Source organism: Psychrobacillus sp. NPDC096426, from assembly GCF_044762745.1.
GTDB lineage: Bacteria > Bacillota > Bacilli > Bacillales_A > Planococcaceae > Psychrobacillus.
On the sequence record NZ_JBIWEX010000007.1, the window covers coordinates 115,343 to 171,257 of the forward strand.

The window sequence follows — 55,915 nt, forward strand, 5'->3', positions numbered from 1 at the left end:
TGACTGTCCATACTCTCCACTCCCCTTTTTTGTTATTATACTCGCAACTCTATGAAAATGCAAATTATTCCGAATAGTTAATTTACGTTTTATTGTAGATTTTTAATATGATTCATTCATACTAATAGTAATTAGGAAAGGAGTGTTGCAAAGTGAAAAAAGCATTACTAGTAGTTGACTATACGGTAGATTTTGTTGCAGATGATGGAGCACTTACATGTGGAAAACCAGGACAATTAATAGAAGAAGCGATTGTTTCCATTACGCAGGATTTTTTGAAAAACAATGAATTAGTCATCTTTCCGGTGGATTTACACGAAGTAAACGATCTATTTCATCCGGAAACGCAACTATTTCCTCCTCATAATATTCGTAACACGCCAGGTCGTACATTATATGGGGACCTAAAAAATGTGTTTGAAGCGAATCGAAATAAAATTATTTGGATGGATAAAACGCGTTATAGTTCTTTTGCTGGAACGAATCTGCATTCATTATTACGTGAACGTCAGATTGAAGAAGTACATATCGTTGGAGTATGTACAGATATTTGTGTGTTGCATACAGCGGTGGATGCGTATAATTTAGGCTTTTCGATTGTTATTCATGAGTCGGCAGTTGCAAGCTTTAATCAGCAAGGACACGAGTGGGCTTTAGGGCATTTCACGAGTACGTTAGGTGCTAAAGTAATAAAAAAATAATGCTGACATGTTTAGTTCTTCTTCAGTTTGGATATATAAAGAATGTACAACACAACATTCTTACAAGGAGATGAATGAACATGGGATTCATATTATATTTAATAATCGGTGGTATTATTGGATGGTTAGCAGGATTAATATTAGGTAAAGACATTCCGGGAGGTATTATTGGTAATATCATTGCGGGTATCATTGGTGCTTGGATAGGTGGGCTAATCTTACCAGACTTTGGTCCAGTAATTTGGGATATGGCTATTATTCCCGCATTAATCGGTGCTATTATTTTAGTATTCATTTTAAGTCTCATACTAAAATCTATGCGTAAATAAGCAAAAGGATGGACGCTTACATTAGGGTCCATCCTTTTTTTCTGTTTGTAAAGCAGATGCAGCTTGGAGCGCTTGCAACTGACTTTCATATAAATTGTAAAAATACAACACATCTTCTACATATTTATCACTACGGTTATAATTAAAAATTGCCTTTTCTAATTCCCCATCTGCTGCTCCGCTTGCAGCTAAATAGTTTGCTGCACTGAAAATAGCATCTTCTATATCATATGGATCGGCTATTCCATCCCCATTTGCATCTACACCATATCCACCATATGCCTCAATAATTGCTGGGTTGACTTTATCTTCGTCGGGGATATCGCCTTGTCCTAATCCATTACAACTCGGATGTGACCAACCTACAAACGTACATGGCATGAATTGCATATGTCCTTCTGCTCCAACAGGAGAAAGCAATGGATCCATTGTTGAAAATATAGTTTCTATGCGGTGATGAGCTGCAAGTAGCGTCCATGGTACACCATAAATCTCTCCTGCCTCTTGATAAATTGCAATATATTCCTCGGGGATATCTAGTTTTTCTTGGGAAAATGATTTTATATGAATAGATTCTGCCCATTCTAGCACTACTGGTATCTTTCTTAATTCATTCCAACCTATAATCAATAGTACATACACCGTAATCGTAATAGGAAGGAGTAAAATAATTATCCAAGCTTTAGCTTTATAGGTTGTTCCCTTGTTTTTCTTCATAGTACGTTATTCACCTATTTCATGAAATCTTTTTTTGTCATCGTCTATCATACCCGTCTTTCACTCAAAGAAAACAATAGCATGTTTTCATAAAAAAAAATAGTCGAAAGATGTCGAAGAAATTACTATACAAGGATTTTCTTTTTTTGTAGTATGGCAGTATGGAGGTGATAATATATATGTGGAAAGACTTTAAAGAGTTTGCCTTTAAAGGAAATGTACTAGATTTAGCTGTGGCAGTTGTTATTGGTGCTGCTTTTGGGAAAATTGTTTCTTCATTAGTAGAAAATATTATTACCCCGTTAGTTGGACTTCTTTTAAATGGTGTTAAATTCACCTCTTTGTCATTTAAGTACAAGGAAACTGAAATTTTATACGGAAACTTTATCCAATCTGTTTTTGATTTTCTAATCATTTCATTTTCTATTTTCTTATTTGTTCGCCTGTTATCTAAATTTAAACGAAAAAAAGAAGTTATTGTTGAAGAAGCTCCTCCTATAGATTCGAAAGAAGTGTTATTGGAAGAAATTAGAGACTTATTAAAAAAGCAAAATAATGCATAAAAAAAGAACCCGATGTGGGTTCTTTTTATTTTCCATCAGTGATTAATGTTTCTACATCCATCACAATTTCTTCTTTTGGTACATCTTTAAAACCATTATAGTTTTTGACAACGACCCCGTTTTGATTGACTAAAAAGAAAGATACACCGTGCATTACTTCATTTGTATTCGGGTTTTTTATAGCAGCTGTTTTGAAATTATTCGCAGCAAAATTTTTAATATCTTCTTGTGAATAACCAGTTAAAAGGTTCCACTTACTTTCGTCTGCTACTTCAAAGTTTCCAATATATTCTTGTAAAACTTCGGGAGTGTCAAATTCAGGATCTGCACTGAATGAAACGATTTTATAATCTTCTATCCCTTTATCTTCAAGCGCTTTTTGAATATCACTCATATTAAAAGTCATTAATGGACATTCCGTTGTACAATTCGTATAGATGAAATTTGCTAGCCAAACAGTTCCTTTTAAATCATCTAGTGACACAGTTTCCCCACGTTGGTTTTCGTAATTGAAATCTTCTACTTTCCAATTCGTTTGTGCTTCAAAATTACTTCCACTTCCGCACCCTGCAAGTATAAGCAAGGTAATGGATAGCATTGCTAATAATTTTTTCATGAAATGAGACCTCTCTTTTCTATTATAGCCTTATCTTAACGAAACAACTTGTTTCATTCAACTACATCAGCTTCTATTAATTCAACAGTTTTGTGAATAGAGGAGTTACTTTAAGGATAGTAGTGCATTTTTAATTTCTTCAAGTTTACTTTCCACTCGGTGCATCAAGTAAAATGACACGAAAATTGGAAAGCCAACATCTTGAATAACTGCAAGCCATTGTTCCATTCATATTCCTCTCCCTTTTAAAAAATGACTCTCCATTGCGCGGAGAGTCATTCTACATTAGATAATAGTTATCACATTTCGTTCTACTACTTTTGCGCTTTTTACGAGTGCAAGGGGGGCCCCTTCCACCTGAAAAACATTACTACTAATAATTGTGTCCATCCCTGTTTGTATTTCTTCTGAAGTTAGTGACTCTTTTGGTTCATCAACCGATATCGTAATGTTTTTTCCGTTTGCCGCTTCGAATTGTAACTGCAATGTTTTAGCCATGCTGGTTCCTCCTTATGGTTATTAGTTTAAGTTCAATGTTTCGATTTTTTCTGCACCGATATAGGGGCTGTTTGTAAAGCTTGTTAATGTGGCTGCTACTAATTCCAATTGATCCGCTGTTACTACACCTTGTACATTGCGATACGTTTTCGATTTTGTCTTCATCTTACCATCTTCTGTCAAACCACCTTCATAAATTAATTTAAATACCGCTTGTTTATGTTCTAAGTTCGCCATGTGTATCACCTCCTTTCAACTAGTAGATAGAAAGTTTTTGATCGAAAGGATACATTCCTAGTGAAATATTTTTCAGAACATCTTATACTAATGGTAAGAAGATTGAGGTGAATAGATTGTTAAATGGTTGGTTTTTATGGTTTATACTTTTTTGGGTTGTCGTACTCATATCATTAATGGCTATTGGTGGCTTTTTTATGTTCCGAAAGTTTTTAAAGGCTCTACCAAAAGATGACGGAAAGTCCGTGCTAGATTGGGAAGAATACTATGTCAACAACACGATACATTTATGGAATGAAGACCAAAAAATGCTGTTAAATGAATTAGTCAGCCCAGTGCCAGAGCTTTTCAGACCGGTAGCGAAGCAAAAAATCGCAGGTAAAATTGGGCAGTTAGCATTAGAGGAAAAAGCAACCGCGATTACACGGGAACTATTAGTGCGCGGTTATATTATTGCTACGCCTAAGCGAGATCACAAATTCCTGCGCAAAAAACTAGCGGAATTGAAAATTGATGTTACACCATATGAACAGTTTTTCGAGCTATCAGCGGATATGCCTAGAGGCAAATAAGAAAAGCGAGCATCCCTATATAAGGAATGCTCGCTTTCTATTTAAAGAGATAAGAATTATCGATCTAGCTCCAGCGCAAAGCTCGTCGCAGAAAAGCGTGCCTGACCGGGGCAGATATAGGCGCTTGCGCTTTTCTTATAAACTTACTTCTTTTTGTAGTTTCCTAAATTGCATGTACATCGCAACTCTCCATGGAACAATCATACCGAATGCTAATATCCAAAACATGCCACTAAGTGCCCCAACATCAATGGTTGAACTAAGCACTAGTTTTCCAATGATACGCACGATTAACAATCCGAACAAGATAAAGATAAATGCTTTTGATTGCTTCAAATAGATTTTGCCATCTCTTCGCTCGAATTTGGAAGTCCAAATAAGCACGGTGGAGAACAATATTCCAGCAATGATTGCTTCTAAAAATTCCAAACCTGTTACTCGAAAAAAAGGAAAGATAAACATTAGTGCTCCAGTAGACATGAAGAGTGGAGGCAATAATATTTTTTTTACACTTGCCGGTCGTTTAGCAGATTTCGCTCTGATCGTCGTAACGGCAATTCCCATTCCAATCGCAAACACCGTGGAAACAATTAGCATGACATTCGGTGAAATTTTTTCAAACATTGTATACATCCTATCCTTCAATTTCAAATATATCTAATCTGACTCTGCTGTTACATTCTGTAGCACTTGCACCATTTGTTCCGGATTAAATGGTTTTGTAATGAAATCTTTGGCGCCAAATTCAAGTGCATCTACTATTAGTTTTTGTTGTCCTAGTGCTGTAACCATCACTATTTTCGCGTCTGGATGCTCGGAAATAATTGCTTTTACTGCTTCAATCCCTGTCATGCCAGGCATAGTAATATCCATCGTTACAACATCTGGTAATAACTTTCTATACATTTCAACTGCTTCTAGTCCATTAGCCGCTTCACCAATTATGTCAAATTGATGTTCCTCCAGCATTCTTTTAATCGTGGTCCGCATGAAGATTGCATCATCCACTACTAATACTGTTATCACACTCATGCCCCCTCAACAATGAAATTTAAAATCCTGTAAAATTACCAAAAATCGGACTTAAAATCCGTATTATATACTCTAAACCGTCAAAAAACAATAAAATCCCAAGGGCAATCATAATATATCCGCCTACTTTTACGATTATATTACTGTTTTTGCGGATCCAGTTAAGTCTTGTAACAAAGAAAGATAATACGAAAAATGGAATCGCAAATCCTAACACGTATGTGAGCATATACCATATTCCAACATCTGGATTTGATCCAGCCATTACGATTACTGCCGCTAATATTGGTCCTGTACACGGGGTCCAACCTGCTGCAAAGGCCATTCCTATTAAAATGGTTCCCAAAAATCCAGAAGGACGATTTTTAAATTGAAGGCGCTTTTCTTTCATTAGAAATGCCGGATTAAATATACCAACAATGATTAATCCAAAAATGACGATAAAAATTGCCCCAACTTGACGGAGCAGATCTCCATATTGGATAAAGAAGGTGCCTACTAAGGATGTTGCGAATCCTATAGCAATAAATATAATGGAAAATCCTAACAAAAAGAATAATGTATGTAGCATTCCTCTTCGTTGCATTAACTTTCTGTCTGTTTTGATTTCTTCTAGTGACATCCCTGTAATATAAGATAAAAATGCTGGATACAAAGGCAATGTACAGGGAGAGATAAAGCTTAAAAATCCTGCACCAAATGCCAAGAATAAATTTATATCGGTACTCACGGCTGTCTTCCTTTCCGATTTACTGTCCCTATCGTACCAAATTATATGCACTTTTACTCTACTAATGCCTGTGGCAGCTTTTCGACTCTTTAAGTAAATTTTCTTCTTCTACCACTTCATATGATAGCAAGTATATTTGATGCTATAGGTTTTATTAATTATAAATAATAAGACTTTTTAAGTTTAACAAATCTCTCACCTTTAAGAAAGACTTGAATACTAAATTATTTGGGCAATGGACGGATAAAGACTTTATAGCACTACCGAAAAAAATTCACCTTCATAGTAGGTGAATTTCAAGTTTATATTAAGATTTTTTTCAAAACTGCAGTGCATGTATCATTTCATGAGCTGCTACAGCTAATTCTTCATACGTTGTTTCTGCTTGTTGAGCATTAACTTCGGCTTCATAGTCTGTTCTTGTACCTGCAAAAACTGCTCCAAATAAAGCAACTTTTCTTTGAAATACATGAACCTCTTTTAAGCTTTCTATTGTAGAATTCATATATGTATACACATTGAAAGAATGTTGGTTCGCACAATATCTTTCATATAAATCAGAGCGTTCTTTCCCTGTTTTCGTAGTAATCTGCTCTAATTCTTTTGCACATGCTAACACGTTCTGTCCTTGGTCAGCAACTAGTTTTGCACATTCATTTATTGAATACATTGACATTACGACCTTTCTTTTTTCAACTATTATTGTAGCACAACAGAAAAATGTTCACTTGCTTGGTGATTGGTTCATAGCGAAAAACTCTTCAATTGTTATACTATCTAATTAAAATAAACCAGCAAAGAGTCTTAACTCTTGCTGGTTAGTTTGGGAGTAATAGCTATGCAATATCATTCACTACATTATTCTGTAAAAGATACATCTTATGGTATAAACCTTTTTGGTTCAGTAGTTCCTGATGAGTCCCTCGTTCTACTATTTCCCCATGATGTAGTACAAGTATAAGTTCGGCATCTTGAATCGTACTCAAACGATGGGCGATTGCAATGGTTGTACGACCTTTTCTCATCTTCTCTAAACTACTCTGGATCGCTACTTCAGTTTCGGTATCGATATTGGCTGTTGCTTCATCCAGCACTAGGATTTTAGGATTCGTGGCGATTGTACGCGCAAAAGCAACTAATTGTCTTTGACCGCTTGAAAATGTGGAACCTCTCTCCGTTACTTTTTGGTTGTACGAATTTGGAAGCTTTTCGATAAATGTATTTGCTTGCACAAATTCTGCAGCAGCCTTTACTTCCTCCTCGGTCATTTCGTTATTATGTAACCGAATATTATTTTCGATATCCCCATAAAACAAAAATGGATCTTGCAGTACAAGCCCTACTTTTTCTCTGATTTCTTCTGTCTGAAAGTCTTTCACAGAATGTCCATCAATTTTAATATCACCTTGTTCAAACTCATAAAAACGCATAAGCAAGTTGATAATTGAACTTTTCCCACTTCCTGTATGTCCTACTAAAGCTACTGTTTGACCTGGTTCTGCAGTAAACGAAATATTCTTTAACACATTCGTTTGACCATTATATGAAAAAGTAACGTTTTGAAATTCGATTTTTCCTTGTTCAATTTTAGCACTAGCTACGTCCTTTTGAGATGGAGCCAAGTCTTCTTCATCTAGCAACTTGAATACACGAGAAGCCGCAACAATTGCTTGTTGGAAAATCGATAAACGCTGCATTACTTGATTGATAGGCTCAAAGAAACGATCAATATAAGTGACAAATGCATATATCACCCCAACTTCTACCACATTGTTCATAGAAGTAATTCCAAAGTAGCTAAGGATCATAATAATCGCTAAAGCATACACTAAATCGATTGCTGGACGAAGAAGTAAACTATCCAGTCTTATATTACGTTTTCCTGCATTCCAGTGCTTATCATTAATTTCATTAAACTCATCTTGCAAACGATCTTCTTGCCGAAATGCTTGAATCATCGTCATCCCTTGTAATGATTCTGCAAGCTTCGCGTTAAGCTGACTTAGCCGTTCGCGCAAATCTTGGTAAACAACTGAACTATATTTTCGATAAGTGCGGATTATTATAAATAGTATTGGTAATAAAATCGTCGTGACTAACGCCAATTTCACATTCAATATAAACATCGCCACATATACACCTATGATTAAAAAACCACTCTGAACAAATGCTACTAACACACTAACGAACATATCTTTTATTGCTTCTGTATCATTTGTCACGCGGGATACGATACTTCCAGCTGGTGTCTTATCAAAGTAGCGCATTCCTAGTTTATGCACTTTCGAAAAAACGTCAATCCGCATTTGTTGGATGATTTTCAAAGCAATTTCTTGAAATCTGAGTAATTGAAAGTAACTGACAATAACATTTCCAACTTGAATAAAAATGTATCCAAGTGCCAGCCCTAAAATCGGACCTGTCGGAAAATATTCTGGTGTTAAATAATCATCCATGAATGTTTTGATTAAATAAGGGCCAAGAATGTCACCTAACACGGTTAAGATTAGTAAAAATAATGCAAGTGTAATAACTTTTTTATGTGGTTTTAAGTAGATGAGCAATCGTTTGAAAACGATCCACTGATCTTTACCAGACAATTTAAGTTGTTTTTCCTCCATTATGCTTCACCACCCTTTTCCACTAAAGTTTCGAGTTGCTGTAATTGATACATTTCAAAATACACGCCTTTTAACTCCATCAATTGTTCATGGGAACCTTTTTCAACTACTGTACCTTCACTCATGACAATAATTTGATGGGCATGCTGAATTGCACTTAATCGATGAGAAGTAATGATCGTCGTTTGATCCGTACGATTTGCTTTTAATGCTTCTAAAATCGCTTCTTCTGTACGTGCGTCTACAGCCGACAATGAATCGTCGAGAATTAGCAGCTCTGGCTCCATCATTAGGGCTCGAGCAATAGAAATCCGTTGTTTTTGGCCACCCGAAAGTGACACTCCACGCTCACCAACGATTGTATTATAGCCATCGGTAAACTGCAGAATATCCTCATGGATATATGCAATTTTTGCCGCATCATATATTTCTTTCATGGAAGCACCTGCATTTGCAAACGCAATATTTCCTGCAACCGTTGTAGAGAAAAGGAAATGATCTTGCGGTACGTATCCAATCGCTTCTCGCAAATTTCTTTTCTTATATGCATCTATTGCATGTTCACCATATACAATTTGTCCTTCGTATCCTTCAAACTCTCTCATTAACAACTTTAAAATCGCTGTTTTTCCGGCTCCAGTTTTACCGACAATTCCTAATGTTTCTCCTCGTTTAAGCGTGAAATGTACATCACGAATCGCAGCTCGATCGTCTCCTGGAAATTTAAACTCCTGGATGTTAAATTGAATATCTCCCTTTGGCGTTATTTCCAGTGCTCCTACTTTATCATCAATCTCAATCTTTTCTTCTAACAAACTCGTTATACGATCATAGGAAGCACGGCCTCGCTCTACTATATTAAATAACCAACCAAATGCTAGCATTGGCCAAACAAGTAGCCCTAAATACGATGTAAATGCAAACAAATCACCGATTGACATATCCCCTGCAAGGATAAAGCGAGTACCAAACACGATAGATAGGAAGAAACACATACCAACTATTAATGAAATCGTTGGGTCAAACAATGAATCTATTTTCGCTACACGAATATTTTTATCTACTACTTCTTGAGATAACTGAACAAAATCTTCTGTATCTTCTTTTTCTTGACCAAATGTTTTAATCACCTTAACTCCAGATATGCTTTCTTGTGTTTTGTCATTTAAGCTGGAAAATGCTTCTTGAGCATAACGAAAACGTTGATGTAGCAGTTTCCCGTAATAACTTGTTAAGATTGCCATAAGCGGTAGTGGAATAAGTGCGATTAACGTCAACTTCCAGTTAATCGTAATGGCCATTGCCGCAATAACAAACCCACCTGTTGTGATGGAATCGACAAGCGTCAATACGCCTGCTCCCGCTGTCTGCTGAACAGCGGATAAATCATTCGTTGCATGTGCCATTAAATCTCCTACGCGTTTTTTCTGATAAAACGAAGGAGCCATTTTCGTAAAGTGGCGAAACAATCTTTCTCTCAATTGTCGCGCTAAAAAAATGGAAGAACCGAAAATCATAATGCGCCAATAGTACCTTAAAATGTACATACCAATAGCTGCTGCAGCTAAAATTGCCAGCCATTTCGTTAAGGTAGAAATCGTTAATGTACCAACACTAATTTCATCTACAACATACCCAATAATTTTAGGCGGGATCAGCTGCAAGAAAGCAACGAACATAAGCATAATAATGCCCAATAAGTATTGCTTTTTTCTCTCTTTAAAAAACCATCCTAAATCCAAAAATACTTTCACGTTATTTCCTCCATGCTTCTATAGTAAGACTTAACTAGTTTAGCAAATGTTCATACATTTCGGAAGACAAGAAGGAAAAATAATTCGGAAGTTGAAGTTTTTTCTCTTAAAAGTACTGGTATTTTGAAATAAATGAAAAAAGCAAAAAGAAAAACGCTAAATTTTTCTTCTTGCTTATTCTTTATATAGCTTTTACACAATTCTTCTATTTTGAATTCCATATCCGCTTAAATGTTTTTTTACCTTCTTGAACTTCAATCAAATAGATATCTGGATTCGTTAATGTCTGCCACTGATCAAATCCAAAGTGATCATCCATACTGTTTAATAATAAAGACATAATAGCCCCATGTGTGACGAGAATGACATTTTCTGCAGGGGAATTTATCACTTCCTCAAAGACTGAGCTGATTCTAAATAGCGCTTCATTACTAGATTCGCCCCCGATGAATGTTAAAGATTTGTCTTGAAAGGTCATATTAAGCTTATCAAGCCAATCTGTGTAGTTCTCCGTACTTAAAATCCGTTCAGAAAGTCTAGTATCTTTTATGATTTCAATTCCTTTAAATTCACCCAAAGGTTCAATTGATTGAACTGCTCTTATATAATGACTAGATATTATTTGGTCGATTTTCACATGTTCAAAATAGTCTCGCAGCATTAGCGCTTGAGTTAAACCTTCAGAGGTTAGCTTGGCGTTTTCTTCCTGCCCCTCCGCTTTACAATGCCTGATTATATATATTCTTTTCACCGTAATAACACCTCATCTTTTTTTCTCTATCAAAATCTATTATCCAGTCTTTATATGTATCATACATAGTTCGAGTGGACTCTGAAAAAGTAGCGATCAAATCGCATCCACGGTCCACGTACTTTCTTCCTTACCTTCTTGCAAAATTCCTGATGCTTCTTCTATGTAAACAGTAAATTGGCAATAATAATTATTGAGTTGAAAAAAAATTACTTCAACGGAAATTCATATCCTATATAATTAAATACATTTTTGAATCCTATATTTTCTGCAACTGCAATTGACGGCTTGTTTGATTCCATGCAATCCCAATACGGAATAATATTATTATTCAAACATTCTTTTACAAAAGATAGAGCTGTTATTTGGGCCAACTTTTTTCCTTGGTGCCCTTCTAAAGTTTCTATATCTATACAGTGTACATTTTCAACGACAAAACCTGAAAAACAAACACTTACAATTTCATCTTTGTAAACCGTACAATAACCAATACCGGAACTAAAGAACCTATCAGGCGAAGACCAATACTCTAAAATTTTGGAGTGTAAAAATTCAATGTTTTTGTAATCATTGTTTTCAAAGAGAGTTTTACAAATTTTCATAACCTTATATTCTTGTTCAATGGCAAGTTCATAGTTACATTTATAATTATCCTTTTGTAGCGTATATACCCTCTGATTCCAACTTCCTAATTTCCGGCTTTTAAATATTTTTTTAATAGTTGTATTCCATTTTCTGTGATTACCGATACCTTCAAACCATGCCAATCCAACTTCTATTGCTTCTGGTATGATTATCTTATCAATAAAATTATTTAACTCGGTATTAAACCCTTCATTTTTTTCATCCCCAATAAAGATAAAGCCATCGTTATTACCTAACCAAATAAGTCCAGAAGTAGGGGAATCAATATCATCTACAAATACACGACCTGGATTTACCCCTGCAATTATTGCTTTTGCTTCTAATTGGCCATGCTCATATAACAAATCTTTACACTTATAGAATTCAACCTTCTTTAACTCTGAAATCATGCGCTTCCCTCCTCACCTAACAATAATTTTACCGTTTTAACAAGATTTTTCTTCAAACTAAATTGCTCTGGTAGTTCAAGTGAATCTTTTACAATACTCAAAAATATTTTAACATAAAATTATCACTTTTCTTATAGAAAATTTTGAATTGTATAATAACTATCGCTTTAAATAAAACAAAAAAAGAGACATCAATTCATTTGTGAATTGTGTCCCGATTAGAATAGCTATTTTATTTCACCAACATATATGGATTGTGGTCGGAAAATAGTGTTGTCTTCTAACTGTTCAATTGCATGGGCAGTCCAACCAACCATTCTCGCTACACTGAACGTGGGAGTGAATAGCTCTGCCGGCATATTAATAGAACGCATAATGGCCGCTGCATAATATTCCACATTCGTATACAATTTACGACCTGGCTTGTGCTCAGCAAGCAATTCAATAATCTCTTTTTCGGCAATTGTTGCTAGGTCTAACCAGGCATCTCTTCCTTGTAACTTCAAACATTTTTCACGTAACAAAACAGAACGTGGATCCTCGGTTTTGTATATGCGATGACCGAACCCCATTATTTTTTCCCCATGTTTGATTTTATTCTCTACAATTGTTCGAATGGAGGAAGCATTTTCAAACTCATTTAGTAAATCAATTACTCCTGATGGAGCACCACCATGAAGAGGTCCTTTCATCGTGCCTAGCGCCGAAGTGACCGCTGCTGTTAAATCAGACTCGGTAGAAATTGTCACTCTAGCAGCGAAAGTAGAAGCATTCAATCCATGCTCCATTGTCAGTTTTAAATATGTCTCCAGTGCTTGCACTTGTACGTCACTCGGTATTATTCCATTTAACATCCACAAATAGTTGGCTGTGTGAGATAAATGTGGATCTGCTTCCACTATTGGTAGATTGTTTTGATTTCGGTAATGTCTTGTAATAATGATAGGTAGAGCCGTTGTGAGCATTACGGCTTGTTCTTCTATTGCTTTTTCTTTAAATTCTTTATGGGCATAAGCTGAAATTGCAGTCCTTATGGCATCCATTAATGTAATCTCTTTTGGGAGTGAATCAATTATGTTTCTTATATGATTCGGAAGTTCTCGATTCTTATTAAGGGAGGCTCTTGTCCGTTTTCCAGTCCAAAGGAAGCTTGCTAACTCTTCAAACGATAGATTCGGTACTAATTCCTCCACTTTCACTCCACGATACCTTAGCTCTCCTATTTCTCCTTCCACTGACGCAATATTCGTGTGCACTGCTACAATATCTTTTAATCCCCTATAGTACATATATAACCATCTCCTTTTAATTAGTTTATGACAGATAGTTGATAACGAAAATTAAATATATATAATTAAATTGATTAATAATTCTAATTAAAGGGGTGGAATAATGGAGTATCAGTGGCTTAAAACATTTTGTGTTGCTGCAGAAACGCTTAATTTCCGAAAAGCATCCGAAAAACTAATAATGTCTCAACCAAGCGTTACAGTTCATATACGGTTATTGGAAGAGCATTTAGGTATAGCCCTTTTTGACAGACAAAATAATCGAGTAACACTATCGGATGCTGGAAGGTTCTTTTTGCCTGAAGCCATGCAAATTGTGAAAAGTATAGAGAATAGTGTAAAGAGAGTACATGCATTTGCACAAGGCTACCGTCGTACTTGGAGTATAGCCATTTCCCCTCTCATGGCAGAGACGATTTTGCCAAATGTTTTACAGTCTTTTATGAAACTTCATCCAAATATTGAGATAAGTATTCGTGTAGAGGAATCCCATATGATTGAGGAATTAGTCGACCAAGGAGAAGTAAATATCGGGGTATCTGCACTAGATGCTAAGCGAAGAGACATACAATTCATTCCAATCTACAAAGATCCTATTTTATTCGTCATGCCTTCGGATGAGTATGATGAGGAGAGCGGTCCACCGATAGATGTACAAGAAGTTTTGAAAAAAAATTATCTATTTACGCATCATCATCCAGTCTTTTGGGATGATCTTCTATTAAAGTTAAACAAGCATGTTGTCGGTCTACGTACGATGAAAGTAACACAAGCGCATATTACGAAAAGATTTATCCAAGACGGCCTAGGTGTTTCTTTTCTGCCACATTCCATCGTCAGAAGAGAACTAATAGAAGGTAAAATAATGCAGCCACATTTTGACCTATTTGAACTACCTTCTGTCTCCACTTACATTATTGTAAAAAAGGAAGGTGATTTGGAAAAAGAATTCATCGACCGCATTTCCAAATATTATTTTAGATAAGAAAAAAGGGTTGCACGATAAATTGCTCGTGCTTCCCTTCGTAGTATGTATGAATTTTTACAATAAAGTTGTACCCTCTATTAGTACACTCTCCTCATTTATCCACGCTTCCAACATTCGATTAAAGAAAGTGGGATTTGCTAAGGGAACCCCGTGGCCAATATTTGATATGATTACACCTTTACAATTTGGGTTATTTTTAACAATATCCATGGCAGACTTTTTCATCACTGCTTTTTCCTTTTCCCCAACTGTAACTAGTATTTTCCCTTCACTTTTTTAAATTGTTCAGGCAGTTGAAAGGACATGTTTTCCTCTAAAATTCTAATGAGAGTTTCTGCCTTCATTTGACTACTTTCTTTATAATATTTGTTGAAGTAATCTTAATTTATATATAGTGTTTTGGATTGGATCTTTGAAAACGATTTATTTTTTATTAAAGGAAATGTTAATCGTATAGACGGACTAATTAGCTTCTTTGCCAATAGAAAGGGTCTCACTAAAGCACTATTTATAATGGCATGATCAACTAAATCTGGTTTTAAACTTAACATTTGAATCGTTATTTGAGCACCTAGTGAAAATCCAATAACAGTAATTTCTTTTCCTATCGCTTTTTCTTCTAATATCTCGATGAGTTTGTACTATGCCCTTGTTCTGGTAAATCTGGTACGATAAATAGCATAAGTGGTCCATTCTTATCTCCATATTCTTCATAGTGCACTAGCAAATCAATACCTTTCTCTTCAATTATCCGCTTACTAGGAAAAAGCGTCTTCACACATGTGAAAACGCTCAAATTGTTGCATTCTTTTTGAAAGTAAATATTTGTGAAAGTAAAAATGCGATTGTAGCAATAATTATTGTGCCTATTAAATAAATGGGAGAAGTATTTCCAAATTCCACTTCTGAATACACGCTAATTCCAGTCGAAGTTATATCTGGTGTATAAAACAATGTAAGTATCATACCTGACCCTATTTGCAAGACAAAAAATAATACAGTAAAACTTGTAATGAACAGCAAATATTTTTTCATGCTCTCACCTTCCTTCCTACTGTTTACGATCTATTCGGAATAAAGTTTCAAATGAGTCTTTCAAAAATCACCCTTAGTAGAAGCAACTTCTAAATAGGAGGTGGTTACTTCCAACCAACACAACTTTTCGTCCAACTTTCGTTAATTTTCTTCTTCCAAATCTCACTAAAACGAGAAAATCAATCTCTCTTTGTATTGGCAAATTGTGCGATTCTTTCCCCAATTTCATCTCGAACACGCTGGAAGAAAGCCCATTTTTCTGCTTCTGTTCCTTCTGCTGGATCATCAAAGCCCCAGTGCTCTCTTTTTACATGAGGTGGAGTCATTGGACATTTATCTGCAGCGTCTCCGCATAATGTAACAACTAAATCTGCATTGAGTAAGATGTCAGGATCAATAATATCCGAGGTTTGACCTGATATATCAATTTCAGTTTCCCTCATTGCTTTGACTGCATTCGGATTTAATCCATGTGCTTCGATACTAGCACTGTACACATTCCATTCTTCCCCTAAATATTTCTTTGCCCAGCCTTCTGCCATTTGGCTTCTGCAAGAGTTTCCTGTGCAAAGGAAGTATATTGTTTTTTTAGTCATCATTTCATTCCCCTCTAGAAATACAGTAATGTTAAATACAGTCCTAATAACGTAATAAATAAAATTGGAATCGTCAATACAATCCCTGTTTTGAAATAAGTGCCCCAAGAAATTTTAATATCTTTTTGAGATAAAACATGCAACCATACTAGTGTTGCTAGCGAACCAATAGGTGTGATTTTTGGTCCTAAATCCGAACCAATTACATTGGCATAAATAAGCGCTTCGCGTATTTGACCAGAAGTATTTGTTTCTGCTATCGCTAATGCATCAATCATCACGGTAGGCAAATTATTCATAACGGATGATAAAAATGCCGCGATGAAGCCCATGCCCATGGTCGCAATGAATAGGCCCTGGTTAGCAACCAATTGAACGACATTAGCTAGAGAACCCGTAAGCCAAGCGTTTCCCATTCCATATACAACTACGTACATTCCTATAGAGAAAAATACAATACTCCACGGTGCTCCCTTTATAACTGCTTTCGTATTCACTGCATGACTTCTTCTAGCCATTAATAAAAACAAAATTGCGATTACCCCCGCAATAATGGAGATAGGCATATCAATGAATTCACTAACAAAGTAACCGACAAGTAAGATGAATAAAACACCCCAGGATAGATGAAACATCCCAACATCTTTAATTGCTTCTGAAGGCTTTCGCAATTTCGATAAATCATACGTTTTCGGAATACTTTTTCTAAAATATAGGTAAAGTATCGTAATTGTTGCAGTTAATGAAAATAAATTGGGAATAACCATTCGATTAGCATATTCTGCAAATCCAATGCCAAAGAAGTCTACCGAAACAATATTCACCAAATTACTTACGACAAACGGCAAAGATGTCGTATCTGCAATAAACCCACTCGCCATAATGAACGGAAAAATCATCTGCTCTTTAAAATTCAAATGTCGAACCATCGCAAGTACAATAGGTGTTAATATAAGTGCCGCTCCATCATTGGCAAAAAACGCTGCCACAATTGCACCTAATATACTTACATAAACAAACATTTTCACGCCACTACCTTTAGCCGCTTTCACCATATGAAGTGCTGCCCACTCAAACAATCCAATTTCATCTAAAATCAGTGAAATAAGGATAATCGCAACAAAAGTTAATGTTGCATTCCATGTAATTCCTATTACTTCTTGTACATCTTGAATTCCTACAACTCCTACTAATAAAGCAACTAAAGCCCCGCCACATGCAGACCATCCAATAGATAAGTTCCTTGGCTGCCAAATGACTAATGTTAGTGTTAGAAGAAAAATCAAAGATGCTAAAATCGCATCTATCATTCAAAAGCCTCCATATCATTCATATATGTAATAATTCGTTTTTTATTTGCATAATGCAACTAACTTTCCATTCAACATAATGCAGAACTACACAATACATTTGAATTCTTCATAGCTTGATTTAATAATTCTAACGAACGAATGACTGTTTCACGCTCGAATTCATTCATATGCGAAAACACCTCATCCAAATACGCATTCATCGATTGATCGATTGATGTAGCAACGAATTTGCCTTGTACAGTTAGACTTAAAATGTAGATTCTCTTATCTTGTTCAGAAGGTGTTTTTTTTACTAATTCCATCTTCACTAATTTCTGAATTTGTCTACTAAAAGTTGTAATATCCATTGCTAATGTATCTGCAACTTGTTGCATAGAAGGTGCATGTTGTTTGTCTATTTCATAAATTATGTGACTTTGAACAGCTGAAATATCCACGCTTCCAATAGAACAACAATTTTTATTTAATAATCCAATTCGACGAGTTAGAACTTGGAACAATTCACGTTTATTTTCCATGACTTTCACCTCTACATTATTTATAAAACAATTACTTGTAAAGTGCAACTATTTTTTATTGTTACTTGCTTTCTATAAGCTACTCAAATGTTCATGAATTAGCTTCCACGACCCATTCTCTTCTTTTTTGAAGATGTTCGTTGCCCTCCCACTCCCTTTCACAAATTTACTTTTGTAATATCCTTCATATCGATACGTATAAATACATGTTGCGGATCCTTCGTCTACTGTAATCCACTTAACATCTTCGGCTGAATAGACTTCCTCTTTTATCAGATTCCATGCATTTTCGAAATAACTTTGTATTTCACTTACAGTTGTACAAGTTTTATCAGAAAACCAGTAAATTGCCTGTTCGTGAAGAACTTTTCTAACATTGTTAAAATCATGCGTATTTGTTGCACTTATATATTGATCTAATGCTTTTTCGTAGCTCATCGGAAAACCTCCTGTATATTTAACATTATTTTACTTTCTCTGTTCTTAAGCATTCGCACCAAAAACGTTCGACTCCTGGATATTTTTCTCCTAAGCTTGTAATAGTAAACCCAATATTTTTGTAAAAATTCACCGCATCTTGATCTGTTTCTGCAGAAATCATGGAGAGAGAATGTTTTTCAAAAATGAAATCTATCATTCTCTTCCCGATTCCAGCCCTTCTTTCAAATGGTGATACGGCAATCTGTTTAATTTCGCAGCTTTGTTGTTCTGTTAATTCGATTCCAATGCAGCCGATGAATTTATTATTAAGTTTATATCCGTATAATTTTCTGTTTTCATGTTGCTTATAAAGATCATATTCTGCATCAATTTTACTTACAGAAGTTGCATAAGCTAATAATTCTTTAACAGATCCGGGAAGTACATTTGTATATATTTCTTCCACTTCATGCACCTCCTCTTCACCGCGTATATAGCACTTTGTACGAAATAAAGTAAGTAACCAGACCAATGATCGGTAGAGCGGCAATGGCAAAAACTGCATATGAAAGAGCGTTATCCAAAGAATGAATAGCGAGCGGAAATGATGCTAACACAACGAAGGTTGCGACAATGATGACGGAAAACGCTGCCTTGGCCGACTTTCCTGTAATTTCGGATTCTCTTTCATCGTCAACAAGGTTCATTTCAGGAATGACTATTTCTTTCATTACGATTCTACCGCTATTCCGTTGTTTTGAATTAGAGTATGTGAACCAAACATTCAGCAAGACTAGGATGTAAAATGGAATAGAGTAATAAATCGAATAAATATGATTTGCCATATAAAAATCGTAACTTATCTGTTTATTCATAAGCATCTTTGAAAGTTGAGATGATTTCGCAGAAGGAAACATGTGCACTGCAAATGATATAATTAATAGATTGCGTAAAATAATAGTTATTAGTAAAGTCCTCATGGAATCCCCCTTAATTTTATTTAGCATGAAAGTATTTAAACGTTATTAAATAGATGATCAAACCAAAAACCGGTATCGAAGCGGTCGTAAATATTGGATACCACGGATAATCAAGAAAATAATTTGGTATAAACATATACGATCCAAGTAGTAGAAAAGTATAAAATAGAATAAAAACAAATGCATAACGAACCGCTTTTCCTGTAATCTCGACCGCACGTTCATCTGTGACATCATACTCCGATAAAATATATTCTTTCATCTTCGCATGTTTCTTTTTCTTCATAATTACATAATCAATCACATTGAAAACGGTCAGAAGTATGGCAATGATACCTAACAGATGACCTCTCCAAGTGGAGATATATACAGAAAATCCCTCGATGTAACCTCTTCCCATCATTTCAAAGTACATTTCAATTCTCACATAATCATAAACCATCAATGCAAGAGAAACATATAGCAAGCATCTTAAAATAACTGTGATATACATCCTCATTTCGTTTCCTCCTCTTTATAAAAAATTTGTTCAATCGGTTCTCCGAACACTTCCGCGATATTCATAGCGAGCAATAATGAAGGGGTATAACTCCCTTTTTCCAATGAAACAATTGTTTGTCTCGTTACGCCAGTTTTTTCCGCTAGGTCACCCTGCGTCAAATTGAATCTAGCCCTTAATTCCTTTACTCGATTTTTTAGCAAGCTGCTCCCTCCAAACGTTCTCCTGTTATTGTATAGTTAATTCGTCTTTTTGTATAGTCTATTTTACTTTTTGATTAGTTGACTTTACCTCGAAGGCATTAAAAAAAAGACTGAACAAGTAAAATTACTGATTAGTCCTAGCATTTCCTTCTTTTATATATTTAAATTAGCCATCAAGAACTGATGAATAAAAAGTTCCTGTTTGAAGTAGACAGTCATTTACACAGAACCCGCATCATATATCAGATTATGTAAAGTATTCGATGAGAGGAGTCAATGAAATTGGATAGTTCTAAAGAAAATCGAGATATATACGATAATATCCCACAGCCCATCCGAAATGACGGTGCTGGAGGATATGATACTGGCCCACGGGATATTATGCGAGATCTTGAAAACCCCGACTTGTTAGTTCCACCTGAAACGGATACTGGCTTGCTTTCTAACATGAAATTTTCGTTCTCAGATACCTTCATGACTTTAAATCTTGGGGGATGGTCGAGAGAAGTCACTGTTAGAGAACTTCCCATTGCGAAAACTCTGGCAGGAGTCAATATGAGCTTGACCCCCGGTGGCGTTAGAGAATTACATTGGCATCAACAAGCTGAATGGGCTTATATGATATTAGGTAGAGCGCGAATTACGGCAATTGATGCGGAGGGAAGGAATTTTATTGCCGATATAGGCCCAGGAGATCTTTGGTACTTTCCCGCTGGGCTTCCACATTCCATTCAAGGGTTAGAACACTGCGAATTCCTGCTTGTTTTCGATGACGGTACCTTTTCTGATCTTAACACCTTGTCTATTTCCGATTGGTTTGCCCACACTCCCAAAGATGTGCTGTCTGCCAATTTTGGAGTACCAATTAGTGCCTTTGATCACATACCTTCTAAGCAGGTCTATATCTATCAAGACAAGGTTCCCGGTCCGCTCGAAAGTGAAATGATCCAGTCCCCTTACGGAACTATTCCCAGTAGTTTCAAGCATCAACTGCTCGCACAAAAACCACTTCTAATCCCTGGAGGAAGTGTACGAATCGTAGACTCTTCCAATTTTCCTATCTCTAAAAATATTGCAGCGGCACTTGTTGAGATTGAACCGGGAGCAATGAGAGAGCTACATTGGCACCCAAATAATGATGAGTGGCAGTATTATCTTTCAGGGCAAGGACGTATGACCGTATTTGCTGGTAATGGTACAGCCCGTACATTTGATTATCGAGCTGGGGACGTCGGTTATGTCCCATTTGCTAATGGGCACTACATTCAGAATATAGGTGATCAAACTTTATGGTTTTTGGAAATGTTCAAAAGCGATCGATTTGTTGATGTGTCACTTAACCAATGGATGGCGCTTACCCCTCGCGACTTAGTAAGAGACAATTTGCATGTTGGACCAGAATTATTAGATGTGCTACGTCAAGTGAAGTATCCGGTCGTCAAATATCCGGGGTTTAGCTATTATCCTAAGTAACAATTAATCAAGTGTATTTTTCTTTATCATCACGCACTGAAGAAAAAATAAAAAGGTCCTGCATACATTCGCAGGACCTTTACTATTTTGTAACCATACTCATGTATAAACCTCATAATCGAGCCTTGCTTCCATCCTCTAATACTTGTATATTGAACATAAATGAATATCATTATATATAAAAGAGTGAACCAATGACTACTAAAAATGGATGTATCACCTTGCGTTACCGTAAAATGAGGATAACTTATATAATTGTAATTGTTATCACCATTTTCTTAGGACTAGCCTCCAGAAAATACAGCCACTTTCTTTCGCCATTTATGGCGCAAAACGCTGGAGATGTGATTTGGGCTATGATGGTCTATTTTGGATTCCGATTCCTTCTCGAACGTAAAATCTTGCTCATAGCGACTTTGCTTAGTCTCTTTTTTAGCTTTAGTATTGAATTCAGCCAATTGTACCAAGGAGATTGGATCAAACAAATACGTGGTACTTTGCTCGGGGCTTTAATCTTTGGCAAAGGATTTCTTCTGGTAGATCTGTTGCGATATACAATGGGAATTATGTTAGCGACTTTCTTGGATAAAGTGTCGCTTGTATTCATCAGCGAATATTTTTCAAAAAATCGATCGAATGAAAATGAAACAAGAAATAAGTTCCGTTAACTGGTAATTCTTATTGAAAAATTCTTCTTTCGAGGTTATACTGCTGTAGAAAATGATTATATTAATAAAGACTGGCTAGTACTTCTACACAAACCAGTCTCTGTAATAAAATGATTCGTTTCAAAGGCGATCAGCAAATTACTTAGTAAACCGTCTTATGCTTGGGAGCTCAGGGGCGGTTTACTTTTTCTTTGAAAAAGTATACTACAACGCTAAGCCTTAGTAGAAAATATTAATAAATCTCACTTCCATCTGGAGATAAACGTTCTACACGTATTAAATATGCATTCACTTTTTTATCTTCTTCATACGGATAGTTGAAATCTAAATTATCAGCAACAAATATTGCGGTACTACGAAACAGATCGCACATTGCAAATAACGCTTTCCAAATACTCTCGTAACTTCCATTAGGATATGTAGATAGAACCTCCTGCCATTTCTCTTCTGAAAGATTCTTATCCTCTCTGCAATATTCGTCTTTTTTCTCTATAGGTATTAATGTCAAATCGATTCGATTACCATCTGTAAACAACATTAGATAAGTAAATCTATCGCCTAACTCAGGTGGAAACATAGACTTATTTTCGGGTGTTTGCATAATGATTCGCTCACCAAATATATCAATCCAGGTTGTATCATTTATAAAAGAATCCATTTCCGTCACAATATAAGCAATATCAAAGTCCTGAAAAATATCTTTTGGGGCGTTCGGATTTGTTCTTGATCCGTTCATTCCGACAGCACGAATTCGTTTGTCTTGTTCTGCTATTGTTAAAACTAAGTCCATGATTTGCTGTTCTGTCCGCATTTATTCACCTACTCTTACATTATTCAAGCTCATTCTCCATATGTTTTAGGTCATTTAAGTTTTTGTTTGTCGAATATTCTCTTTGATAGACACTGGTTTCGTTCTCTACCCAATATTGGTATGAAACTTCTGGTTCATTTTTAAAGATTACTGAAATATAGAATGGATTTAGATGTTCGTAACCATCTTCGCGATGAGGTACTGTTGAAATCTCCCATTCTTCGTTTGGGTAATGTTCTTCTAAATAACCATTTAACATTTCAACTTTCTTGTTAATTTGTGCATCAATCCAATAAGGACGAATGACATAAAATATACCGAACCCCACTGTCAAAACTAAACTTAATAATAAGCCATATTTACGGTACTTCCCTTTTAAAAATAGGGAGATGGTTAATACTGCTGCAATGACTATACCAACAATCATAAACTCTATTATTTCTATTGGATGCAACTTCCTCTACCTCACAGCTCTTCTTCTATATAAGAATACGCGTATAAATCAAATTAGCCCCAATTGCCGTTGAAAAACGGCTCGCTTCTTGACTAATGGCTAAGCTTGGGGTGTGTCTTTATGTATATCAAATTGAATTCGCATGGAACAAAGGACTTACTGATTCTATTGATTTTTCAAATGGAGGAGTTCTGACTTACCGTCCCATGTGATAATTACGGTGATTTCATCATCTTCCTTAGAACCTGAACAATCGTCACAAGAATGTCCTGCTAATTGCAAGACTCCCTCAAAGGAGGAGTTTCCATCTATTTTCAGTGAATACTGTGATGGATAGTCCAAATTATAGTGTATTTTCTTAGGAGTAGGTTCCTCACCGATATAAGTTATTGTAAATTCGGCAGCCTCCTTATTTTCATCAAACTTCTTCACTTGATAATTAACACTCCAATTGTCACTTTCATCAAGGAAATTCATTATTTTGTCTCCTGAACAAGCAGTTAAAAAGAAAATAGAAAAAAGAAGTAACATCAAAACTTTTTTAATCAATTAAGTTCCTCCCTATTTTTATTTTTAACTTGTTTTTTCATATACTTGATTTGTCAACAATCTATGCATATTTCACTGCTTTGACAATCATAAAATGGGGATTTTTCATCAGTTTTTCATATTTTTCTGGTTCTAGTATTTTAAAATCTCTTGTAGGTTGTGGTTCAATTAGCTTCTCAATGGAGAAATGCTCAAGCGTATCATTTATTATCATATGGAGCGGGCGACGGTAAAATGGAACCTCAATTAATTTCCCTTCTCTTCTCCATTGATCGATAATAAGTTCATTGGAAAAGTAATCACCATTCACGGAAAGTTTAATATCCATAAACGGGTGGTGGACTGAAAAAAGTAATGTCCCATTTGGTTTTAATATACGGCGAAACTCGTTAAAAGACTTGTTCCAATCCTTTACATAATGAAGCACTAAAGAACTCACGATTAAATCAAAAGATTTATCCTCAAAAGGAAGTGTATCTTCTAAGTCTAAACACAATATTTCCGCATTTTCTCCAACCCGTCTTTTAGTAGCCTCTACCATTTTAGGGCTAATATCAGTTGCTATTACAGTTGCACCTAGATTGACTAATTGTTCCGTATACCAACCAGCTGCACAGCCGGCATCCAAAACCTTCTTATTCTTTAAATCTGTGGGAAGTAAATGCATCATCGCTGGCCGTTCATACTCTGTGTTAAATAGACTTTTTGTATCTACATTATGTTCGTAATCATTAGCTAACTGGTTATAGGTTTCTCTCACTCTATTATTCATAATTCACCTCACGTTTTTTATATAATTAGTTTCGCTTTCTTATGCTATAATTCCACAATGATTTTGGTATTCCTTTTAGCTCAAGCATTCCACTATATATTAAATGCCTAATCCTATATTCTAAAAAGAAAATACCAACAAACTCATCCATTTGTACAAATAATTCTTCCAATACTCTCCCAATTTTGATGAAATCTTTGTTTCCTAGCTGTTCGTGTAGATTTTCTATTATATGTAAGATAAGCGAATCAAAATGATTTTCAGGCACGCCTATTATGTTACCATTGCTCCATATACGGAGTACTTCTTTCGTTTGGGCTAATGCTTCCCACTCTGATTCCAATTGAACTCGTTCCTTTTTAATTAATGGATTATTCGTTTTATTTATTTCAAACAGCTGTTTTAGATCCTTTGGTTCGATCTGACTTGTATCAAATATATGCTGCTGTTTATCTCTGGAAGTAATATGTTTGGCATAGAGATCAGTAGAGTTTATAAGAAATATCTCATTTGTTTTATGTCTTAGTAAGTATATTAGAAATCTCATGCATACTTGTTCACTTGCATTGTTGCCATACCAGATATAGATCGGAACTTGATATGATATATCTTCCAGCTCTCGCAGTGTATTTGTAAATTTAATGGGATACTCTACTTCTTGCTCGAAGTTAATATTTTCGATTAACCAATCTTTTCGATAGTTTTGCCCTATTTTTTCATCCAGTTTCCCCAATGGTCCAATGGAAAGGAAATCTGGGAAGCCTATAACAATCTTAGGCCTTTCTAGAACAACTCTTATGGATCCTGCTGCAGATTCAGATGAAACGATATGCACCGCGCTACCTGTACGTAACGGACGATTTTTTTGAATCTGTTTATTAATGAATTCTGCCATCACGATGATGTCATCATGCTCGGCAAAGAATGTTCTGCCTTCCATAGGATTGGATTCAAGATGATCAAACATATCAAATTCATTTTCGTGGTTTAAAACGAACGTTTCCCATCTATCACTTTCAAACAAATCCGAAACACCAATATAATTTTGTGTTTCCATTTTATAAACAAATACTATATTTGGCTCCATAAAGAAATAGATAAATGGATGATTCACTTTAGTTTTAATGACTACCACTCCTAATCTTTTAGAATGCAACTTTCTATCTATCTATTACGATTAATTTTTTTATAAGTTTCAATCTTCCGTTATTTTGTTCGGTAAAAGAACAAAAAAACACCTTGTTTACCATTGCTACCTATAAAGGATAGTTTGCACAATATATAAGTAATGCGTGGTAAGGATAGGATCTTAGGGTTTGTCGCGCTCGGGGTAGTCTTTGTCGTGTTCGCAGTGGATTTTGTCTCGTTCAACCATATACTGTAAGATTTGAAATTGATTAGCTGACAAATTTCGTGAATTCGAGCGGAAAGCGCCCGATTGCAGCGAAAATCGCAACGGTCACCTGATAAAGCTATTTATGACGCATTATTCCTATAAAGTAGATGCCTTGTGTTGTTGAGAGATAGTTAGCCACATGCCATAAATTTATAATTTCCTAAAGCATTAAAAAACGAAGGAAAGTTCCTTCGTTTTTTTAGTAACTTGATACAAGATTAAAAGTAATGCCTGATTGATATTATGAGATCCTAGTACCTTTAGTACAAACTAAAAGAATCCTTTTTTTGAAATGGTATTAAAAAGGATTCTATTATCCTCCTGTAACGCTAGTCAAAGGGAGTATATATGTGTTTTAGCCTTTTGGATATGCTTCATTACCAAAATATCTGTCTTTGATGATGTTGCAATGATGAAGCTCGTGGCCAGCTATAATAACTATTAATGCACGGACAGTTATTTCCGAATTATTGGCAGTCCCACGACGAAGCAAATCTTCCTTGGTTAAGCTTTGAATAAGATGAATGGTTGATTGGCGTACAATGTACAAATTTTGGAGTAGATCTTTTACTGACTGTTTATCAAATGATGCATTTTGGACATATTCCTCTTCGTTAAAACCAGGAAGAGAGGCGGTCTCCCCTCGCGCAATGGAAAGAAGTCTATACGCCATTATGTGCTCTGTATCAGCCATATGCCCAAGCACTTCTTTTATGCTCCATTTGCCAGAAGCGTAACGAAAATGAGCTTGATCATCAGAAATGTTCAATAGTAAGCCGATTGTCTTTTCCATTTGCTTTTCCAAAGTTTGGATTAAATCCCCTTCAGGCACTAATTTTACATAGCTTGAAAAATTCGGTGCGTACTCATCTTTCTCCAATAATCGGTGCATGTAAATTCTCCTTTATATTTAATACATTTATATATTCGGTAATTACTCTATTTATTCGTCGTACCAATTAAGTTGAGCGTCTTTTGAATAAGGTGAAAATCTTCTTTTATGATGGAGTACATATATAAATCATCGAATTTACCGCGTGTAAATTCATAATGTCTTAGCAAACCTTCTCTTTGAAAAACTTGTTTTTCTTCTAGTTTTTGTGATGGAAGATTATCTGGTTCAATTAATTCCTCAATTCGTTCTAACTGAAAATGCTCGTAACCATACTTAACAACTGCTCCCAATGCTTCACTTGCTATTCCTTTGCCCCAGTATTCTTTGCTTAATTCGTACCTAATTTCAGCTCGGTAATGTTTGGATTGCCTATTAAGAAAACCGCAACTTCCTATTACCTTACCAGAATCTTTTATGGTGATACCCCATCTGATTCCCGAACCTTCTTCGTATATAGATTTATACCATTTAATTTCATCCCATACGTCTTCTACTGTTTCAAAAGGTTCTAACCCCATAGGCTTCACAACATCATGATCAGCCAAATATGTATACATATCATGAGCATCGTCTATTGTTACTTCTCTTAAGATTAATCTGCTTGTTTCTATTATAGGAAATTCTTTTTCCATTGAATTTCTCTTCTATCAAACCCTTGATTATATTGGTTTTTTAATTTTTAGAGCTTCTTTTAAGATTAGCAGCGATAACTCGTGGTCATTCATCACATAAGGAAGTTCTTCTGGTTCAACCCAAATACGAGACATTGTTTCATTCTCTCGTAAAAATGGAAGGCACTCTTCGATGTCCATTCTATAAAATAATTGGTAACCTATTAATGGATACGGTCCAGCTTCTACATAGTGAGGGTTATCTTTGTGGTTGACTTCAATTGCACCAATATACTGTATTTTTCCCTTCACATAACCTTCTTCATATGCTTCCCTATGCAGCGCTTCTTCAGGAGTTTCACCAAATTCTATATGTCCACCTGGAATGTTAAATCCTCTTTTTTTCACCTGAACTAATAAAACTTTACCTTGGCTAAAACAATAACTATGAACACTTGTTACTATTTCACTTGTGCTCATGCGTTTGTTGGGATGCCATTGAAGACTGACTTTATGTCCTCCCCAATTAACATATATTTGATTATTCATGTATAATCTCCTCGTTGGCACAATGGTAAATTCACTATCATCATCACCTATATATTTTCAATCACATTTTATACCTCAAATTATAGAACACTCTATTTTGTGATCCGACACAACATGCTTAAATTGAATTTATGCCTATTTTGATTCTAAGTTAATATTCTTTTATACTACTAACTACGATTCTACAAGCGCTCTTCTAGAGACTAATGCAGGTAATCGGCTTCACTTATTACAATATTTATTAATTGAGTGCCATTTGCTTGACTTGATTTTTGTTTTTAACTATCAGATGTATTCTTGCAAACGTTCTGAATATGGGAATGTACATAATAACCATTTATTAATACATCACCTCCACTATATAAGTAAAAACTAATTATTTCATCTGATGATGTTTCAAGATTAATAGTATGTTCCACCGAAATATCCCATTCTTCCGTACCTTCCCGCTTACTCTTATTGATTTCATTAATAATTTTATCAATTAACTTATCGTCAGTAATGTCAATTATATTAGCATTCTCACAAGTAATTGATATCGAGACGATCTCTTCTGTTATGATAGGTTCAAGTGAATGACAAGAGCTTAATGCTAGCAATGTGGGAATAAGCAAAAGGATTTTTGACATTCAATTCCTCCTTCTTAATCGAATGGCTAAAATATATTTCCTAATTTAACTCAAAATACTCAGTCAGTGGCAATTTCCGTCCTTCTTTATGCCATTTTTGATACTCACCAAAAATCATATCAATATCATTATTAGCGCGAACTTCTACTAAAAATTTCACTGCAAGATAACTACGCCAATAATCATACATAATACTAGATAGGCTACCTTCATAGGAATTACTACCGAATTCATCTAAAGGGCTTATACCGTATTTTTCATTAAACACTTCCACTAGTGCCATCTCTACGTTTGTTATCTCCTCAAATTCTTCCTCCGTTAATAGAAGTTTTCTTGGCAAATACTGACACATTCCCTCTTCAAACCATATGCTGTCTCCTCGATCATCTTCAAATTCATCGATAAACAAATCAGAATGATGAGTTAGTTCGTGCGCCAATATCGTCATTAAATGGTTTTCTGAATAGTTTTCATAGAAATTTCGGATATGTGGAAGAGCCTTTCCGTCTAGTTGTTTCATAAAAAGCTGTCTCCAAGCTGGTAAATCCGGTGACATATAGATTATATCTTTATTTGTATAAGCTGGTATTGGTATGGTAGATAAAATGGTAGTAGCCAGTTCCTCGGTTGTCCACATTATCGCTTTTGGCATTTCAGACAACGAGTAATTTTCTTCCAATATTCGTTGATACTCCTTTAATTTTTTGCCGAATTTCTCAATAATATTTTGATATTTGGCATACTCATCTACCTTTTCGAACGCATATATCTGTTTCATACATAAAATTCCCTTCTTTATTTTACCTAGATCACTTATAACGTTTCCTTCAAGTTTTCTATTACTTTCATTAAAGTGGAAATTGAAGAAAGCGCATCAAACTCCTCGACATCTAAAGAATGGTTTGCACCATGGATTAACTCAATCCTAAAAGAGGTTTGCTTTTTTATTTGTTCTAATTGCTCTAAGTTGTAATGAGGATCTTTGTCTCCGATAACTATAAGGCCTTCATGCTTGCTTTTTAATAGATCTTTGTAAATTCTATCAAGTTTCAACAAAGGGGTAAGTAATATCATCTTTGACTTATTAAATACTTCTCTTTTCATAATATCGCTAATTATTGGAATTGTTCCAAGTGATTTCGCAAGGAAAATCGTTTCGTTATATGGAGAACTATTAAGAACATGATCCATAACAGGGTCTACATCGTTCATAATGATTTTAATTATATCTTCGAATGATTGTTCGAATAGTTCTTTTCCGTATGAATAGTGTATATGTACAACATCAATGTTCTTTTCTAGCATTGCCATAGTAGCGTAATAAAGTAATGGTTTGTCGTAGGTATATCCTGTACCTGCAAACATAAAACAGATACTTGTAGAACCTGTTTGAATATGCGTATATTCTATTTCCTTTTGACTATCCCTACTAAGTATAGTAATTTTATTACCTTTCATCAGTATTCCTCCTTTTTGGTTCTGGTAATAAGAAATCCAATTTTCCGTCTTTTAAATGACCAACATATCTAATTTCTGCTATGTATTTATTTGCTTTTTAAAGCGAGCTTGACGGATACATTTATTGGTTCTTTATAAATTCCAGTATTATCAAGTGCTAATAATTCTTCTTTTAAATGCTTTTCAAATGATTGGACGTTTTCACCTAGAAATCGTTTGGTACCATAAGAAGTGGAATATAGATTGCCCATTATAGTGTCCAATGTCCATACTTGTTCGTAAGTTGGTATCTCATGGATTTCTAAGTCGAATTTTGAATTTGCGATAATAGTTTGATGGCTAATTGTTGGATGTGAATATGTCGAGTTACCTGCTCTTCTTTCATTTCCATACCAATGCCTGACTACCTCTTCCACTTTCTCTTTCCAAGGTAAAAGCTCTTTATTTGAAGAATATGTATCAATAATGGCTATACCACCACCATAGGCAACCATTTCATATAATGTTTCTAGAACCTTTTCTCTATCCATCCAATGAAAAGCCTTTGCAATTGTCACCAATCGAAAAGTTTCATCTGATGAGTTGTCTTTATATGTATCAATATCACCATTAAACCATCTCACATTTTCCACTCTAATTTCTTTACTTAGGCGTATTGCTTCTTTAATCATTTCGGGCTCCGTATCGATGCCAACTATCCCTTCAAACCAATCAGAGAATCTGAATGCTAATTGGCCAGTTCCACATCCTAAATCGAGCATTTGACCGCTACCATCCAAAGAAAACTTTTCAATTAAAAACCTAATTAATGAAGCTGGATACATTGGTCTATAACGTGAGTAATAATTAGCTGTTCCTTTAAATAAATCTTTACCATAAGCTGACATTGGTCTTGCTGCCTCCTCTGACGTACTAGGCTTGTAAAAAGCCTAATACGTCACTTACAAATTTCTCTGTTTCCTCTAATTCCGGAAAATGCGCACTTTTATTAAATAAGATCCATTCACTGTTAGAAAGATTTCGATTTATTAAATTGGATATGGGGATTCCCGTATTTCGATCATAAACACCAGTGATGATTAATGTTTTATGATGAATATTGTTAAGCCGTTCATACAGTGGAGGAGATATCGGGTTTTCTTGCAAACCCGCTAACATAAGCCCTGTATTATGTAGATTACTTTCTTTTAACAACTGTCGAAACTTTTTAGCAACATCTGGATTCACAAAGAATAAACGGTCGATAGTTTCCTGATCAACAATTCCCCATATTTTACTGTATTTATTTTCAATTGAGGTATTTTCTTGAAGTATTTCTTCAATCTTATTTACTAGAGCTAGTTCTGCGACCGATAGGAATCCGGATATCTGTATCATATATTGCATCCTTAAATTTATTAAGCTAGGTCCGGATAAAATTAGTTTGTTAATGAGATCCGGAAAGGAAAAAGCAAATTCAAGTGCTAACTCTCCACCAAAAGAATAACCTAATAAATCAACTTTTTCGCTTTCTGTCCATTGAATAACTTTCCAAAAGTCGTCAACTAATTCATTAATACTATAAGCAGTATCGTCAATTGGTTTGCCGCTTCTACCGCTTCCTCGCTGCTCGTAGTATATTACTGTTCTATCTTGAGTGAGATGGGGACCGACAGTTCTTTCGAAAGCATAAAGATTTCCACCTGGGCCACCATGAATAATAATTAGAGGGATTGTGTTATTTTCTTTTCCCTCTACTTTTATCCAATGTTTTATTCCATTAATATCTATTTGATATTCGCCATTTTCAATATTCATAAATGCTCCTTTTGTTCCATTATGTAAAATATAGCAGCTTCTATTCCATTTTCTAAACAGTCCTATTCAATTTAATTTCAAACGTAGGATGAGTGACATATTCCATATAATTTATTTTCCCATCGAACTCCAAATAGGCTTTATATCGAGTGCGGATAGCTGGTGCTGTTACTAAATCAAGCACTTTCTCTTTCGCTATCCAGCGACTTTCTGATGTTTCCTCTGAAATAGCCAATTCACCACCCACAGGCTTACATTCATAATCTAGCATTAATTTTGTAGGAACATCCGTGACACCGTCGTAAAATTTATGAATTCCTGTATTTGAATAAACACCAATTAAGTTAGATACAACTACGTCTATCCCACTTTCCTCTTGTATCTCCCTGATTAAAGCGTCCATAAGGTTTTCTCCAACTTCTACTTGGCCGCCAGGAAACACCCAACCACCGTGATGAGTCTTCACCAAAAGAATATTTCCTTGTTCGTCCTCTACGATACCACCCACCGCTACAATATGTGTTGGCATTACCATTGCTTTAACCTCCTAAATATTACGTTTTCTCAAGAATAAATTTTGCAAATTTCATAAGTATCGTTTTGCTATACTTCTAAATCCCATTAGTTTAATAGAACCTGATGGCACTAACGCAAACAGAATTTAATGAGAACTTGTTGATTTTCATGGTTCATACATCCATACTCTCATCAGTTCTGTTTCTTTTGGCTATGTTAATGTTACTGATTGACATTGAATAAACCATACTCATTTTTTAATACAGTTTTCATTAATGGAAAAAGAATCCACTTATTCACCCATTATATAACCGATTACTTCATTTGTATCAGTGTCGACAAGTATTAACGGTGGGCCAACTACAACATTTTCTTTATCTTCAAATGACACGGATAATACCTCCTTACCTTCATAACTCTTATCTAAGAATACGTGTTTTTTATCAGCAATGATTTTAGTAATTGTTGCACTTTTCCATTCTTCATTAGCTCTATCATTCCAACCGTTTTCTTTTAAGAAATCCCATGCAATTCGTCTGACGTTTTCATAATTATCTTCCATTTCAGAGAATCTATCTCTTTCTATCAAGTATTCATTTAATTTATTTCTGTCGTTTGTTCTAAACACTTCTGATTCTGTATCAAACACGATAAATATTGATATTTTATCTATTTCTAATGCACTAATTTCTTTTTTACTTGGATTTTCGTTTATATAGTATCCCGCTACTTTATTTATGTTAGTTTGAATAACTGTATCCATAATTTCCTTTTCAATTTCTTGGGAAACTCCTAATATTGTAATGTAATATCTATCCTCATCGTCAGATAGCATAGATGAAATTATTTCTTCTTTACTACTACAACCTGTTATACCAATAAGGAAAACGATTAAAAATAATAATCGATACATTAAATAGAACAACCTCTCATTCTTCTCGATTTTATAGTGAATTGTACCAGGTTCTGACATAATTCAACGATAACCTGGTGCCTTTAACACTACTAATAAAGTGAACTTATTTAGTAGTCACCTTTTTATTCTCCAGTAAAAACGATTCTTCCAAGTCATCCCATTTTACAGTTACCTTGATCACTTCGTCTTCATTTACTTTTGCCGCACCTTTAGAACTTCCTTGTGATTTGAATACCACAGTTGTTGGAGGCTCCGTGAACTCCTCTGTTCTTTTACCACTACTGCTATTTGTGTCATAAGAATATTCCAACTTTTGCATAGAAGATAATTCTTCTAAAGTCCCTTTGTATTTTAAGGCAAATTCATAACTATCCTCGCTCGAATAAGTTTTTTTCCCGTTATCTTCGCCCCATTTTTCTGTTCCTTTATAGGAATATTCGGCTTCCCAATGTTCACTTTCTCCGGTAAATTTATAATCATTATTCATAGTTTCTGAGCAAGCTGTTAAAAGCATTACTATCAGTAATCCAGTAAGTATTTTTTTCAACTTAAGTCACTCCCTTTTTGTTGAATTAATATCCTCTTTCATTTTCACACTATAAAACCGCATTGCCTTTGGAACACCTTCTATTTCAAAAATTCCTTGTAATATCAGCTGCCGTACTCGATATTCTATGAATTGATCTCCGGTATATTGGTTGAGGTGTCCGATTACTTCTCCAATGAGTCGAGCTGATTTCATAAAATCGGGCTTCGTTTGTTCATTATGCAAATAACGAGCTTTTTCGATAATAAATGCATCGAAGTAACTTTCTGATACACTCTTAATTTGGTCGTCTTCCCAAATACGCAGTACTTCAGTTGTTTCCGCAAGTTTTTCCCATTCGTCTGCAAGTTTGTTGCGAGTATGTTCGGTTAGCGGTTGATCGTTTTTATTTGCAGCGTAAATTATTTTTAGATTTTCGGCACTTACTTCTCCGGTATTTCGAGGAAAGAATTCCTCCGGCGGTGTTGGCCAATGATTTTGATAGGAAGTATAAACATTGATAAGTCGAATTGTATTTTTCCTATTTTTAAGTGCATGAACGACAAGTCGAGCGCTGGTTTGTTCATGTGCATTGTTTGCTGTCCATATGTATATTGGTATGTGCTCTGGTATGTTACTTATTTCCGTTAATGTTTGTTGAAAATCCTCCAAGTAGGTAAGTGTGGACTGTTCGTCCAAATTAATATGTAAGTATAACCATTTCTTTCGTAGCTCCAGTCCTCTTTCAGTATGCAGCTGATGTACTGGGCCTATAGAAAATTGGTCGGAAAACCTAATCACTTTTTCATCTCTTGGCAGTGCTATCTTTAAGCTCCCCGCCGGAGAATCTCCAAATACAATATGTATAGTGTTATAATTTGTTTGCCCTGGCTTAGACGCAAATTGTAATAAGTCATGATACTCTTTTTTCAAATCCTCTAGAAATTTGTCTTCCGGATATTTCGTTTCCTCTAGTAGTTGAATTCGATACAAATGTTGTAATAACAGGGACTTTGCTTCCTGCTCCGATAATTTTTCTACGATATTTTTAATTTTATTTATCAATTAAATTACTCTCCTTTTGTTATTCTTTTTACAAAATTTCCACTTTCCATATTAAATAGATACGTATCCTCTTTTGTATAAATAATATAATGATCGATGGCTCTTTTAATTTCTTTTGTTTGAATCATTTTTTCCCCAGTTTCATTTTCAACTTTAGCTACCGCTTCTTTATATGTATAAGTTGGTAAAAACCCCAAAAAGAGAACGGTTAGAATAATTAGTCCGATTATTTGAGTAGCGATGACTCGTTTCCATTTTGTATTTCTAACAGATAAATAAGTAAAAATAACTCCACTTATACCTAAAAGGATTGCTCCTATTCCACATTTCCCCGTATCATCAGCAAAAAGCATCCATGCAGAAAGGATTATGGAAACTCCGCTCACACTGTACAAATATTTCTTTTCCATAGATTTCCTCCTCGTATAATTGTTCTACTTCGAGACTCGAAAGTCCTTCTAAAATAGGAAATAAAAAAGACCAAACGCATGCAAACGTTCAGCCTTCTATCATTTCTTATGCCCTCCAAGCAACCCCGCGCGTTTTCTTGCTGTTCCCGCCTCTGTATAGGAAACTGCACGCAATATTGCATTAGAGCCGTATTTACTTCGGAGATAATCCATTGTTTTTCCCAGTTCTCGCACTTTCCATTTGTCCTCTTCAAATAGGCTTAGTTGCATGGAGTATTCGGGTTCTAGATTCGTAATGGAAATCGACAGCTTGCGAACGGGTAGGTGATCATAAAATTCATCAAAAATTTGTTCACATACTTTATAAATGGTCATCGTGGCATTTGTTGGTTCATCGATTGAACGGGAACGATTAAATCCTCCACCAAATGCATTTTGACTGTAACTGATGGAAAGATGGACCGTCCTTCCGACCATTTCGGCTTCGCGAGCACGTCTCGCAACGTCTTCACACATTTCTAGCACAACGGTCATTATCTCCTCTTTTGACCCGTAATCACGAAACAACACTTGCCCCTTGCCGTAACTAATTTGTCCTTCTGCTAAAGGAGCACCCAGTTCTGACAAATCAATTCCCCACGCGTGGTGATATAGCTGATTTCCCATGACGCCAAACTTAGCCTCTAATGTCGCAAGCGATGTTTTTGCTAGTTGCCCAACACTAATAATCCCCATATTATTTAATGTTTTTTCTAAGCGGGATCCTATTCCCCACATTTTAGAAAGCGGAGTAATAGGCCATAGTTTTTTTGGCACATCTGCATATGTCCATTTCGCAAAGCCTGTTTTTTTCGCTTCCAAGTCCAGTGCAAGCTTCGCCATTAGCATATTGGGACCCATTCCAACCGCACATGGTAATTGAAACTGGTTATACAGTCCATCCTGCATTCGCTTAATCGTATTTTCTACTGGTCCCCATAATTTTTCGGTTCCTCCTAAATCGGCAAAGCATTCGTCGACGCTATACACATGAATTGCTTCACTTGGAACGAATTGATTTAAGTAACGAGTTATTTCCATGGAAACACGAACGAAAAATTCCATCTTCGGTTCGATTAAATGAATCGATGGATGATCGGGAATTTCAAATAGCCGTGTTCCTGTTTTTACTCCAAATTTCTTTTTCATCATGGGAGATGCCGCAAGCACAATACTTCCCTTTTGTTCTAAATTTCCGATTACCGCAATTGGTGTACGCATAATATCGAGTCCCGCATCCGCTGCCGCACAGCTCGCGAAAAAGCTTCGTATATCGATACATATAATTTTTCGGTCTTCTAAACCTTCATGCATCGTCTCTCTTCTCCTTTAACAAAGAACGTTTGTTCTCATTATATGCCGAACATTCGTTTTTATTCAAGAAGATTTTATTGGTAATAGACTAAAATAATTGGAAATAACTCAGCTGTAGTGAAAAGTTAGATGTTTAAGTAGAATCATTAGAAAAATAGTTTATATAAAACATATCCAACTATCAAAACAACGATTAATATCCCAGTACCTTTCCAACCCATACCACCAGTTAAATCAGTTAAATTCCCATTACTTGCTCTATTTAATGCATCGTGTAGAGAACCAGTCGGGTTATTTTTTAATTCACTTTGTCTTAATCGTTCTCTTTTTTCTTCAGGCGTTTCATTGTGATTATTCAAACTAAACACCTCCAAGTAAAACCATTAATTTCATGTTTTTTTAAACTCCTCAATTATTATTTTCGTTGACTTTCTGCAAACCAAAGGAGTGCTTTCTGTTCCATTTTCTTCACAAATGATTTTTTTGCTGGACTATATTCACTTGTGTTATCGAATTGTTGAACCAATTTTTCTTTAAAGCAACTGTACTTTTCTACTTCTTCTGGATGGGACTGCAGATAATCTCGAAATATTAAATGCCGTTCTATTTGAGGATTATCAATCTGATAAAAATGAATATGATGAGTTCTGTTTTCCCCACCTTTTCGAAATAACCTTCTACCTGTAATGCCCCATTCCCCCACAACATCATATCCAAGAGAATCCATTTTGTGGTTAAATAAATCAACCTTCTCTATGTCTTTCACGATACACATCATGTCGATTACAGGTTTTGCTTTCATACCTTGAACTGACGTACTCCCAAAATGTTCAAATCTGATTACATCGTCACCAAATATTGATTTAAGAAATTGAGCCTCAGTTTCAAACATTTGAACCCAATCCTCACTAAAGTCCGTAAGTCGAACTTTCATGTATATACCTCCTTCATGAAACCAATACCTTTGTTAAACTCTTGCAACTCATAGTGAAATAAGAAAGTTATATAATCCCCATACGTCTGCCGTAATTTAAAAGACTCTCATATGGATCTCCTTCTAATCCCAAAACTTTACAAAAAGCAGGCTCTGTTTTAAACCCTTGTATTTTTAGCTGTGTTACTTCAGCTCTTATGTTGGGAAACTGCTTTATTAAAGAGTTTTCAATTATCATATGAAGATAAGCATACTGTTCTTTTACGGACTGGGGTTGAGCAAATAATTCAAATTCGAATCCATCATAAATAAAATTTGCTTTAACTACTGAAACTTCTCTAATTAAAAGCCTTTTTATATGGAAGTTTTCTTTATCTCCATACAATGCTTCAACCCCTTTCTCATACGGCAAGAAGTCAACAACTTCCATAATAATATCTAAGTCGGAACCTACTACATCAATTCCAAGAGGAAACGTACCACAAAGTATAGGATTATACTCAGATAAGTTATCCATTATTCCTAAATTACTAATAGCTTTATAAGCACGAATTTGTTTTTCGTTCCCTAATTGTAAGTAATCTATTTTATCGAACATTCAAGCTCCCCCAAAGATAATTTTAGACTCTCTTATCATAACATTTCAAATTCCTTATTAAACTCGTTCGCTCAATAAGAGAAAGGCTTTACTCCTTTCTTGAAGTAAAGCATCGATTAGTTGAATAAATCTCATTCTATTTGTTTCGGTCTTAAAAAAAGTGATTTATCTATAACTTTAGATAAATCCATAGTCGGCCACCTCGTTTTTGGGGGTCTAAGAACTCAGCTAAATCTTCTTTATCTGACTCCATATCGTAAAAAGAATATTCAGCATCATAGTGCCAATTAAATGCAATTTCTTCCGCTTGTTCTTGTGTCATAATTTTAAACTGATATCCCATAATTATCCTCCTTGTATCACTATTACAATATCATCCATCCATTTACCTTGTTTAACTAACCTACTGCTTGCCTTATACCTCACGTTCTTAAGTAAAAAAACCAGTGAGTGGAAGAAGTATTGTATCTGAATCTCTGTAAAAAAACTATCTTTACTAACAAATTTGATTTTAAGAAGTGAAATCATCAATAACTTCAACCACTTCTATTTTCCCGTCAATTAAGAGTTCAGGAAGTTCGTTATTCATATTACCCTGCCAATATTCTCTAGCTTGTTCAATTTTTCGAGAGAATGGGACCCCATCTTCCTTTGGTAAAAGGTTTCCATCCCCCTCAAAAGAATTTCCAATAACTCGAAGTTTAACAATCTGCAATACCTTCCGATTATATGAATCAAATAATTCTTTCCATTTCAATATGTCTTCATAGTTTTTTGTAGCGTATAAACAAGACATTCTTGAAGGATATTCTGGATATTCTTGTAGTCTGACCATTTCTACTATCACTTCTCTGATAGCTCTTATTGTTTGGTCTGCATACTTAATAGCTATATCGGCATTTTCTTTATCCAAGTACAATCCTTCATTTGAATAATGTTCTTGTATGATTCGAAAAAAGTCTTCTCCTTTCGAATTCAATTGTTCTCTTTCAAAAAAGAAGCTATATAAAGTATTCCTTTGGTACTTGTCAAAGCTAATTATTTGACCCAGACTCATTTTTTTCCTTGTAACAATATGATATACATACAGCCCATTCTCTTTCATAGTCCATCTCCTATCCTTCTTCACCCAAATTAATTCGTACCAATATAAAGGGGGATCTTCTTAAACTAACCTGAACCGTTACTTTAGCTTCATTACAGCAGCTTCTTCAATGTAAAGTAGTTTTAAACCAAGTATTTCTTCATACCAATTTGCAGATAATTCAGGGTCTTTTACTGGAATAAAAACTCCTTCTATCTCCATCAAAAGTGGTTTGTTCATTTCTTTTAACTCCTTCAAAAAATATAAATATATTTAAATTCGATTTAATCAAATAAAATCCTTCAATGGAGTTTATATTTAACTAAATGCCGTGTTGGTTGAATAACACGCTGTTTGTACTAACATAAGGAATTCCAGCTTCTATTAAACTTCTAACTAATTTCCAATCGTTCATGCTATTTTTTTTGAACGTCTGAAAGAACAAATTTGCTGTTTCTAAGCTCTTCCCTTGAATAACCAAAGTAGCTGATAAAATAGCCATAGTCTCAGTTTCTCTTAAAGGAAGAATTGAAATTACATTTATATTCCATTGAGCATTATTTTCTTTGGCAAATTTAAAACCTTGTTCCCATCCATCCAATGATTCTTCATAACCAAAGTCAACTATCTCTCCATCTGTTATTTCTCTTGCTTCATAATCTGTTGATATTAAGTTTTTCAAGTCCGTTAAAGATGAATCTCTCCAAACATCTAAATAAGCATCTAAAAACATTGAAAATGAGCTTTGCATTAAAAAACCTCCTTAAATATGTTTGTAGTTACAATTCTATATAAGAAGAAATATTCCTTTTAATATGCGAATAGAATGTTGGTGCTTCTTTAATTTTCTCCTTTATTATATTAAAATGTACTTTTGGTACTATAATCATTTCGTTATACCTCCATCATGATCTAGACATAAAAATAGACCATCGAAATGATGATCCTGTTTAACTAAAGCCCCGAAAGTGCAATAAAAAGGTTGCTTTAGATTAATTAATTCCGGGTTTTTTCCCATTCTTCTCGTAACATTCCCATTTTAATCGCATCAAAATACTCACCGTCTACTGTTCTAGCATTTCTTATTCGTGCTTCCTCTTTCATTCCAATTCTTTCTGCAACCTTCACCATTCTTATATTTCCTGACCATGTTGACATACCTAATCTATGTAAATTAGTAGACGTAAAAAGAAAATCAATCCATAGTTTATAGGCTTCGGAACCATACCCGCCGTTCCAGTATTTTTTATCATAAATAACAATACCCGTTTCAAGCCAGTTCGTATTTTTATCTACCCAATACGAACCAACATTTCCAACGGCTTTTCCATCGCATTTTATCATTAGCGAAGCAGGTACATTTGGAATAATTTCTTGTTCCCATTGTTTTCGGTATTCTTCTTTGCTTATTGTACTTTCAGGAATATAAGGTCCGTTCCACTTCTTTGCTTCTTGTTCCTTTTCTTCATATTTCCAGAAGTATAATTCATCAATATCTTCTTCGGTTGACTCTTTTAACACAACTTTATTTCCTATTATTTCAACCATAAAAAATTCACTCTTCCCTATTTTTATTATTCAAAAAAACATCTCATTTATGAGTTGTCTGTTGAAAATTACTTCATATAATTTTCAACTAATTCAAAGCATCTTTCTTCTGTAAGACTTGACAGTACAGCCACATATTCCAAGTGTTCCAGTGTGCCGCCTTTAAATTTTAGCGAAGCTTCCAATGCACTATCATCTCTATATTTTATCCAATTCCGTTGTTCTTCTCTTAACTGATCCATCTCTTGTGGTGGCAGTTGCTCCTTTAAAACTCCATAAATTTCATTCAACAATTCATCCCAAATTTCCCATCTATCGTTTTCCACTTTTTTCAAAGCGAATGTCGATGAATCTGTTGCTTCCAATTTTTCGGATTCGTTTTTAGTATCATTAAGTTTTTTGAGATACTCCCCCTTAAGATTCACTTCAGTATTTTTTGTATTGTTATTGTCTTTTTTTGAAGCATTTTTGATTGAATCTTCATTTGTGTTTTGAGTTGAGTTATTATTTTGTGACCGATTGTCCAACGTAGCACTTGACTCATCAGACGAGTTTCCACAAGCAGCCAATATAACTAATACTACAGTTAACATTGCCATTAAGAATTTTCTATTATGTTTCATGTTAAAGCCCCCCTTTGTAAATCATCCCAAAACCTCGACCACCCCCTTCTTCAATTTGATAGTATTCTTGATGTTTATAATTAAGGTTTTTCATTTAAGTCGTGTATTAATTGAATAGCTTCATCGATATGTGACACATCAAAAATTTTCACGTTTGCCTTTATTTCTTTTTGTATTGTTGCTACTTCTTCTGCATTTTCACTTGGGATAATCATAAATGGAATACCTGTTTTTTCAGTAATTTGTATTTTTTCTTTCATTATTCCAACACTAAATACATCACCATGTTCATTTATCGAACCAGTAACCGCTATAGGTAATTGATTTTGGAAATCACCTTGTTTGAATCGACCACTTAAAGCCAGACTAAGCCCTGCACTATCTCCTCCGATATTGGGACGACTAAGGAAAGACTTAAGCCATTTATCTTTGTGCCCTAAATACAAAGCCACATTCTCCTCCGTCTCTTCTAGTGAATGTTCTTTTCGAAGATGTAGCCACTTTAATATTTGTCTAGTCTTCACACCATATACTGTTTTATTATTCACTTCAGTTACGGATAGTACATCTACATGTTGATTGGTCAAAAGTTCTTCTACCGCCTGTTTATTTTTTCCATCTTCTATATTAAATTGATCTACCCCTATTGAATAAATTCCAGAACCTTCTAATGCCTCAGTTGGTTCCATATATCCGTAAGCAAGATGAGATGGTGATGTGTAGTATCCTATCAATGGAAACTCATAGCAAAATACTACAAAAATGATGGAAGTTGCAATTGCAATTTTCCTATTAAGTACATGCTTTTTTCGAAACACTACAAATATAATCAACAAGGTAATCAAACTAATAAACAGTATCAATAAAAATAGAAATTCATCGATGACATCTTGAATATATAAAATTAGTAATAGAAGATAAAAAAGAATAGATAAAATAACAGTAACAATACTTGATTTATTCATGTTGTAACCATGCCCCCTTATTGTCTGTTTATGTATTCTTCTTCAACTCACTTTCCTTACTTAAATACGTTTGGATCGAAAATAAGTTCCATTTTTTAGATAAATTTTCCTTTTAAAATTATTCAAAATCTATCTCGCCTATTGAACTTAACTGTTGGTTAGTTTACGTGAAACGTTTCACAAAAGATCCCTGATATCTAATAGATGTTTAAGATAAAAAACTAGACCCTCAAAATGAGGTCTAGTTTAACTAGTCGTGTAGAAGGGATCCACTTTTTCTGTCTAAACAATCCCTCTAAATGGAGCGAACAAAAGATCTATCCTATCTAGTATTCTAATTATTTAACAGGATATTTATCCTTTAATTTTTCTTCTATTGTTGACAGTTCTAAAGTTCGGGTTTCCATATAACCTTTGTTCATTTCGTCATCTTCATAGACATGTACTTCATAAGCTAGTTGATTACCTTCTATTGAAAAATCAGCTATTTCTTCCTTAACAGGGAATTCAAGAATCGGAGTGAGCTCAAGTGTATTTAAATTTAGGTGATACAGATTTCCTCCACGAGTTACCGTACCGTAAGTTTGAAGCAGATAAGTACACACTATTATATATTTCTTGAAACTGACGAGACGCAATTTTTGCTGCACATGTAATTAATAGATGTAAATGCAAGTCTTACAGTTGTACGATAAAAGGCAGAATTTATTCCGAACTTACGTAGAAGGTGACAATTTCGTCACTTTTCTGTTTAATATGTAACCATAATCGAAGGCTACTATTTTCTATTTCTTATAAAATGTATAAAAAGGAGAAAATAAGGAGGAACTTTAGAAATGAAAGCATTAAAGATAACAATTGGAACCTTGATTGTTGCAGTAATAATAATATTGTGTTTCTCTCTCTTAGTTAAAAACGAGCTCGCAGACATGTTAAACCCTTTTATTCTTCAAAAGGATGTTTTCGTAAAGATTGATGAAACTGGAAAAAAGGTTGATCCAAAAACATACGAGTATGCCTTAGAAGGAATTAATGAAGATGGAAAGAAAATAAAGATTGTTTTCACAGCCAGTAAACAATTACGTGAGGGGGCATACTTAAAAATTGATACAAAAAGAACTTATGTGAAATCTTGGGAAGAAGTGCAGCAGAGTGATCTGCCCTCCGTTGTTCGTGATAAGATCGAATAAAACTTATGCACCAGAAAATCTCGTAAAGTAAGTAAATCTAACAACAGCTCAAAAACTGAGCTGTTGTTTTGAGGGTGTTCATTTTTTCAAGTGCCTCCACTTCTCTTGTTCTCCCTCCATCTATTATAAATAAAGCTCTCTCAGTTCGTTTCATTTCTTTCGCTATTTCGATAATCACAAAACCTTTTCCCTAAAATTAATCAAAATATGCTGCCAGCTTTTGAATGAGTGGGCTTTTCTTTAAATCTTGATGATAAATTAAGCTATAAGAGAGTGGCATTTGGAATGGGTATCCGATTAACTTAATCGCCTTAATCCGTCCATCTAAAATATATGGATCCTCCTCAACCATCAAATTAGAAAGAATACTGACCCCTAACCCAGCCATAACTGATTTTTTTATCACTTCCGAATTATAGGATTGAAAGAGAATCGTCTGTTCACTCGATTTTGCTGAAAAATTACGTATTAAATTCGGATAAAAATGTTCTCCGTACAAAATGAAAGGCTCCTCTAATACTTCTTCTAGCGTAATTTCTGAATGTAGGGCAAATCGTGAACTAGCCGAAACGAGTAAATAATATTGACTCGTCACCTGTAAGTTATGGAAAAATAAGGACGAGCTAAAATGACCCAAATCATGCGTCAATGCGATAAAGCCTATACCTGCTTTTTTCTGTTGAATTGCCTCTATTACTTTGTTATTTTCCAGTTCCAAAATATGATATTTCACGAGTGGATAATCTTTTTTGAACGTCGCTAACGTCTCTGGTAATAATGTCATAAAAAGACTTGGGATTGTGGCGATTATGACTTCTCCGGCAAATTGTGAAGTGCGAGATTCGATTTCTAGTTTAATTTCATGCGTTTTTTGATAAATCTCCATAAGCTTTGGTAAAAGCCATAGTCCATCTTCAGTTGGAATAGTACCATGCCGTGAACGGTGAAATAGAACGACATTCAATTCCTTCTCTAGTGCTGTAATAGATTGACTGATAGCGGATTGTGTGACGAATAGTTGTTGGGAAGCAATAGTAATAGATTGAAATTCTATAATGGCCTTAACATACTTTAATTGTTCGAAATTCATTGAGTCTCTCCTTATTAGAAAATCTAATGTAAAGCATAATATTTATTAATTATACATTAATAAAACTTAGGCATATAATAACAACTGCATTATGATTCAAGAAAGAGCTTGGAAAGGACTGTTTTGATTTTGAATACATCAAGCATATGGAGCAAAAATTACGTCTACTTATGTGGGAGTAATTTTTTAATTGGTCTTATGTTTTACATGCTTGCTACTATTTTACCGTTATATGTACAAGTTGGTTTACATGGTGATGAGCAACAAATGGGGTTAGTCATTACCGTTTATGTTCTTGGAAGTGTGTTCGCTCGTATTTTTTCAGGATATTTTGTCGATCGATTCGGCAAGAAAAAGATGGGGCTTATCGGATTCTCAGTTTTCTTAATCGCCAGTGTTAGTTATTTTGGTGTAAAGGATGGGCTATTGTTATTTTTAGTCGTCCGATTTATACATGGTATGAGCTACGCAATTGCTTCTACTGCTACGAATTCAACGGTTATTTCCATTTTGCCTGTTCATCGACAAGGGGAAGGGATTGGCTATTTTAGTATGTTCCTTAATCTTGCGATGGTTATTGGTCCATCACTTGGCTTATTTTTATGGAAGAGCGAAAATATATATACTATTTTAATAGCAGTCTCTATTTTTTCTGCATTGGCATTATTTTTCATGTGGCGTATACAAACTCAGGAATCGACACAAGTAACACCACAAGAAAAACGTCCATTAACTTGGCGAGATATTATTGAAGTTAAAGCGATCCCCATTTCAATTGTCTCTTTTTGCTTGTTTTTTTCCTATAGCGCATTATCGGGATTTTTAGCTTCTTACACAAATGAGCTCCATTTGCCCGCCGTGGCAGGAATATTTTTTATTTTATATGCCGTGATGATTGTAGGGTTTCGTCCATTTGTTGCGAAGTTGTTGGATCGCTTTCCAGATCACTATTTCTTTTATCCTTCGATTATTCTGTTCGGTGCGGGGATGCTATTATTAAGTCAAGCCTACCAAGCATGGATGATTCTTGTAGCTGGAATGATGATGGGATTTAGTTACGGGATTTTAAATCCTTGCCTTCAAAATATTGTTATTAAGCAAGTGTCTATTGCACGTAGTGGTGCAGCAACAGCGACTTTTTTCTTGTTGGGCGACCTTGGATACGGTGTAGGCTCTTATTGTCTTGGGTTATTCGCTTCTCTTAGCAATTATCGTACGATGTACATTGGGTCGGCAATTGTAGCTTTCCTTGCTATTATTATTTATTGGATCTTCCATCATCGAACTGCAGCGAAAAAATCGGTTCATGCCTTGTAAAAGTGTAACATTTCACACTGGATCGTCGAAATCTACGTGATGTTTTGGACGTTAAACAAGACCATCGAAGTGATGATCTTGTTTAACTGAAGCACCAGTTAGTTTAACAAGCATTCATTCTTTGTTTTTGTTTAAATCATTTGAAATCCAGCTTACTGCATTTACTAGATTATCCGCAATATAATCAGGCTCAACTTCTTGCCATTCATACCGATACTTAGTAAGTGAACCTTCTCCCCATCCTGTTTTTACTAATACCTTTTTCGCTCCTGCTTTGTTTGCAGCTAGCATATCAGAACCACCAGTATCACCCACAACATAACATTCTTCAAGGTTCAAATTATGCATTTCTTTTGCTTTTAATAATAATCCTATATTTGGCTTTTGGCATTCACATCCGTTATCAGGATTATGTGGACAGTAGTAAATACCATCTAGAAAAGCGGAATGAGTCGCTAGTTCTTCCTCCATCATCTTAAATCCCATTAACAACTCATCTTCTGTAAAATATCCTCTTCCTACTCTAGTTTGGTTTGTAAAAAGAAATACCTTTACTCCTAGTTCATTGAGCGATTTTATAGCTTTAGGAGCAAAATCATACATTGAAAAATCAAGTGGATGCATTCCTCCACCAGTACCTCCAATCGTTCCATCCCTGTCTAGAAACACAGCTTTCATCCTGACACTTCCTCCTATTTGCTATTTATAAATTAATAATGTGGTTCCTATCACTTCGCATTCAATTCAAACATGTAAAATATAATAAAAATTAAATGGTTAAAGAGCCTCTTGAGCGATTTGGTAGGCTTTAATCTTTATATTGCTTCTTTCATTTAGGTGCTGTTGTTTCACTAATAACTGATAATGCAGCCTTGTTATTAGGTTCATTCTTAAGAATTTCATTAGCAATTTTGAATGCTTCTTCGTCCCCTAGTAATTTATCTGGAATCATGTTCTTCTTCACGTAATAGATGGCTTATAAATCCATACGTAGCAACATATTAACTATGATAGTAATATTCCATTTATAGGTAAGCAAATCCTTTTAAAAAATGTTTTTTTACTTTCACTAAACCACTTCCGGTTGAATAAGAATGGGTCATAATTTAGTTAGAAATAATCTTTACACACATCCCTCGTATGGCTTTTTCATTTGCTACATTTCCCATACTCCTTACTTTTTCCGATAAAATAGATGCTTTGACTAATTCATTACGACAAAAGATTGAAGGGTCAATTAGACGGATTTTGTTTTTACGATGTAAATCGTAATGTATTCTATCCTCTATTACATGCACGTTCTGATGAAGCTGATTTAAAAGACATTGTATTTCATTATCTTTTGATGATTTTATCTTGTAGATTACTTCTTCGTCTTCACCAAGGAAATCATCCAGACTGATAATTTTTTTAGCTAAAGATATTTTTAATGTTTTAGCTAAAATATCGTTACCATAAATATTTAAAGGATCCATAAAGAAATCGATAACCTCTTGATAATAGGTTTTAACAAACCATTCGCCTATTTCAATGCTTTGAAGATACATTTTACCACCAATTACTATTAAGTTGCTTAAAAATTCCTGAACTTCTTCAATTGAAATCTGTCCATATTCAAACATATCCCTTAAAGTATAATCTACTCTATCTGCACATAACTCAGGTGCTGACTGTTCAAGTAATGTCCATTTTGAATAGTCGAATAAAATATCTTTATAATTATACTCATATTTGCCAAGGATAATTGGAATCTCAGAGTCTCTGATTACACTTCTATATATTTTCTCGTGATAGTCCTCATCCTGATTATCAAAAACAAAGTCAACCACATGAGAGAATGCAGTGTGTGAGACATCATGTAATAATCCTGCAATCTGTTCCTCTACTGAACCACCTAGTTTTTTAATTAAAAGCATTACTCCGATTGAGTGTTCAAACCGAGTAACATTCCATTTCTCATTAACTAAATAACTTGCTCCACCTTGATGAACACCCTTTAACCTTTGCACTGGTTTACTTAATATTAATTCTTCTAATACTTTGTCTACCTCGAATTCTCCGTAAATTTCATCTGATAAAATCAATCTATGTCCCCCTTAGTGTTAGTCTACATGCTAACCACCTGTTGTACATACTTGCTGGGTACTCTAAACGAGAAGGTACCTACACGGTTTTTGTTGAACTATACTGCACCATTAGTTTAAGTGGAATATTTCAAAATAGATCGCTGAAATCAACTTGATGTTCTGTACATAAAAATCGTTAGTTAAACAACATACCCAGAAGATTATAAATTAAATCTTTCTGAAATTTTTTTAGCTACTTCTACCGAACTTAAATTAGAATTATTTATTTTTATGTAGTTTTCTTTTTGTATTTCACCTTTGCAGGAGTTTAATCTGTATTTTTTCATTGTCTCTTTTAATTCATTTTCAGACCACTCAATGTTTCTTTTTGTAGGCTTGTGTTCAAGCCTGTGTGGACTTTTATTGCGTTCCAGTCTCTTATTGATATCAGCTTCTAATTCAACAAAATAGATACTTGCACCTTTGGATTCAAAAATTTCACATACCTTATCTACATAGTCCCAATCCTCTTGTTGGTCAAATGCCCATACATATGTAAATATCAAACCTTCCTTTTCACTTTTAGCTACTGCCTTAAATATTTCCGTCCGAAATTGGTTTGATAATTTCCACATTTCTGGGCTAAATCCGAAAAAAGGTTCAAGTAATTCAATGGTCATATGGTTGTGAAACAGTTTTAATCCAGTTATCTTTTCTAGTTCCTGCCCAACTGTCATTTTACCAACTGCTTGGGGACCAAATATTAGTACAAATTTCATAGACTTCCTCCATAAGATTTTAATTATTCTACTCTGATTCGTTTTTTTCCTGCACAAAGTTTGATGCGACCAATAATATAATTCCGATTACAATTAAGGGTATAGAAAATGTTGCATATGGTTCAGGAGTATCCACTATCATTTCTTATTCTTCTATAACCCTATTCAACTAAGTTGTCCTGTTAGTTGAAGAAGAGATATATTTATGATGAAAACTTTTTAGAAGAATCAATGACTTAGAATTTGTCTTCTAACCATTGTTTTAAGTTTATAAGCATTTCGTCTGTAAAAGAGTGGTTAACATCTTTGTATACATTAAAAACTACGTCATAGTTAGCATCGCATTCAGTTAAAAAGTTAAAATAATCCTTCTGACCTTCAATCGAAACAATAGTATCTTGTTCACCATGCATCAATAATATAGGAGTATAACTTATACTTTTACCTATTGGATTATAAGCCTTTAATTCATTTAACTCTTCACCCGTCAAATCTGGACGTTGATCGTTTTCTCTAAAAATTTTTTCCGATAAAAGAAATGAACCAGAACCATTAATATTTATTAAACCAGCAAAATTATTACCATTAGCATAGATTCCACTTGCGATAAACCCTCCCATCGAAACACCCATAAGAATGACTTCTTTTTCCGAAACCCCTAATTCTTCAAAAAAGAGTGTAGAGTCATCAATACTTTTAAAAATTGTCTTCCAGAAGTATTCTTGAGTAACTTCTTTCAGAAAATGATTTTCTAATTTATTTCTAGTATCATGATATATTATCTCTGGAATTATGACCCTGAAACCTAAAGATGAAAAATACTCAGCCAGTTCAACATAATTATTAACACTCGAACCCCATCCATGAAAGATGATAATTGTTTTCTCTCTACTTGATTGACCCTGATTATATATGTGATTTACAAAGGATTTTGATACTATTTCTTTCATTTTATCTCTTTCCCCATTCTTTCATATTCTATTTACTCGTTTTCAAAATTAATTTTTAGAAGTATAGATTAAATTCTTGTTCAACTAAACTGTTGAGTTATTTTAAGTTTAACATTTTACACTATATCGCCGAAATCTTCTTAATGTTCTAGACGTAAAAATAAACCATCGAAATGATGGTCATGTTTAGCTAAATTATCCGTTAGTTAAAGAAAAAAGCTCCTGTAATTCCTATAACTTAATTATAGAATGATACAGAAGTTTATCTTCATTGGTATTTTTTCCTCGTATTTATACATTTCTAGATATCTACTAAACAAACTATTTAAAAAGGAAGAAATACACGTTTTCTTTCAATAGGTCATAGTTTTCAATTCTATTCCAAACACAACAATACAGCAGGAGGATTATTTATAGATTAATATACCCCCATAATCGTCTTCTGTAACATAAATTGGAGTAGTTTCTGAATCCTCTACAGGTATTTCTAATTCTACTTCTTCATCAATAGTTCCATTTGAAGGTTGTGTAGTATTTGTTTTTTCCGTGATTCCTTCTTTTAAGGAAAGTTCCTGCATTTTTAATAAAGCAAGTTTAGCTTTTGAAGGAGTTTCATATTTGAAGGCATCCGATTTCTTTACAAATAATCCTCCGCCCAAACCATAATAACCCACATCTTTACCTTTATAGCTATATACTCGGTATTCATCACCTTTTTTCAAGGATCTTGGACTTTGCTTAAATGTACCTTCATTCATTTGATAAGTCGGTGCAGTACTCAATACTGTGATCTTCCCAATTTGCCCTATTTTTAATTCTGTCTTTCCCCACATTACCTTCGTTGGTGTTGCTTCAGCTATTGTTATTGTGGACATTAGGAATATAGGCACAATTAATACAGACAACAAGAATTGTTTTTTCAAGATGTATATCCCCAATCAAATTTTATCTATTTATATATCGGTAAAATCTTTTGATTCATAACGTAAAAAAATCATCTCCGAATAGTTCAAAGATGACTATCATATTGATAATTAAATTAATCTTCCACGTTTTGGGACCACTACAACCCCAAATTATTTATATTTAAACATTAACACGTTAAACCCCGTTCTAAAAATTAGGACAGGGTTATACATAAAGTTACTTCTGTATTATCTGAATAAGGTTTCCACATGTATCGTCGAAGACAGCTAATGTGACTTCGCCCATTTTTGTAGGCTCCATAGTAAACTTCACGCCGTGTTTCAATAACCTATCGTACTCTTTGCGAACATCCTCAACACCAAACATTGTTACAGGTATGCCTTCTTCATATAGCTTCTTTTGAAACTCTCTGGCTGCCGGATGATTATTTGGTTCAAGCAAAAGCTCAGTACCTTCTTGTTCCCCTGGTGAAACAAGCGTAATCCATCTAAATTCTCCGGTGGGAACGTCATGCTTTTTTACAAAGCCCAGCGTTTCTGAATAAAACTCAAGTGCCTTGTCTTGATCTTGTACGAATATACTAGTAACAATAATTTTCATCATATTGTTTTCCTCCTTTGATATTTGCGATGTATCGTGCTGCGCTAACAATCTGACTGCAAAAAACACATATTCCTCTGAAATGCTGCTCCGATAATGCCTTTTTTACTGAACCATTCAAAACACACTCATTGACTTCATCCACTTTTTGTTCCCTTACTTTACATCTGCGGGATAATTTGTTTCATGGTTTCTACAAAATTACTCTATCCATCCATTCAGCAAGTTTTTAAGTGGTTCATTGTTGAAGATGAGTACTCGATATTTTCCCTTTCGCATTGATTTTACAAGCCCTGCATCCTCCAATACAGAAATATGTTTAGCTATCCCTTGTCGCGAAATAGTGAGGTTGTGCTTCATAATGAGACGTGCCGATAATTCATACAACGTCATCTCGTTGCGTTCGGATAGTTCGTCTAATATCAGCCGCCGAGTCGAGTCACTGAGTGCTTTGAATATAGCGTCTTTGTCCCACATGCATCAATTATAAGCAACCATACAGTTGCTTGTCAAAGGAACTGTAGCATCATAAGGAATCAATAAGCTTTTTAATTTCTCTTTCTCTTGTTAATATGACAGGTATCCGATCTTATAGTTGGTATAAATCCTTATTCATACTTTGGATTATAATGAATAGTAGAAGGTTATTGGGATTATTTGTAATTTACTAACTTTACCCCTAATAGAAAAATTAAAGCTTAGAATGGATTTTCCCCTTTAATAAAAGGGATAAAAACTATATAATTTGAACCAATAAAAATAAGCCAAAAAAGTACCGATGAAAGTCGCTGTTTAAAGAGAATACTTTCCTTAGAAATACACAAACCAACAATCAGCGAGTAAAAGACGAGTAAAATATAAGAAACTCCAAACCAGTTTACCCATATGTTTCCGGTAAATTGAATTCCAAAGTTCTTGTAAATAGGTCTTAAAATATTTACTGTTAAAAGAAAACCAATTGATAAAATTACAATTATTTCTATCAATCTAAGTATAACTTTTTTCGGTCCATCCAAAGAAATCAACCCCCATTTCGAATATTTCTTATTGATACTTTATTCAACATTTTCAATGGGTATGTCCTTGTTATCTTTGAGACTAGTTTATTGGACTAACCTGATTCTTTAGTTATATAAGAAAAAAGGGTCGTATAAATAATAAAAAGCATTAAAAATGAAACTCTTCGATTTATGGTTCGTATTACAAATATGCCTCACCTAGTGAATTCAACATAACAGCATTGGCAAATGAGGTATGCTTTTCTTGATTCAAATTTTAGCAATAGCAGAATGGAGAGGAAAATACATGCTAGGACCAAATAGTGAATATGCAGCTTATTCTCTAATGTTAAGTATTATAGCTGTTGGTTTAATGCTTTCTTATTACATTTCGTCTTCTTTAAAATCGTTTCATTTCATATTTGATATTGGTCTCATGTTATTAGGAATATCATTTCTTCTATCTTCAAATACCGAAATAAATAGAAAAAAATCTTTTTATCTCCAATTGATATGTGGAACTGTAATTATTGTTTTTTCTTTATTCAATATCTATAAACAACTTTAATTTACAAAAATCAATTAGAGCTTTACTTCCTTCATTAAGTAAAGTGCCGTTTGTTGAGTAAAAGATAAAAATAAAAGTCTAAAATCGAATTACATTGTTTTCCTAAAGGAATAACACCATTTGTCATATTCTAGTTTATCTTCATAAAATCGGTGTGCATCATTTCTTTGTAAACCTGACTCTAAAGCTACATACTCTGCCCCATTTTCATTAGCCCAGTCATGTATGTAATTTAACAACTTCTCTCCATAACCAAATGAACGATGAGACACATCGGTTACTAAATCGTAAATAAAAATATGACGCTTATTATAAAAATTAATTCTCCAACTTAATCCAACTAATGAAACTATTTCATCTTCAATGTACATAGCGAATAGCTTGTAACCATCTCTACTCATATCTTGAAGTAACTCTAAGTACGTTTCTTCTGTTAAATCTGTTCGTAATTGTTTCATAATAGGAAAAGCTTCTAACCACTGCTTCGTATTTGTTAACTCAGAAATAATTTCTAATGTAGAATTCGTCATAATTCATTTCCTCCAATTTTATGTTTCTCTCCAGTTACCATCTACTTGATGTTTCGGGTAAAAAATTTGTCTATCAATCCTCAATTTTCGCAAATAGAAATTGAATGACAAAGCCCTCCTCATATTTAGAATCAACCTCAATTTCAATCTGCAATTCATCGCATAATTTCTTTACTAGATACAACCCTATCCCCGTAGACTGATTTCTATTAGTATTATCTCCTGTAAAACCTTTATCAAAAATGAAAGGAAGATCAGAACTAAGCACTCCGATACCATTATCACATATCCTTATATAATACCGATCTTTCACGCTATCAAAACCAGTTTTTAACCAGATAAAGCTATCCATTTTTACATTAGAGTATTTAACTGCGTTCACAAGTATTTGCGTGAAAATAAACTGGAGCGCTCTTTCATCTGACACAATTGGTACGTCTTCCAGCTGAGATGTTACTTTCACATCTTTTTCATCCAATAATGATTGTAGCTCCAACAGTACATCTTCAAAGCTGTGATTGAGTGAGATTATCTCTAGCTTATAATCAACATGCGCCGCCTGTAATCTTGCATAAAATAGTATTTGTTCTACATGATCATTAATATTAATTTTTGCATGTTCTAGCCTTTGATATACTAATTCGGACATTTCTTCTTTACGATTTTGTAAAACAAAGTTTAATAAAGAAGTCGGCGTTTTTATCTCGCTCATAAAAAGCATTTTGGGTTTCTCCTGGCACTTTCTTTCGAAGCTCATGAAAAATCACACCATCTTGGATAAATAAAATTCTAGAACAATAGCTAGCTGCATTTGCATCATGCGTAACTATCAAAATGGTGGACCCTTCTTCCCGATTGTTAGCATATAATTGATCCATCAAGGTTTTTGCATTTTTTGTATCCAAGGCTCCCGTTGGCTCATCTGCTAATACAATGCTTGGATTTGAAATCAAAGCCCTTGCTGCAGCTACTCTCTGCTTCTGACCTCCTGACATTTGAGACGGAAATTTATTCAAAACACTCTCAATATCAAATTGTTTCACTAATTTTTGAAGTTGTTCCTCTTGCTCTTTAGGATTCACGCCATGTATGGCCAATGGTAGAATGATATTTTCTCGAGCAGTTAAGTTATCGATCAATTCAAATTCTTGGAATAAATATCCGATCTTACTTCCTCTATATTTCGCTAGTTGTGACCCTTTAAATGAAGAGATATTCTTACCCTCTAATAAGATTTTACCTGCTGTTGGCTTTAGCATAGTTGCAATAGAATTAAGCAATGTTGTCTTGCCCGATCCACTTGCTCCCATGATTCCAAGAAATTCTCCTGGAAGAACATCAAAGGAAACACCTCGCAACGCAACAGTTTCACTTTGTCCCTCACCAAATATCTTATGTACTTCTTTGACTTGAAGTAGTTTATCTGAAATATTCATATAATTCCCTCCCACGTAAATTCTCTATAGTAACCATACAATAAAATAATAGTAATTTACTCTTACAGTTGTTGTAAGGTTTGAAAAGAGAAGAATATCTCCTATATTTAATGAGGAACATCATATAAAATTTCTGCAATCTGCTCTTCTACTGAGCAACCTTGTATTGTTATTAACAACAACCTTTTGAGTGTTCAAAATGAGTGATATTCCATACCAAATTAGTTTAAGTGTAACATTTCGCTATGGATTTCTGAGATTTACTTGATGTTTTGGATAAAATAATCCGTTAGTTAAAAACCTTCTTACACTGTAGAAAATCTCTAAGTAAACAAAAAAGCATGTGATGAACGTGGAATGTTCATCACATGCTCTTTTTTTACTGTTTAGATAACTAATAAAAAAGATTCATCCTAAAACTTTTAGTCTACCGAAAATAATAGACTTTTTAATGTCCGCTCTCCTCTTTTTTTACGATTAAGCAGGGGTCTTCTTAAGTATTGTCATTTTTCTTGAAGAAATTAATTTTCATGGTAGTTCAATAATTCATATCAATTTTAATGCTTTATTCACTGCCCAAATTTGATGTTCGTGGAACAAATTCTCTATTGCCTGAACTGGTTCAACCCATATTAGGAAGTTATCTTCTTCTGTTGGTTTACTTACTTGTTTTCCCATTTCACATAAATAAAAATAACCTTCACTAAGGTAATATTTGTATTCATTTGTGGAATAGAAATATCTTTGAGCACATCCTAAAAAACGACCAACCTCAATATCCATTCCCATTTCTTCTAACGCTTCCCTTTTCATACATTCTTCGTGAGTCTCATTATTTTCAATTCCTCCACCAGTAAGAAAATACTTC

75 protein-coding genes and 3 pseudogenes (1 of these 78 only partly in view) are annotated in these 55,915 nt (G+C 34.5%); 9 read left to right on the top strand and 69 right to left on the bottom strand.

Annotation, left to right across the window (positions count from 1 at the left end; all coding sequences use genetic code 11):
* Positions 1-152 precede the first annotated feature (152 nt).
* Together ACIQYS_RS07980 and ACIQYS_RS07985 are read left to right on the top strand one after the other, a co-directional pair.
* Complete coding sequence (locus tag ACIQYS_RS07980; protein WP_402977299.1) at positions 153-701, top strand: cysteine hydrolase family protein; 549 nt, start codon at positions 153-155, stop codon at positions 699-701.
* A gap of 80 nt (positions 702-781) precedes the next feature.
* Entirely contained in the window at positions 782-1,030 is a 249-nt protein-coding gene (locus ACIQYS_RS07985; protein ID WP_402977302.1) for a GlsB/YeaQ/YmgE family stress response membrane protein, read from the top strand.
* A 21-nt stretch (positions 1,031-1,051) separates the two neighbouring features.
* Here ACIQYS_RS07985 and ACIQYS_RS07990 read toward each other — a convergent pair whose 3' ends face one another.
* Positions 1,052-1,747, bottom strand: a complete 696-nt coding sequence (locus ACIQYS_RS07990) for a lytic transglycosylase domain-containing protein (protein ID WP_402977305.1) — start codon at positions 1,745-1,747, stop codon at positions 1,052-1,054.
* A 179-nt stretch (positions 1,748-1,926) separates the two neighbouring features.
* On the opposite strand from ACIQYS_RS07990, the gene mscL reads away from it, so the two are divergent.
* A complete protein-coding gene (gene mscL, locus ACIQYS_RS07995; RefSeq protein WP_402977307.1) occupies positions 1,927-2,310 on the top strand; it encodes a large conductance mechanosensitive channel protein MscL in 384 nt (127 codons plus the stop codon).
* 25 nt (positions 2,311-2,335) lie between these two features.
* Here mscL and ACIQYS_RS08000 read toward each other — a convergent pair whose 3' ends face one another.
* The 4 genes from ACIQYS_RS08000 to ACIQYS_RS08015 form a co-directional block, all read right to left on the bottom strand.
* The gene (locus ACIQYS_RS08000; RefSeq protein ID WP_402977309.1) at positions 2,336-2,926 is read right to left on the bottom strand and encodes an SCO family protein; all 591 of its coding nucleotides are present in this window, start codon (positions 2,924-2,926) and stop codon (positions 2,336-2,338) included.
* A 105-nt stretch (positions 2,927-3,031) separates the two neighbouring features.
* The gene (locus ACIQYS_RS08005) at positions 3,032-3,154 is read right to left on the bottom strand and encodes a YvrJ family protein (RefSeq protein ID WP_142605499.1); all 123 of its coding nucleotides are present in this window, start codon (positions 3,152-3,154) and stop codon (positions 3,032-3,034) included.
* A gap of 57 nt (positions 3,155-3,211) precedes the next feature.
* Positions 3,212-3,424 (bottom strand): DUF2922 domain-containing protein, encoded by a 213-nt coding sequence (locus tag ACIQYS_RS08010; protein WP_402977314.1) that lies wholly within the window; start codon positions 3,422-3,424, stop codon positions 3,212-3,214.
* Positions 3,425-3,445: 21 nt separating this feature from the next.
* Positions 3,446-3,661 carry a DUF1659 domain-containing protein gene (locus tag ACIQYS_RS08015; RefSeq protein ID WP_402977317.1) on the bottom strand — a complete coding sequence of 72 codons (216 nt, stop codon included), beginning with the start codon at positions 3,659-3,661 and terminating at the stop codon, positions 3,446-3,448.
* Between the two features lie 116 nt (positions 3,662-3,777).
* Here ACIQYS_RS08015 and ACIQYS_RS08020 point away from each other — a divergent pair, with 116 nt between their 5' ends.
* On the top strand, positions 3,778-4,233 hold the full coding sequence (locus ACIQYS_RS08020) for a DUF2621 domain-containing protein (protein WP_402977604.1): 456 nt from the start codon (positions 3,778-3,780) through the stop codon (positions 4,231-4,233).
* Between the two features lie 135 nt (positions 4,234-4,368).
* On the opposite strand, the gene ACIQYS_RS08025 is transcribed toward ACIQYS_RS08020, so the two are convergent.
* The 10 genes from ACIQYS_RS08025 to ACIQYS_RS08070 form a co-directional block, all read right to left on the bottom strand.
* The gene (locus ACIQYS_RS08025) at positions 4,369-4,857 is read right to left on the bottom strand and encodes a CcdC family protein (protein ID WP_402977320.1); all 489 of its coding nucleotides are present in this window, start codon (positions 4,855-4,857) and stop codon (positions 4,369-4,371) included.
* 33 nt (positions 4,858-4,890) lie between these two features.
* Positions 4,891-5,265 (bottom strand): response regulator, encoded by a 375-nt coding sequence (locus ACIQYS_RS08030; protein ID WP_402977323.1) that lies wholly within the window; start codon positions 5,263-5,265, stop codon positions 4,891-4,893.
* 19 nt (positions 5,266-5,284) lie between these two features.
* The gene (locus ACIQYS_RS08035) at positions 5,285-5,995 is read right to left on the bottom strand and encodes a cytochrome c biogenesis CcdA family protein (RefSeq protein ID WP_402977326.1); all 711 of its coding nucleotides are present in this window, start codon (positions 5,993-5,995) and stop codon (positions 5,285-5,287) included.
* A gap of 319 nt (positions 5,996-6,314) precedes the next feature.
* A complete protein-coding gene (locus ACIQYS_RS08040; RefSeq protein WP_402977329.1) occupies positions 6,315-6,665 on the bottom strand; it encodes a hypothetical protein in 351 nt (116 codons plus the stop codon).
* Between the two features lie 166 nt (positions 6,666-6,831).
* Positions 6,832-8,616: an ABC transporter ATP-binding protein gene (locus ACIQYS_RS08045; protein WP_402977332.1), complete on the bottom strand. Its 1,785-nt coding sequence runs from the start codon at positions 8,614-8,616 to the stop codon at positions 6,832-6,834.
* Entirely contained in the window at positions 8,616-10,370 is a 1,755-nt protein-coding gene (locus ACIQYS_RS08050; protein ID WP_402977335.1) for an ABC transporter transmembrane domain-containing protein, read from the bottom strand. Before ACIQYS_RS08050 ends, ACIQYS_RS08045 begins: the two co-directional genes overlap by 1 nt.
* Before the next feature lie 205 nt (positions 10,371-10,575).
* Positions 10,576-11,121: a histidine phosphatase family protein gene (locus tag ACIQYS_RS08055; protein WP_402977338.1), complete on the bottom strand. Its 546-nt coding sequence runs from the start codon at positions 11,119-11,121 to the stop codon at positions 10,576-10,578.
* Complete coding sequence (locus tag ACIQYS_RS08060) at positions 11,090-11,239, bottom strand: DUF3885 domain-containing protein (RefSeq protein ID WP_402977341.1); 150 nt, start codon at positions 11,237-11,239, stop codon at positions 11,090-11,092. Before ACIQYS_RS08060 ends, ACIQYS_RS08055 begins: the two co-directional genes overlap by 32 nt.
* 91 nt (positions 11,240-11,330) lie before the next feature.
* A complete protein-coding gene (locus ACIQYS_RS08065) occupies positions 11,331-12,155 on the bottom strand; it encodes a GNAT family N-acetyltransferase (protein ID WP_402977344.1) in 825 nt (274 codons plus the stop codon).
* A 227-nt stretch (positions 12,156-12,382) separates the two neighbouring features.
* On the bottom strand, positions 12,383-13,444 hold the full coding sequence (locus ACIQYS_RS08070; RefSeq protein ID WP_402977347.1) for a citrate/2-methylcitrate synthase: 1,062 nt from the start codon (positions 13,442-13,444) through the stop codon (positions 12,383-12,385).
* A 103-nt stretch (positions 13,445-13,547) separates the two neighbouring features.
* Here ACIQYS_RS08070 and ACIQYS_RS08075 point away from each other — a divergent pair, with 103 nt between their 5' ends.
* Entirely contained in the window at positions 13,548-14,429 is an 882-nt protein-coding gene (locus tag ACIQYS_RS08075; RefSeq protein ID WP_402977350.1) for a LysR family transcriptional regulator, read from the top strand.
* Between the two features lie 57 nt (positions 14,430-14,486).
* On the opposite strand, the pseudogene ACIQYS_RS08080 reads toward ACIQYS_RS08075, so the two are convergent.
* The 10 genes and pseudogenes from ACIQYS_RS08080 to ACIQYS_RS08125 all read right to left on the bottom strand — a co-directional run bounded on the left by ACIQYS_RS08080 (position 14,487) and on the right by ACIQYS_RS08125 (position 19,996).
* Positions 14,487-15,159, bottom strand: a pseudogene (locus tag ACIQYS_RS08080) (alpha/beta fold hydrolase).
* 65 nt (positions 15,160-15,224) lie between these two features.
* Complete coding sequence (locus tag ACIQYS_RS08085) at positions 15,225-15,467, bottom strand: hypothetical protein (protein ID WP_402977353.1); 243 nt, start codon at positions 15,465-15,467, stop codon at positions 15,225-15,227.
* A 179-nt stretch (positions 15,468-15,646) separates the two neighbouring features.
* The gene (arsC, locus tag ACIQYS_RS08090) at positions 15,647-16,063 is read right to left on the bottom strand and encodes an arsenate reductase (thioredoxin) (protein WP_402977356.1); all 417 of its coding nucleotides are present in this window, start codon (positions 16,061-16,063) and stop codon (positions 15,647-15,649) included.
* A 14-nt stretch (positions 16,064-16,077) separates the two neighbouring features.
* Entirely contained in the window at positions 16,078-17,373 is a 1,296-nt protein-coding gene (locus ACIQYS_RS08095; RefSeq protein WP_402977362.1) for an arsenic transporter, read from the bottom strand.
* A gap of 71 nt (positions 17,374-17,444) precedes the next feature.
* Positions 17,445-17,894, bottom strand: coding sequence for a MarR family winged helix-turn-helix transcriptional regulator (locus ACIQYS_RS08100; protein WP_402977371.1), 450 nt, complete (start codon positions 17,892-17,894; stop codon positions 17,445-17,447).
* 72 nt (positions 17,895-17,966) lie between these two features.
* Complete coding sequence (locus tag ACIQYS_RS08105) at positions 17,967-18,332, bottom strand: YybH family protein (protein WP_402977375.1); 366 nt, start codon at positions 18,330-18,332, stop codon at positions 17,967-17,969.
* 25 nt (positions 18,333-18,357) lie between these two features.
* Positions 18,358-18,780, bottom strand: coding sequence for a GNAT family N-acetyltransferase (locus tag ACIQYS_RS08110; protein ID WP_402977381.1), 423 nt, complete (start codon positions 18,778-18,780; stop codon positions 18,358-18,360).
* A 16-nt stretch (positions 18,781-18,796) separates the two neighbouring features.
* The gene (locus ACIQYS_RS08115) at positions 18,797-19,294 is read right to left on the bottom strand and encodes a hypothetical protein (RefSeq protein WP_402977384.1); all 498 of its coding nucleotides are present in this window, start codon (positions 19,292-19,294) and stop codon (positions 18,797-18,799) included.
* A gap of 16 nt (positions 19,295-19,310) precedes the next feature.
* Positions 19,311-19,793: a hypothetical protein gene (locus ACIQYS_RS08120; protein ID WP_402977387.1), complete on the bottom strand. Its 483-nt coding sequence runs from the start codon at positions 19,791-19,793 to the stop codon at positions 19,311-19,313.
* A complete protein-coding gene (locus ACIQYS_RS08125; RefSeq protein ID WP_402977389.1) occupies positions 19,790-19,996 on the bottom strand; it encodes a helix-turn-helix transcriptional regulator in 207 nt (68 codons plus the stop codon). Before ACIQYS_RS08125 ends, ACIQYS_RS08120 begins: the two co-directional genes overlap by 4 nt.
* Positions 19,997-20,272: 276 nt before the next feature.
* On the opposite strand from ACIQYS_RS08125, the gene ACIQYS_RS08130 reads away from it, so the two are divergent.
* Together ACIQYS_RS08130 and ACIQYS_RS08135 are read left to right on the top strand one after the other, a co-directional pair.
* The gene (locus tag ACIQYS_RS08130; RefSeq protein ID WP_402977393.1) at positions 20,273-21,469 is read left to right on the top strand and encodes an oxalate decarboxylase family bicupin; all 1,197 of its coding nucleotides are present in this window, start codon (positions 20,273-20,275) and stop codon (positions 21,467-21,469) included.
* 194 nt (positions 21,470-21,663) lie between these two features.
* Positions 21,664-22,137 carry a ribosomal maturation YjgA family protein gene (locus ACIQYS_RS08135; RefSeq protein WP_402977396.1) on the top strand — a complete coding sequence of 158 codons (474 nt, stop codon included), beginning with the start codon at positions 21,664-21,666 and terminating at the stop codon, positions 22,135-22,137.
* Between the two features lie 232 nt (positions 22,138-22,369).
* Here ACIQYS_RS08135 and ACIQYS_RS08140 read toward each other — a convergent pair whose 3' ends face one another.
* The 30 genes and pseudogenes from ACIQYS_RS08140 to ACIQYS_RS08285 all read right to left on the bottom strand — a co-directional run bounded on the left by ACIQYS_RS08140 (position 22,370) and on the right by ACIQYS_RS08285 (position 43,201).
* The gene (locus tag ACIQYS_RS08140; RefSeq protein ID WP_402977399.1) at positions 22,370-22,948 is read right to left on the bottom strand and encodes an aminoglycoside 6-adenylyltransferase; all 579 of its coding nucleotides are present in this window, start codon (positions 22,946-22,948) and stop codon (positions 22,370-22,372) included.
* 19 nt (positions 22,949-22,967) lie between these two features.
* Complete coding sequence (locus tag ACIQYS_RS08145; protein ID WP_402977402.1) at positions 22,968-23,402, bottom strand: hypothetical protein; 435 nt, start codon at positions 23,400-23,402, stop codon at positions 22,968-22,970.
* Between the two features lie 165 nt (positions 23,403-23,567).
* Positions 23,568-23,951, bottom strand: a complete 384-nt coding sequence (locus ACIQYS_RS08150) for a hypothetical protein (protein WP_402977405.1) — start codon at positions 23,949-23,951, stop codon at positions 23,568-23,570.
* Between the two features lie 61 nt (positions 23,952-24,012).
* Complete coding sequence (locus ACIQYS_RS08155; RefSeq protein WP_402977408.1) at positions 24,013-24,723, bottom strand: class I SAM-dependent methyltransferase; 711 nt, start codon at positions 24,721-24,723, stop codon at positions 24,013-24,015.
* 25 nt (positions 24,724-24,748) lie between these two features.
* Entirely contained in the window at positions 24,749-25,858 is a 1,110-nt protein-coding gene (locus ACIQYS_RS08160) for a DUF1835 domain-containing protein (protein WP_402977411.1), read from the bottom strand.
* Between the two features lie 616 nt (positions 25,859-26,474).
* Positions 26,475-27,011, bottom strand: a complete 537-nt coding sequence (locus ACIQYS_RS08165; RefSeq protein ID WP_402977414.1) for a DinB family protein — start codon at positions 27,009-27,011, stop codon at positions 26,475-26,477.
* A 47-nt stretch (positions 27,012-27,058) separates the two neighbouring features.
* Positions 27,059-27,646: a GNAT family N-acetyltransferase gene (locus ACIQYS_RS08170; protein WP_402977417.1), complete on the bottom strand. Its 588-nt coding sequence runs from the start codon at positions 27,644-27,646 to the stop codon at positions 27,059-27,061.
* Positions 27,647-27,673: 27 nt separating this feature from the next.
* Entirely contained in the window at positions 27,674-28,174 is a 501-nt protein-coding gene (locus tag ACIQYS_RS08175; protein WP_402977422.1) for an NUDIX hydrolase, read from the bottom strand.
* A gap of 278 nt (positions 28,175-28,452) precedes the next feature.
* Complete coding sequence (locus ACIQYS_RS08180) at positions 28,453-28,803, bottom strand: hypothetical protein (RefSeq protein ID WP_402977427.1); 351 nt, start codon at positions 28,801-28,803, stop codon at positions 28,453-28,455.
* A gap of 40 nt (positions 28,804-28,843) precedes the next feature.
* Positions 28,844-29,581 (bottom strand): hypothetical protein, encoded by a 738-nt coding sequence (locus ACIQYS_RS08185; RefSeq protein WP_402977430.1) that lies wholly within the window; start codon positions 29,579-29,581, stop codon positions 28,844-28,846.
* A gap of 35 nt (positions 29,582-29,616) precedes the next feature.
* Positions 29,617-30,261, bottom strand: coding sequence for an alpha/beta family hydrolase (locus tag ACIQYS_RS08190; protein ID WP_402977433.1), 645 nt, complete (start codon positions 30,259-30,261; stop codon positions 29,617-29,619).
* A gap of 86 nt (positions 30,262-30,347) precedes the next feature.
* The gene (locus ACIQYS_RS08195; RefSeq protein WP_402977436.1) at positions 30,348-31,148 is read right to left on the bottom strand and encodes a class I SAM-dependent methyltransferase; all 801 of its coding nucleotides are present in this window, start codon (positions 31,146-31,148) and stop codon (positions 30,348-30,350) included.
* 25 nt (positions 31,149-31,173) lie between these two features.
* Positions 31,174-32,058 carry an alpha/beta fold hydrolase gene (locus ACIQYS_RS08200; protein ID WP_402977439.1) on the bottom strand — a complete coding sequence of 295 codons (885 nt, stop codon included), beginning with the start codon at positions 32,056-32,058 and terminating at the stop codon, positions 31,174-31,176.
* 52 nt (positions 32,059-32,110) lie between these two features.
* A complete protein-coding gene (locus ACIQYS_RS08205; protein WP_402977442.1) occupies positions 32,111-32,593 on the bottom strand; it encodes an NUDIX hydrolase in 483 nt (160 codons plus the stop codon).
* Between the two features lie 273 nt (positions 32,594-32,866).
* Positions 32,867-33,547 (bottom strand): hypothetical protein, encoded by a 681-nt coding sequence (locus tag ACIQYS_RS08210; protein WP_402977445.1) that lies wholly within the window; start codon positions 33,545-33,547, stop codon positions 32,867-32,869.
* 46 nt (positions 33,548-33,593) lie between these two features.
* On the bottom strand, positions 33,594-34,037 hold the full coding sequence (locus ACIQYS_RS08215) for a hypothetical protein (RefSeq protein ID WP_402977448.1): 444 nt from the start codon (positions 34,035-34,037) through the stop codon (positions 33,594-33,596).
* 6 nt (positions 34,038-34,043) lie between these two features.
* Positions 34,044-35,081, bottom strand: a complete 1,038-nt coding sequence (locus ACIQYS_RS08220; protein WP_402977451.1) for a DUF1835 domain-containing protein — start codon at positions 35,079-35,081, stop codon at positions 34,044-34,046.
* 5 nt (positions 35,082-35,086) lie between these two features.
* Complete coding sequence (locus ACIQYS_RS08225; RefSeq protein WP_402977454.1) at positions 35,087-35,491, bottom strand: hypothetical protein; 405 nt, start codon at positions 35,489-35,491, stop codon at positions 35,087-35,089.
* 99 nt (positions 35,492-35,590) lie between these two features.
* A complete protein-coding gene (locus ACIQYS_RS08230; protein ID WP_402977457.1) occupies positions 35,591-36,844 on the bottom strand; it encodes a Y-family DNA polymerase in 1,254 nt (417 codons plus the stop codon).
* Positions 36,845-36,990: 146 nt separating this feature from the next.
* On the bottom strand, positions 36,991-37,203 hold the full coding sequence (locus ACIQYS_RS08235; RefSeq protein WP_402977461.1) for a DUF6366 family protein: 213 nt from the start codon (positions 37,201-37,203) through the stop codon (positions 36,991-36,993).
* A gap of 56 nt (positions 37,204-37,259) precedes the next feature.
* Complete coding sequence (locus tag ACIQYS_RS08240; protein ID WP_402977464.1) at positions 37,260-37,778, bottom strand: GrpB family protein; 519 nt, start codon at positions 37,776-37,778, stop codon at positions 37,260-37,262.
* A gap of 67 nt (positions 37,779-37,845) precedes the next feature.
* Positions 37,846-38,376, bottom strand: a complete 531-nt coding sequence (locus ACIQYS_RS08245) for a DUF4269 domain-containing protein (protein WP_402977467.1) — start codon at positions 38,374-38,376, stop codon at positions 37,846-37,848.
* 199 nt (positions 38,377-38,575) lie between these two features.
* Positions 38,576-38,719: pseudogene (locus ACIQYS_RS08250) on the bottom strand (GNAT family N-acetyltransferase); the annotation flags it as partial.
* 168 nt (positions 38,720-38,887) lie between these two features.
* On the bottom strand, positions 38,888-39,481 hold the full coding sequence (locus tag ACIQYS_RS08255; protein ID WP_402977471.1) for a DUF2441 domain-containing protein: 594 nt from the start codon (positions 39,479-39,481) through the stop codon (positions 38,888-38,890).
* 84 nt (positions 39,482-39,565) lie between these two features.
* Positions 39,566-39,700 (bottom strand): annotated as a pseudogene (locus ACIQYS_RS08260) (VOC family protein); the annotation flags it as partial.
* An 82-nt stretch (positions 39,701-39,782) separates the two neighbouring features.
* Entirely contained in the window at positions 39,783-40,211 is a 429-nt protein-coding gene (locus ACIQYS_RS08265; protein ID WP_402977475.1) for a flavoprotein, read from the bottom strand.
* Between the two features lie 245 nt (positions 40,212-40,456).
* Positions 40,457-41,008, bottom strand: a complete 552-nt coding sequence (locus ACIQYS_RS08270) for a GNAT family N-acetyltransferase (RefSeq protein WP_402977478.1) — start codon at positions 41,006-41,008, stop codon at positions 40,457-40,459.
* A gap of 68 nt (positions 41,009-41,076) precedes the next feature.
* Positions 41,077-41,631, bottom strand: coding sequence for a lysozyme inhibitor LprI family protein (locus ACIQYS_RS08275; protein ID WP_402977481.1), 555 nt, complete (start codon positions 41,629-41,631; stop codon positions 41,077-41,079).
* Between the two features lie 80 nt (positions 41,632-41,711).
* Entirely contained in the window at positions 41,712-42,596 is an 885-nt protein-coding gene (locus ACIQYS_RS08280; RefSeq protein WP_402977484.1) for a S16 family serine protease, read from the bottom strand.
* 338 nt (positions 42,597-42,934) lie between these two features.
* On the bottom strand, positions 42,935-43,201 hold the full coding sequence (locus tag ACIQYS_RS08285) for a DUF4652 domain-containing protein (protein ID WP_402977487.1): 267 nt from the start codon (positions 43,199-43,201) through the stop codon (positions 42,935-42,937).
* 231 nt (positions 43,202-43,432) lie between these two features.
* Between ACIQYS_RS08285 and ACIQYS_RS08290 the strand changes: the two genes are divergently transcribed.
* Positions 43,433-43,786, top strand: coding sequence for a YxeA family protein (locus ACIQYS_RS08290; protein ID WP_402977490.1), 354 nt, complete (start codon positions 43,433-43,435; stop codon positions 43,784-43,786).
* Positions 43,787-43,982: 196 nt separating this feature from the next.
* On the opposite strand, the gene ACIQYS_RS08295 is transcribed toward ACIQYS_RS08290, so the two are convergent.
* The gene (locus ACIQYS_RS08295) at positions 43,983-44,876 is read right to left on the bottom strand and encodes a LysR family transcriptional regulator (RefSeq protein ID WP_402977493.1); all 894 of its coding nucleotides are present in this window, start codon (positions 44,874-44,876) and stop codon (positions 43,983-43,985) included.
* A 129-nt stretch (positions 44,877-45,005) separates the two neighbouring features.
* Between ACIQYS_RS08295 and ACIQYS_RS08300 the strand changes: the two genes are divergently transcribed.
* On the top strand, positions 45,006-46,193 hold the full coding sequence (locus tag ACIQYS_RS08300; protein ID WP_402977496.1) for an MFS transporter: 1,188 nt from the start codon (positions 45,006-45,008) through the stop codon (positions 46,191-46,193).
* Between the two features lie 114 nt (positions 46,194-46,307).
* Here the strand turns inward: ACIQYS_RS08300 and ACIQYS_RS08305 are convergent, their stop codons facing one another.
* The 13 genes from ACIQYS_RS08305 to ACIQYS_RS08365 form a co-directional block, all read right to left on the bottom strand.
* Complete coding sequence (locus ACIQYS_RS08305) at positions 46,308-46,871, bottom strand: D-glycero-alpha-D-manno-heptose-1,7-bisphosphate 7-phosphatase (RefSeq protein ID WP_402977499.1); 564 nt, start codon at positions 46,869-46,871, stop codon at positions 46,308-46,310.
* A 151-nt stretch (positions 46,872-47,022) separates the two neighbouring features.
* Positions 47,023-47,157: a hypothetical protein gene (locus ACIQYS_RS08310; protein ID WP_402977502.1), complete on the bottom strand. Its 135-nt coding sequence runs from the start codon at positions 47,155-47,157 to the stop codon at positions 47,023-47,025.
* A gap of 142 nt (positions 47,158-47,299) precedes the next feature.
* Positions 47,300-48,277, bottom strand: coding sequence for an HD domain-containing protein (locus ACIQYS_RS08315; RefSeq protein ID WP_402977505.1), 978 nt, complete (start codon positions 48,275-48,277; stop codon positions 47,300-47,302).
* Positions 48,278-48,480: 203 nt separating this feature from the next.
* On the bottom strand, positions 48,481-49,038 hold the full coding sequence (locus ACIQYS_RS08320) for an AAA family ATPase (protein ID WP_402977508.1): 558 nt from the start codon (positions 49,036-49,038) through the stop codon (positions 48,481-48,483).
* A 236-nt stretch (positions 49,039-49,274) separates the two neighbouring features.
* Entirely contained in the window at positions 49,275-49,988 is a 714-nt protein-coding gene (locus tag ACIQYS_RS08325; protein ID WP_402977511.1) for an alpha/beta hydrolase, read from the bottom strand.
* A 407-nt stretch (positions 49,989-50,395) separates the two neighbouring features.
* On the bottom strand, positions 50,396-50,911 hold the full coding sequence (locus tag ACIQYS_RS08330) for a hypothetical protein (RefSeq protein ID WP_402977514.1): 516 nt from the start codon (positions 50,909-50,911) through the stop codon (positions 50,396-50,398).
* A 220-nt stretch (positions 50,912-51,131) separates the two neighbouring features.
* Positions 51,132-51,515: a VOC family protein gene (locus ACIQYS_RS08335; RefSeq protein ID WP_402977607.1), complete on the bottom strand. Its 384-nt coding sequence runs from the start codon at positions 51,513-51,515 to the stop codon at positions 51,132-51,134.
* 201 nt (positions 51,516-51,716) lie between these two features.
* Complete coding sequence (locus ACIQYS_RS08340) at positions 51,717-51,992, bottom strand: ArsR/SmtB family transcription factor (RefSeq protein ID WP_402977517.1); 276 nt, start codon at positions 51,990-51,992, stop codon at positions 51,717-51,719.
* A 221-nt stretch (positions 51,993-52,213) separates the two neighbouring features.
* Positions 52,214-52,531, bottom strand: coding sequence for a hypothetical protein (locus ACIQYS_RS08345; protein ID WP_402977520.1), 318 nt, complete (start codon positions 52,529-52,531; stop codon positions 52,214-52,216).
* 639 nt (positions 52,532-53,170) lie between these two features.
* On the bottom strand, positions 53,171-53,611 hold the full coding sequence (locus ACIQYS_RS08350; protein ID WP_402977523.1) for a GNAT family N-acetyltransferase: 441 nt from the start codon (positions 53,609-53,611) through the stop codon (positions 53,171-53,173).
* 73 nt (positions 53,612-53,684) lie between these two features.
* Positions 53,685-54,332 (bottom strand): sensor histidine kinase, encoded by a 648-nt coding sequence (locus ACIQYS_RS08355; protein ID WP_402977527.1) that lies wholly within the window; start codon positions 54,330-54,332, stop codon positions 53,685-53,687.
* Positions 54,268-55,047: an ABC transporter ATP-binding protein gene (locus tag ACIQYS_RS08360; protein ID WP_402977530.1), complete on the bottom strand. Its 780-nt coding sequence runs from the start codon at positions 55,045-55,047 to the stop codon at positions 54,268-54,270. The genes ACIQYS_RS08355 and ACIQYS_RS08360 overlap by 65 nt, the downstream gene beginning before the upstream one ends.
* A gap of 546 nt (positions 55,048-55,593) precedes the next feature.
* A protein-coding gene (locus tag ACIQYS_RS08365; protein ID WP_402977533.1) for an NUDIX hydrolase crosses the window boundary here: on the bottom strand, positions 55,594-55,915 show its 3' portion. Its footprint extends 122 nt past the window's final position; 322 of the gene's 444 nt are visible here — the last part of the coding sequence; the start codon falls outside the window, past its right edge; it ends in the stop codon at positions 55,594-55,596.

Excerpts from the sequence above, each read along its gene's own strand:
- ACIQYS_RS08205 (WP_402977442.1), bottom strand. The coding sequence starts at position 32,593 with ATGGTAATGCCAACACATATTGTAGCGGTGGGTGGTATCGTAGAGGAC.
- ACIQYS_RS08000 (WP_402977309.1), bottom strand. The coding sequence starts at position 2,926 with ATGAAAAAATTATTAGCAATGCTATCCATTACCTTGCTTATACTTGCA.
- ACIQYS_RS08005 (WP_142605499.1), bottom strand. The coding sequence starts at position 3,154 with ATGGAACAATGGCTTGCAGTTATTCAAGATGTTGGCTTTCCAATTTTC.
- ACIQYS_RS08340 (WP_402977517.1), bottom strand. The coding sequence starts at position 51,992 with ATGTGGGACAAAGACGCTATATTCAAAGCACTCAGTGACTCGACTCGG.
- ACIQYS_RS08015 (WP_402977317.1), bottom strand. The coding sequence starts at position 3,661 with ATGGCGAACTTAGAACATAAACAAGCGGTATTTAAATTAATTTATGAA.
- ACIQYS_RS08325 (WP_402977511.1), bottom strand. The coding sequence starts at position 49,988 with ATGAAAGAAATAGTATCAAAATCCTTTGTAAATCACATATATAATCAG.
- ACIQYS_RS08225 (WP_402977454.1), bottom strand. The coding sequence starts at position 35,491 with ATGGAAAAGAAATATTTGTACAGTGTGAGCGGAGTTTCCATAATCCTT.
- ACIQYS_RS08305 (WP_402977499.1), bottom strand. The coding sequence starts at position 46,871 with ATGAAAGCTGTGTTTCTAGACAGGGATGGAACGATTGGAGGTACTGGT.
- ACIQYS_RS08255 (WP_402977471.1), bottom strand. The coding sequence starts at position 39,481 with ATGAAAGAGAATGGGCTGTATGTATATCATATTGTTACAAGGAAAAAA.
- ACIQYS_RS08200 (WP_402977439.1), bottom strand. The coding sequence starts at position 32,058 with ATGAATATTGAAAATGGCGAATATCAAATAGATATTAATGGAATAAAA.
- ACIQYS_RS08100 (WP_402977371.1), bottom strand. The coding sequence starts at position 17,894 with ATGGAAAATAAACGTGAATTGTTCCAAGTTCTAACTCGTCGAATTGGA.
- ACIQYS_RS08245 (WP_402977467.1), bottom strand. The coding sequence starts at position 38,376 with ATGTTCGATAAAATAGATTACTTACAATTAGGGAACGAAAAACAAATT.
- ACIQYS_RS08240 (WP_402977464.1), bottom strand. The coding sequence starts at position 37,778 with ATGAAAGTTCGACTTACGGACTTTAGTGAGGATTGGGTTCAAATGTTT.
- ACIQYS_RS08070 (WP_402977347.1), bottom strand. The coding sequence starts at position 13,444 with ATGTACTATAGGGGATTAAAAGATATTGTAGCAGTGCACACGAATATT.
- ACIQYS_RS08155 (WP_402977408.1), bottom strand. The coding sequence starts at position 24,723 with ATGAATAATAGAGTGAGAGAAACCTATAACCAGTTAGCTAATGATTAC.
- ACIQYS_RS08290 (WP_402977490.1), top strand. The coding sequence starts at position 43,433 with ATGAAAGCATTAAAGATAACAATTGGAACCTTGATTGTTGCAGTAATA.
- ACIQYS_RS08095 (WP_402977362.1), bottom strand. The coding sequence starts at position 17,373 with ATGATAGATGCGATTTTAGCATCTTTGATTTTTCTTCTAACACTAACA.
- ACIQYS_RS08175 (WP_402977422.1), bottom strand. The coding sequence starts at position 28,174 with ATGAATAATCAAATATATGTTAATTGGGGAGGACATAAAGTCAGTCTT.
- ACIQYS_RS08135 (WP_402977396.1), top strand. The coding sequence starts at position 21,664 with ATGACTACTAAAAATGGATGTATCACCTTGCGTTACCGTAAAATGAGG.
- ACIQYS_RS08210 (WP_402977445.1), bottom strand. The coding sequence starts at position 33,547 with ATGTCAGAACCTGGTACAATTCACTATAAAATCGAGAAGAATGAGAGG.
- ACIQYS_RS08115 (WP_402977384.1), bottom strand. The coding sequence starts at position 19,294 with ATGAGGACTTTACTAATAACTATTATTTTACGCAATCTATTAATTATA.
- ACIQYS_RS08335 (WP_402977607.1), bottom strand. The coding sequence starts at position 51,515 with ATGAAAATTATTGTTACTAGTATATTCGTACAAGATCAAGACAAGGCA.
- ACIQYS_RS07985 (WP_402977302.1), top strand. The coding sequence starts at position 782 with ATGGGATTCATATTATATTTAATAATCGGTGGTATTATTGGATGGTTA.
- ACIQYS_RS08180 (WP_402977427.1), bottom strand. The coding sequence starts at position 28,803 with ATGTCAAAAATCCTTTTGCTTATTCCCACATTGCTAGCATTAAGCTCT.
- ACIQYS_RS08355 (WP_402977527.1), bottom strand. The coding sequence starts at position 54,332 with ATGCTTTTTATGAGCGAGATAAAAACGCCGACTTCTTTATTAAACTTT.
- ACIQYS_RS08065 (WP_402977344.1), bottom strand. The coding sequence starts at position 12,155 with ATGATTTCAGAGTTAAAGAAGGTTGAATTCTATAAGTGTAAAGATTTG.
- ACIQYS_RS08320 (WP_402977508.1), bottom strand. The coding sequence starts at position 49,038 with ATGAAATTTGTACTAATATTTGGTCCCCAAGCAGTTGGTAAAATGACA.
- ACIQYS_RS08045 (WP_402977332.1), bottom strand. The coding sequence starts at position 8,616 with ATGGAGGAAAAACAACTTAAATTGTCTGGTAAAGATCAGTGGATCGTT.
- ACIQYS_RS08030 (WP_402977323.1), bottom strand. The coding sequence starts at position 5,265 with ATGAGTGTGATAACAGTATTAGTAGTGGATGATGCAATCTTCATGCGG.
- ACIQYS_RS08170 (WP_402977417.1), bottom strand. The coding sequence starts at position 27,646 with ATGGAAAAAGAATTTCCTATAATAGAAACAAGCAGATTAATCTTAAGA.
- ACIQYS_RS08195 (WP_402977436.1), bottom strand. The coding sequence starts at position 31,148 with ATGTCAGCTTATGGTAAAGATTTATTTAAAGGAACAGCTAATTATTAC.
- ACIQYS_RS08040 (WP_402977329.1), bottom strand. The coding sequence starts at position 6,665 with ATGTATTCAATAAATGAATGTGCAAAACTAGTTGCTGACCAAGGACAG.
- ACIQYS_RS08025 (WP_402977320.1), bottom strand. The coding sequence starts at position 4,857 with ATGTTTGAAAAAATTTCACCGAATGTCATGCTAATTGTTTCCACGGTG.
- ACIQYS_RS08350 (WP_402977523.1), bottom strand. The coding sequence starts at position 53,611 with ATGACGAATTCTACATTAGAAATTATTTCTGAGTTAACAAATACGAAG.
- ACIQYS_RS08130 (WP_402977393.1), top strand. The coding sequence starts at position 20,273 with ATGAAATTGGATAGTTCTAAAGAAAATCGAGATATATACGATAATATC.
- ACIQYS_RS08270 (WP_402977478.1), bottom strand. The coding sequence starts at position 41,008 with ATGGTTGAAATAATAGGAAATAAAGTTGTGTTAAAAGAGTCAACCGAA.
- ACIQYS_RS08075 (WP_402977350.1), top strand. The coding sequence starts at position 13,548 with ATGGAGTATCAGTGGCTTAAAACATTTTGTGTTGCTGCAGAAACGCTT.
- ACIQYS_RS08295 (WP_402977493.1), bottom strand. The coding sequence starts at position 44,876 with ATGAATTTCGAACAATTAAAGTATGTTAAGGCCATTATAGAATTTCAA.
- ACIQYS_RS08360 (WP_402977530.1), bottom strand. The coding sequence starts at position 55,047 with ATGAATATTTCAGATAAACTACTTCAAGTCAAAGAAGTACATAAGATA.
- ACIQYS_RS08185 (WP_402977430.1), bottom strand. The coding sequence starts at position 29,581 with ATGAAACAGATATATGCGTTCGAAAAGGTAGATGAGTATGCCAAATAT.
- ACIQYS_RS08265 (WP_402977475.1), bottom strand. The coding sequence starts at position 40,211 with ATGCAAAGCTCATTTTCAATGTTTTTAGATGCTTATTTAGATGTTTGG.
- ACIQYS_RS08140 (WP_402977399.1), bottom strand. The coding sequence starts at position 22,948 with ATGCGGACAGAACAGCAAATCATGGACTTAGTTTTAACAATAGCAGAA.
- ACIQYS_RS08010 (WP_402977314.1), bottom strand. The coding sequence starts at position 3,424 with ATGGCTAAAACATTGCAGTTACAATTCGAAGCGGCAAACGGAAAAAAC.
- arsC (WP_402977356.1), bottom strand. The coding sequence starts at position 16,063 with ATGACTAAAAAAACAATATACTTCCTTTGCACAGGAAACTCTTGCAGA.
- ACIQYS_RS08165 (WP_402977414.1), bottom strand. The coding sequence starts at position 27,011 with ATGCACCGATTATTGGAGAAAGATGAGTACGCACCGAATTTTTCAAGC.
- ACIQYS_RS07990 (WP_402977305.1), bottom strand. The coding sequence starts at position 1,747 with ATGAAGAAAAACAAGGGAACAACCTATAAAGCTAAAGCTTGGATAATT.
- ACIQYS_RS08275 (WP_402977481.1), bottom strand. The coding sequence starts at position 41,631 with ATGAAACATAATAGAAAATTCTTAATGGCAATGTTAACTGTAGTATTA.
- ACIQYS_RS08120 (WP_402977387.1), bottom strand. The coding sequence starts at position 19,793 with ATGAGGATGTATATCACAGTTATTTTAAGATGCTTGCTATATGTTTCT.
- mscL (WP_402977307.1), top strand. The coding sequence starts at position 1,927 with ATGTGGAAAGACTTTAAAGAGTTTGCCTTTAAAGGAAATGTACTAGAT.
- ACIQYS_RS08085 (WP_402977353.1), bottom strand. The coding sequence starts at position 15,467 with ATGAAAAAATATTTGCTGTTCATTACAAGTTTTACTGTATTATTTTTT.
- ACIQYS_RS08190 (WP_402977433.1), bottom strand. The coding sequence starts at position 30,261 with ATGAAAGGTAATAAAATTACTATACTTAGTAGGGATAGTCAAAAGGAA.
- ACIQYS_RS08105 (WP_402977375.1), bottom strand. The coding sequence starts at position 18,332 with ATGAGCTACGAAAAAGCATTAGATCAATATATAAGTGCAACAAATACG.
- ACIQYS_RS08230 (WP_402977457.1), bottom strand. The coding sequence starts at position 36,844 with ATGCATGAAGGTTTAGAAGACCGAAAAATTATATGTATCGATATACGA.
- ACIQYS_RS08280 (WP_402977484.1), bottom strand. The coding sequence starts at position 42,596 with ATGAATAAATCAAGTATTGTTACTGTTATTTTATCTATTCTTTTTTAT.